Here is a 57671-nt window from a genome sequence, read left to right on the forward strand (position 1 = left end):
GCGAGCGCATCGGTATAAATCGGAAATTCAAAAAGTGGATATTGATAAAGTTCAACCTCGTGAAAATAAATGTTGTCAAGGAATTTGTTAAGTTTTATCGGGACGGCATAACAAATGAAATGGATTTCGTGACCTCGTGCTGCAAGTGCCTTCCCAAGTTCAGTTGCTACGACACCGCTACCTCCATAAGTCGGATAACAAGTTATCCCGATTTTCATTTTGATCCTAAAATTCTCTTAAGTTCCCTTTCAAAAAGATAGGGGTCTTCATCAATAAAGTGTCTTGAAAACTGCCTTGACCTTTTTATCGTGTTATAGTCAATTTCGGCAAAGATCAAATCCTCGTCAAAAAGTTTTGCAACAGCGATGACTTCCCCGTCCGAGTTCACAACCTCCGATCCGCCCCAGAAATTGACCCCGTCTTCGTATCCAACGCGATTGCTGAAAAGAAGATAAACACTCAAAAGTCGTGCGTATGTTTTATGATGTTCGGAGTTTATCTTATAATTCGTCAGCTCCTCCGAGGCACCAGAAATTCTTGTTGGGCTTGCTGCAAGACCAGCTATCACCATCGCTCCGTCAACAGCAAGAATGTAAGGCAAGGAAATATGCCATAGATCCTCACAGATCAAAACACCAATACGCCCAATTTTCGTATCAAACGCTCTAACCCTATCTCCCCTTGAAAAATATCTCAACTCCTCAAACATCCCGTATGTCGGCGGATAAATCTTTCTATGAACATATTTTATCTGACCGTCCTCAAACACAAAAGCCGAATTATAAATCCCAAAACTTTCCCCCTCTTCAACCCCACCTGCAATTATAATTATCTCCCGGCTCAATTTTTTGAGATCATCAAAAACATTTGACTTGAAAGGATTTACAGCAATATCAATGTTTATGTCCCTGAGGGTATAGCCGGTTAAACTTAACTCAGGGAAAAGTATAAGCTTAGCACCCTCTTTAATAGCAAGTTCAATGTAATGGATATGTTTCTCAATGTTTCGCCTCAAATCCCCAAGGACACAATCAATTTGTGCAACTGCAACGAGATGTTTCATTGAATTTGATTTTTAATTTTCTAAACCGCTTTTATGACTCCATCGGAATAAATCGGCAAAACTGGGATTGAATCAACCTCTGCGCAAACCTTTAAATCATCTTCAAAACCAAGTTCTGTGAGAAATCTGCCATGCTCACTTTCTTGAAGCATCTTCAAAAGATTTCTACCATAGAACTTGTAAAGTTTAATAGCTGCTGTTACTGAATCACTTAATTTCAACTTTTTCTTCGGTTTTCCTTTCGTCAACATAAAAGCAATCATCCCAGCGCAAACAGCATCTTCAAGGCAGAAACGATTGAATTTTCCCGAACATAAGATCAAAATATCATCGCTATTTTCCTTGGCAAACTTCACTACCGTTGAAACATTCACAAAGCTCCCTATGATTGAATACCTCGCATACTTCGTCTTAGTTATAGCCACGGAACCGTTCGTGCTTGCATAGATCAATGTTTTTCCCTTAACTTTCTCCTCGGTATATTCAAGTGGAGAATTACCGAGATCAAATCCATCAATTATCTTTCCACCTCTTTCACCACACAGAAGGAAAGACCCAGGTTCAAGCGTTGACGCATACTTAACTGCGTTTTCAACAGATGCAGTTGGAATTATAACCCTCGCACCATTTTTAAGAGCGGTTGATATGGTTGTTGACGCTCTCAAAACATCAACAACAATGACAGTTTTATCTTTCAAGCTTAATTCATCCTGAATTTGCAAAGGCGTGAAATATAAATCTAACTCCATTTCCCCCGCTATATTTTGTTTTACCTTGCTCTGTTTGGAACAAAGGGGAGGGAAACAACCTTTGCCGGAAGTTCTCTGCCTCTTGCGTTTATCGTTATTTCCTCGCCCAGATTTGAAAACTTCACATCAACATAACCAAGCCCAATCCCCTTTTCAAGTATAGGTGAAAATGTCCCACTGGTCACATAACCAATCTTATTCCCTCCCTTCAAAATTTCATATCCATGCCTTGGTGGTACTTTATCCTCAAGGACAAACCCAACAAGTTTTCTTTTCAGCCCTTCACTTTTCACCTTAAGCAAACTTTCCTTCCCGATGAAATCACCTTTATCAAACTTGACGATCCAATCAAGCCCTGCTTCAAGTGGATTTGTCGTTTGATCAATGTCATTTCCATAGAGCATATATCCCATTTCAGTTCTCAATGTATCCCTTGCTCCAAGACCAACCGGACCAATGTTAAATTCTCTGCCTGCTTCCATAACAGCATTCCAAACCTTTCTACAAAGATCAGGCTTGGCATCAAAATAAAGTTCAAAACCAAGCTCGCCCGTGTAACCTGTGCGCGAAATAATCATATCAACCCAGCGAGCTTCCCCCTGACGAAACTATAATACCTTATCTGGGTCAAATCAACATCTGTAAGCTTCTGCAAAGTCGCCAAAGAATTCGGTCCTTGAACGGCAAGAAGAGCGACATCATCACTTATGTTTTCAAGATTAACATCACCTTCAAGATGCTTTTTCATCCACTCAAAATCCTTTTCAATGTTAGCTGCATTCACAACAACCATGTAATAATCACCAAGGTTATAAATCAAAAGGTCATCAACTATTCCCCCATTTTCATAACACATCGCTGAATATTGAGCTCTTCCAGGTGAAATTTTTGAGACATCATTGACGGTGAGCTTTTGAAGAAACCTCATTGCATCCTTACCACTAACTTTAAACTCACCCATATGCGAGACATCAAAAACGCCAACGGACTCACGAACACGCTTGTGCTCTGAGATTATCCCCTCGTATTGAATCGGCATTTCATAACCGGCAAAAGGTGCTATTTTAGCTCCAAGTTCAAGATGAATCTCGTAAAAAGGTGTTCTTTTCATAAAGGATTCTTCTTATTAATTTTTAAGGAAGTGTTCAACTTACTTTTTCAAGTTTGAGTTCCGCTTGGGCTTTTTTCCAATCCTGTAAAAATCTCTCAAGTCCTATATCCGTCAATGGATGCTTTATCAATTGCTCAAGGACCTTAAAAGGCATAGTTACAACATCAGCTCCTATTAACCCGGCTTCAACAACATGCATTGGATGCCTTACGCTTGCCACAAGTACTTTGGTCTCAAAGTTATAATTTTTGTAAATCTGAACGATTTGCCTTATCAAACTCATCCCATCACTTGATATATCATCAAGCCGTCCAACAAACGGACTTATATAGTAAGCACCAGCCTTAGCTGCAAGGATTGCTTGTGTGGGCGAAAAACAAAGTGTGACATTAGCCCTTATCCCTTCGGACTTGAGAAACTTCACCGCTTTTAAACCATCTTTAATTAGCGGTATCTTAACGATGATGTTATCCGAAATTTTAACAAGTTCCCTAGCTTCTTTAACCATTCCTTCAAAATCCGTTGAAATCACCTCCGCACTTACATCACCATCAACAATTGAACATATTTCCTGGAGCAGTTCTTTAAAATCCCTTTTCTCTTTGGCAACCAAACTTGGATTTGTCGTAACCCCATCAAGTATGCCCCAGCTTACAGCCTCCTTTATCTCGTCAATGTTTGCTGTGTCAAGAAAAATTTTCATTTTTTTGCTCCTGTTTGTTTGGATTAAATTGAAACGGTTGAACTTGTGAAGTTTCAGTTAATTCTTTCCCAGTTTTAGCTGAAACGACCCTGAACTCCTCAACTGAAAGGGTTGGGTCTGGTTCAACCTTAAGCTTGATGAAGTATCTCAACATAAGTTTTATAGTTTTAATCCTTCCTGCTAAACTCGTTTTCATAAATTTGGCAAGCGTTGGGTGAAGTTTAAAAATCAAATTTCTCTCTGAAGATATCGCTTTGAACTTTGTCAGCCATCTTTCAATTTTCCTAAAAATTAAATCCCTCAAGAAGATAACACCTGTTCCAGCGCAAGTTGGGCACGGTTCGCTAAATTTTTCAAAAACGCTCGGCCTGACCCTCTGCCTTGTAATCTGAACGAGACCAAATTCAGACATCGGCAAAACGGTAACCTTAGCTCTATCCTTCTTGAACTCCTTTAAAAGCTCATCCAAAAGGCGCTTTTTACTTTTCTCATCTTCAAGGTCAATGAAGTCAACAACTATCAAACCGCCAATATCCCTTAACCTAAGTTGTCTAACTATTTCCCTTGCAGCGTCAAGATTTATCCTAAGTGAGACCTGTTCCTGGTCCTTCCGAGGGGCGTATTTCCCAGTGTTAACATCTATCACCGTCATCGTTTCCGTTTGCTCTATCAATATATATGAGCCACCGCGCAAATAAACTTTCCTTCCAAGCGAATTTTCAATCTCCCTGTTTATACCATACTTTTCAAAAATATCCTCCGTTTCATCAAGCTCAATCTTATCAACTATGTCTGGAGCAGCCCATCTTGCATAAGCAACGATCTCACGATAGAGCGACTTTGAATCAACGACAACCCTTTCAACATCTTTCGTCAAAAGGTCTCGCATAACACTTGAAGTCACGCCAAGGTCTTTATAAAGTAAAGCTGGGGGCTTTTCAACGGCAAGCATCTTTTCTATTTTCTCCCAAGTCGTTATAAGTTGCTCAAGTTCCCCACGGATTGTCTTTGTATCCTTCCCTTCAGCAGCAGTTCTAACTATAACACCGTATCCATCCGGAAGCAAAGCCCTTATGATATTCCTCAATCGCCTTCTTTCCTTTTGGTTTGATATTTTACGCGATATTCCGATTTTATTCTCCATAAATGGCATCAAAACAAGAAATCTCCCAGGCAAAGTTATCCTTGTCGTAACGCGAGCGCCCTTTCTACCAAGCGGTTCTTTTATGACTTGAACGAGGATTGGTTGTCCCTTCTTTAAAAGATGCGATTTCCTGGGTGTGTAAGCTTCGGTTACCCCCTGACCAGTCGCGGATGTCTCTATCGGTTGTAATCTGGCTTCAACAGGCTCGCTCTTCGCTTCAACCTCTGACATCTCATCTATACTCGTATCGTCCCCAAGCAAATCCGAAAACTCATCAATTGATGCCTTATCAATATCGGCGAAATGCAAAAAAGCATCCTGCTTATGCCCAATGTTAATAAAAGCAGCCTTTATCCCGGGCAAAACCCTTGCAACTTTACCAAGGTAAATATCCCCAACCATCCTCTCTTGTTCCGGGTTCTCAAAGAACAACTCAACAAGTTGCCCATCTTCAAGTACTGCTATACGTGTTTCCTTCTTCTTGGTGCTGATGTAAATCTCCTTCCTCATAAGAAACCCTTGATTTGTTTATCACATTATATTCAATTGGATCAATTAAGAAACCATCAACCAAAATAAATTGACCAGTTCTTACAACTTTAATTTTCTTAACTTGAATTTCATCTAAACCCAAAATCTTACCAATCACTAAATCAACTTTCGGAACTTCCCCCATACTACCACGCTCCAACCTGACGACAAAACCATCATCCTCAATGAAAATATCCCGAACGAACTCGCGAATGTTTATCAATTTGACATCGCCATTTTTAGAACGCTCAACGAGAATTTCCCGCTTTGAAAGAAACTTAGAAATCAAATCAGAAAGATTTCCCCCATTGAAATAAACCTTATATTCAAAGACATTTATCTGGCTGTCAAGCGATTTCTTGCTTTTTTCAATCCTTCGCACATCAAGTATGCTCATACCATCTGGTAGATTTTGAATCAGGCGCATTTTGATTTCAAGTGGTTCAATCTCCTCCTCAAGTTCAAAATCAAGGTATTCACACTTGCTCTCATATCCAAGCGGAAGAGGAGGCGAAAAAGAAAACTTAGGATGCGGATGAAACCCTTTTGTATAAGCAACCTTTATCCCTGACTTTCTGAAAATGCGATTGAAAAGCCGAATCAAATCAAGATGTGAAATGTATCTTAAATAACCCTCTTTCGCATATTTCATCCTGTATGAAAAAGTCGTTGATGGATTCGCTGTATTAATCTCTGTTTTGTCAATCCAAATCACATCCTCACCGAGCGCGATGGATTCGCCTTTCAAATCTGAGCTTGAATTTTTATCAACTTGACTTCTTATCAACATTTTTATGGTTTTGAAATCACAGGCTCCGCAAGCGTGGCATATGTCCTCGGGTCTACAGTCAGGTATCATTGCTTCTTGATACGCCTTTTGTCTATCGCGCCAGAGAAATTTCTTCAAAACTCCCATAAATATGTGATCCCACGGGAAGACCTCATCCTTTTCAAACTCACGGGTGTAATCTTCAATTTTTAACCCATTTTCTTCCATTGCTTTCACCCAAATATCAAAATTCATCTTATCAGTCCAAGCGTCAAACTTCGCCCCATTTTTCCAAGCCGAGTATATCACCCTTGAAATTCTTCTATCGCCACGCCCAAGGATTGTCTCAAGCGTCGTAACCCTGGGGTCCCGGATATCAAGTTTTATGTTCCTGCATCTATTCTTTGATTTGAGATAGCGCGTTTTATCAATGAGCTCTTCAATTGAATTCTGCCTCTCCCATTGAAATGGTGTGTGCGCCTTCGGAGAAAATGGTGAAACAGAAACATGAACTTCCATATTATAAACCTTTTTCCTGCGTGCGATTTCAATAACATTGTTCGCTATACGCAAAATCCCATCAAGGTCTTCATATGTCTCAGTTGGTAAACCCATCATAAAATAAAGTTTAACAAGTCGCCATCCATAATCAATGGCTATTTCAACAGCACGATAAAAATCATCTTCAGAGCTTTGTTTATTTATCACCCTGCGCAATCTCTCAGTTCCAGCCTCGGGTGCGAAAGTTAAACCGCTTGCTCCACCCTCTCGTGTAAACTTCGCAATTCCAACGGTATATGTCTGTGGTCTAAGCGAAGGGAAACTCGGTGAAACTTTTTTCTCCTTAACAATTTCATAATTCCTGCCCATAAGCTCGGGGAGAAGAGAATAATCCGAAGTGGAAAGCGAAACAAACGACATCTCCTCGTAACCGGTATTTTCAATAACCCGTCTCGTCTCATTTATCAAATCATCAACCGCTCTCTCACGAACAGGTCTATAAATCATCCCGGCGTTACAAAATCTACAGCCCTGGGTGCATCCGCGCATGATCTCAAGTTGAAATCTATCGTGTACAACTTCAATTAACGGGACAATGGGTCTGTCGGGATAATGCTCGGGCTTTAACTCAGGTATGACATTTCTCTTCACAGGCAACGGAAGCTCATCAAATAACTTCCTAATCCCTTTATATTTCCCTTCTTCATAAATTGGCTCGTAAAATTTCGGGACATATACACCTTGCAATTTCTTCCCCGCTGTCAGTAGAATCTCATCTCTGCTCGCTCCATTTTTCCTCATCTCACGGTAAAGTTCAAGAAACTGGGGTAACAAATTCTCCCCGTCCCCAAGAAGGAAAGCATCTATAAAAGCCGACATCGGCTCTGGATTACAAGCAACAGGACCACCAGCTATAACGATCGGATCACTTTCACCCCTATCGCTTGAAAAAATAGGTATCTGACCAAGTTCAAGCATATTTAAAATGTTGCTATAGTGAAGCTCATACTGCAATGTAAAGCCAACGATATCAAAATCCCTTAATGGTCTTTTCGTCTCAAGTGAAAAAAGAGGTATCCCCTCTCTTCTCATAAGTTCCTCAGCATCGGTCCAAGGAGCATAAACCCTTTCAGCACATGCCCATTCAATTTTATTGACGATGTTATAAAGAATTTTAAAACCAATGTAAGACATCCCTATCTCATAAACATCCGGAAAACAAAGAGCAATCTTAACTTCAGCGTCTTCCTTAACGAGGATATTGAACTCATTACCGATATATCTACCTGGTTTACTAACAAATGGCAAAACTTTTTCCTCAAACTCCTTCCACATATTAGCAAATCTATCCTCAAGGGGCATTTTTGACAACACTTATTTTATTATTGAAAAAACCGAAACAGGCGACCAAACTTTAAAAATCTTCAAATCTTACCCTCCGACCTGTTCCGGTTTCGGTTTCAAAATTACGAAAAAAAAGCAAGTATTCCAAAGTTTTAATCAAATTTGAAAATCTCCTCAAGCCCACTTTTTTTCAATTTGCCAATCGCTTCATAATCAGTAAGGTCAAAGTGAATCGGTGTGATTGAAATATAATTGTTTTGAACTGCCGTGTGATCAGAATTTATATCTTCATGCTCATAATTCACAAATTTTCCAGTCAACCAATAATATTCCCTGCCGTTGGGGTCTTTACGCAGGTCAAACCAATCATCCCAAAACGCCTTGCCCTGCCTTGTAATCAAAACCCCCTTTATTTCACTCTCTGGAACCGGGGGAACATTGACATTTAAAAGCGTCCCACTTGGAATTCCATTTCTAAATATAAACTGCGCCAACTTAGCTGCAAACTTTGCCGCAAATGAGAAATCGGGATTCGGTTCATAAGTTGCAAGCGAGATTGCAAACGATGGTATTCCTAAAATAGTCCCCTCCGTTGCAGCAGAGACAGTGCCAGAGTAAATTATATTAATTGAAGTGTTCATCCCGTGATTTATTCCCGAAATTAAGAGGTCAATTTTTTTATCCCTCAGAAGTGCCTTTACAGCAAGTTTGACAGCATCAGCTGGAGTTCCATCAACGGCATAACCGAAAAATTCACCGTTTTTATAAAACGGATTCACACGCAAAGGATACTGAACTGTTATAGCATGACCAACAGCACTCATCTGCTTTTCAGGTGCAACAACGGTCACATCAGCTATTTTTTTCAATTCCACCACAAGCGCATAAATCCCCTCGGCATTTATGCCATCATCATTTGAAACAAGAATATGCTTTCTCATCTCTTCGGTTTTACCTCTTCTCTTTTTCCATTCTTAAGTTCTTTTAACTCTTGAATTCTCTTTAATTCTTCATACGCCTCCTTTCTATCCGGATTTATCTCGGCTGCTTTTTTCAATACACTTTCAGCTTCAGAAATTTTCCCAGCATTTGCATACACAATCCCAAGATAAACATATTGCTCATAATTGAAGGGGTTATAGCTTATCGCCCTGTTGAGCGACTCTATCGCTTTATCGTAAAGTTTAAGCTCGTTATAAACATAACCGAGAAGCGTTCTTATTATCCAGAAGTCATTTCCGCTTGAGAGCGCCGACTCAAGTACAGTCCTTGAATCCGCCCAATTGCCCTGCGCCTTGTAAACATCAAATAAACGCTCATAAGCAAGGACAAAATTTGAATCAAGCGAAATCGCCTTTGTCAAATAAATTATAGCAGGATAAAAATCGTTATCGCTCAAATATATTTCCGCTATCGTATAATTCGCCAATGGAAATCTCGGTTCAAGAAGAATCGCTCTCCTTATCGCATCAAGCCCACCGGTCTTGTCTCCCTTTGAAAATTTATCCAAACCATCGCGATAAAAAGCAATCGCCTCGGATTCCAAATTTTTCTCCTTGACAAAAATCATGCTTCGCAAAATCTCAAGTCGTCTTATAAGCTCCCTATCAGTTAATGACTTCAAAGCCTTGAAAATATAATTTTTGCTTTCAGTGTAGTTCCCTCGCACATAATTATCAACAGCTAGGAAAATTTCATAGTATGGCTCTGGAAGTTGCTTTGAATTATTTAAAAGATTTACGAGAAACTTCTCGTCAAAAAGCGTTCCCTTTGTCTTTAAATTTGAGATGCAAACCCTTTGGAATATCTCATAATCTTTCTCAACTCCAAAGACCTTTAAATTTGCAAGAACCGTGTCGGGCAAAACGAACTCAAATTTCGTCGTATCTGGGTTATTCCAAAATGATTCAGATGTGAAAGCATATGCAAGCGCCGAAATCACAAGGCGATACCTGAAATTTTCACCCCCTTCCGTGTTGAGCCAGCCGATACTTTTTACATCAAGGCGATATTTCTCTGCTTTGATCTCATTTTCAATCTTTTCAAAATAACTATTCGCTCGCGAAAGCATAGCAAATACAGCTGTATCAGCAAGGACATTTACTTTCGGCGTCAAAACATTATTAACATAATTTTGAAACTTAACTTTCAAACTGTCATATTCCTTAAGTTTATCCTCCGGCTCCATTGACGCTGAAACAACCAAATTAAACTTATCAACAAGGTCAATAAGGATGTTATCAAGCGATTTTATACACTTTTCACGAGCATCTTTGTAAAAAGAAAATTTTTTCGCCATCTCGTCAGTGACAAGCTCAAACAAAACATTTGCTGAAGCGCTGTAATCGCCACCACTGTAAAGTTTAACCCCCTCTTGATATTTCGCTATCGCCTTTGAATAACCTTCCCATAAATTTTCCGGAACGCTCATATCACCCCTGCTGACAACCTTCTCAGAAATCGGATAAACTATCGTAAACGGTTTCTCAAGCTTAAATTTTTTCTCAAAACCAATCACAATCCCCATTTTACCATCAGATGTAACAAAATCATAAATTTCGGGATAAAAAACATTCCCACCCTGCTGTATCAAAATCTTCCCCGTGAGCTCTTTCGCAAATTCCTCATCAATCTTCCAATCCCCCTCAGGAGTGCAGAAAAAATAATAATATGCTCCTTTTGACACATCAACATCCGTGAAATCTTTCTTCACATTTTCAACCGTAAAACTAATAGTTACATATCTCTCCCCCCTGAGCAATGTTTTCTCCCTTACTTTCAATGTCAAACTTTGCGAAAAAACCCATGTGGTAGATAAAATGAGAAACAACGCTACAATGGTTGACTTTCTCATCTTTGTTTCGCCTTTTAGTTTACTTTTTGATAAGTTACCAAAATATTGCATTAAAATCAATCAGCGATTTGCAATTTAATTCGGCAAAGTTTAAATTTTTTCAAAAAAGGGTAAAGAAATGGTTGAACAAACGATCAAAGCCAGAAGGATTCCCGATTATCTTTATCCAAGAAGGGGCTCCGCCGTGATGTTTAAAAATAGATTTCTTGAATCATTGACCAAAACACATCCATTGACCCCGCTTATAGTTTATCTTCCCGTTGTCATTTACTTTATCGCTTACTCATCCTACAAGTTAAACTTCAAGACATTGGCGATATTCGTTTTGTTTCTCACGGGCGCTTTTTCATGGACGCTTGCAGAGTATCTTTTACACAGGTTTGTATTTCACTTTGAACCGAAGACACCTATTGGTTTAAAAATACAGTTTATGATACACGGTGTCCATCATCAATATCCTCGCGACCCCAAACGTCTCGTAATGCCCCCGGTGGTTAGCTTAACGCTTGCGGTTTTATTTTGGTATTTGTTTAGATATTCGCTCGGCATTTATGCCTTTGCATTTTTCCCGGGATTTGTCGCTGGTTACATCGCCTATGATATGACTCATTACGCAATTCATCATTTTAAACCGCCAAAGAATAAACTACGCACACTCTGGAAACATCATCTTAAACATCATTACCAAGCACCTGATAGATCTTTTGGCGTTTCAACCCCACTATGGGACTATATTTTTAGGACGATATAGAGCTAAACAAGCTTGGTCAAAAAATTAAGAAAGTTTCAAAATGAACTTGAAAATTGACCCCGGGATTAAGGAAACTTCAAATGTTCAATCATTCTCACTGAAAACAGCCTTACTCTATTCTATACTTACCGCCTTAATTATAAATTTTGCGGTATTTCTGAATCAATGGTTTTACGGTGGAGAAATTGAACTTGACCTTTTCATCATACCTTCAGCAGTTGGAGCAATTTTTGGGATTATATTTTCAATGTTGAGATTGGCTGTTGAAAGAAAAATAGCAGAGGCGAAGAGATTCTGGGAAGGTGTGTTTCAGTCCGCGATAAATGGAATAATTTTAACCGATTTGACCGGAAAGATAAAATATGCAAACGATTACGCCATCAATTATCACGAGTATACGCTTGAGGAGTTAAAGGAATTTTACATATTTGACCTTGTCACGCCTGAATTTATTGAAATAGTCCGCGAGTATATAAAGGACTTAATTGAGCGAAATGAAACGGAAGCGCTTGAGATTGGGTTTTTAACAAAGAGTGGCAAAGTAAAATATGCTGAATTAAGCGGGAGGTTGGTAAAGCACGGTTCAAGTGAATTGATTCAATTTGTTGAGATTGACACAACTGAGAAAAGAAGATTTGAAAATGAACTGATTGAAGCAGAGAAAAAATACAGGGAACTTTTTGAAAACGCGGTCATCGGCGTATACAGGACAACACCAGACGGCAAGATAATTGATGTCAATCCTGCCTTTGTGAAAATGTTTGGTGCGAAGGACAAGTTTGAGATATTGCGAATGAAGGCATCCGATCTTTACGCTGACCCAAGGGACAGAGAAATTTTCATCCGCGCACTTGAAATTTCCGACTCAATATCAAACTTTGAGAACAGATTAAAACGACTTGACGGGAAGGAAATAATAGTGCGTGAGCATGTAAGGGCTGTAAAGGACTCACTTGGAAATGTCATCTTTTACGATGGAATGATTGAGGATATAACAGAGCAGAGAAAAGCAGAGGAGAAGCTAAAGGAGTCGGAAGAAAAATATAGAACGCTTGTTGAGGGTTCACTTGCTGGGACATATATCTTTCAGGATGGCAAATTCAAATTCGTCAGCGGTCAAATTCTTTCAATCTTCGGATTTACACCACAAGAAGTGCTTAACACAAGGAGAATTTTAGAAATTGTTCATCCCGAAGACAGGAAAAAAGTGATTAAATTGTTCACTTCAAACTTGAAAGGTGATATTTCAAAGTCGGGCTCTCAATTCAGGATTATTAAGAAGAACGGAGAAATAGCTTGGGTTGAGGTTCTTAATAATTTGATCAATTACGAGGGCAAGCCGGCGCTTTTAGGCACCATGCTTGATATAACCGATAGAATAAAGGCAGAGCAAAGAAACAGGATAATGTCCCAGCTTTTACTTTCGCTTAACGATGCGGTTGTATTAACTGATGAAAATGGGAACATACTTGAAGTCAACGATGCCTTCTGCAGGGTAACCGGTTATTCAAAAGATGAAGTGATAGGCAAAAACCCAAGAATTTTAAAATCCGGGCTTCACGATGCGAATTTTTATAAAGAAATGTGGGAGTCAATTTTAACGAAGGGATATTGGAGAGGCGAGATAATAAACAAAAAGAAAAACGGGGAATTTTACTTCGCTTTACTTTCAATATCTTCAATTAAAGACGAGATTCACGGTTTGACTTATTATCTCGGGATTCAGTCCGATATAACCGAGCGAAAGAAAGCAGAGGAACAAATAAGATACCAGGCGAATCTTCTTGAAAATGTCAACGACGCAATAATCGCAGCTGATTTGAATTATAGAATCACATCCTGGAACAAAGCAGCTGAGAAAATGTATGGATATAAAGCTGAGGAGGTCATTGGAAAAGAGATAAGCGAAGTTGTTAAAGTTGAATTCCCTGACTTGACGCGTGAGCAGGTAAGGCAAATACTTCAAGAAAAGGGATTTTGGAAAGGTGAAGCGATTCATTACAATAGATTTGGCGAAAAAATCTATGTCAGTTCTTCTCTTTCAATTATAAGAGACATCAACGGAAACCCGATCGGAACGGTTGGGATAAACCGCGACATAACCGAGCAAAAGAAGGCGGAAGAGAAATTAAAACTTTACGCTGAACAGCTTGAACTAGCTAACGCACAACTTCAGGAGCTGAACAAACTTAAAAGTGAATTTCTCGCTAATACCTCGCATGAACTTAGAACCCCATTGAATTCAATAATTGGATTTCTAAATCTCATCAAAGAAGGTCTTTACGAAAGTAAAGAAGAGATGATGCAATTTGTTGACAACGCTTTGATGAGTGCGAGGCATCTTTTGAACATAATAAATGACATACTTGACATAGCCAAAATTGAAGCTGGAAAACTTGAATTGACAATTGAAGATGTTGAGGTATCTGAACTTCTTCAAGAGGTTTGGACCCTGTCACATGTTCAGGCGGAGCAGAAAAAGCTTGAATATAGGGTGATATATCCCGAGAAGCCGATTTTCATAAGAGGGGACAGAAACCGTTTGAAACAAATTTTATTGAATTTGATCGGGAACGCAATAAAATTCACACATAAGGGTGGCATAACTGTAAAAGCGGAGGTTTTTGAGGAAAAAGGTCATTGCCAATTTTCTGTAATTGACACAGGAATTGGGATATCAAAAGAGAAGCAAGCGAAACTCTTCCAAAAGTTTGTTCAAGCTGATGGAACAACCACAAGAAAATACGGCGGAACAGGACTTGGCTTAGCCATAACGAAAAGCTTGGTTGAGATAATGGGCGGTGTAATTGAACTTTTCAGCGAAGGTGAAGGCAAAGGAACAACAGTAACTTTTACGATACCACTGTCAACGAAATCGTTTGATAAAGAAATCACGATAAAACAAGGTGAAATCTACGGCGATTCAGGCCTTCTGATACTTGCAGTTGATGACGACCCTGGATTTGCTGAATTTTTGAAGACATTTCTTGTGAAAAACTCATTTAGGTTTTTATGGGTTGATAACGCAGATGACGGTTGGGATTACATATTGAAATTTAAGCCAGATGTTTTGATACTTGACTATGCAATCCCGCATAAATCTTCAGCAAAATTGAAAAACGGTTTTGATATAGTTTTGAGAATTTACGACACGCCCGAACTCAAAGACATGCCTATAATCATCGTCACAGGTCATCTGCAAAAGGTAAATGAACTCCTGAAACTTTCATTTATAAATTTTAAGCCCAGCGTCGTTGAAAAACCAATTGAACCTGAACATTTGCTCAAGATTTTGAAACAATTTGTAAAAGAAAAAAACGAAATTGACATATTGCTTGCTGATGATGACCCGAACATTGAAATTTTCCTTAGAAAAATTTTGCCACATAAATTTAAAATTGACTACGCAAAAAACGGAAAAGAAGCGATTGAAAAGATTAAATCCAAAAATTACGATATACTCCTGCTTGATTTGATGATGCCTGAGCTAAATGGCTACGATGTCATCAGAGAACTCAGGATAAAAAAACTTGCCCCAGAACTCCCAATTCTTGTTATAACAAATTACCCAGAACCAACTACACAAGAAGAGAAAGAACTTCTCTCAAAGAGCATGGGGATAATCGTCGTTGATAAAAGCGAGCTTAACAGTCAGCCAGAAAAACTCATATCATTGATAAACAAAAGCATTAAAACAAATCAAAGGATTGTTTGATGCCTCATATACTTGTCGTTGAGGATGACAAATTAACTGCGCAACTTTTTGAAATAATTTTGAAAAGGAGAGGGAAATTTGATGTGACCGTTACAGATGACGGGGATAAGATCATGGAAATTTTAAACTCGGGAAATGTTGACCTGATAATCATGGATGTTTCGCTTTCGGGAACTATCGTTAACGGTTCCCAAGTTGACGGAATAAAACTTTCCAAGATGATAAAGGAGAATGAAAGGACTGCAAAAATTCCAATAATACTTGCAACTGCACATGCCATGAGAGGCGATGCTGAAAGATTCCTTGAAGAAAGCAAAGCGGATGATTACATTTCAAAACCGATAACTGATCATAACTTCTTGATTGAAAAAATTAAAAGGTTTCTAAAGTGAGCGATGAAATAAAGGGTAAAGTTTTAATCGTTGAAGACGATAAAAATTACGCTGAGATTTTGAAAAGGGTGATAATGAAAAACGAATATGAAATCAATTTAGCATACGATGGCAAGGAAGGTCTTGAACTTTCAACTAAATGGAAACCGGATGTGATAATTGTTGATTGGATGATGCCTGGGATGTCGGGGATTGAGTTGATCTCAAAGTTGAGGGAACATCCCGAATTGAGATTTTCATATATCATTATGCTAACAGCGAGAGTTGAAACCGAGGATAAAATAACCGGGCTTGAAGCTGGAGCCGACGATTTCATAACAAAGCCGGTTGATTTCGGTGAGCTCATCGCAAGGATAAGAGTCGGGTTTAGGATAAAAAAACTTCAAAGTGAAATAGCGGAGCTTCAACACGAATCCGCACTTCTTGAAATGGCAAGGACCCTTGGTCACGAGATAAACAACCCACTCAACATAATTTACCTTGCGCTTGAACTTATAAATCGTGCCTTCAAAGAGGACAACCCCGACAAGGAAAAAATAATAGAAAATCTAAACCGTATCCATCAAGCTTCAGAAAGGATAAAAGAAATCGTCAACAAACTCATATCCTTGCGAAAACCCGCCTTTAAAGAATATGTAAACGGCAAAAGAATGCTTGACCTGGGTTAAAAAGCATATAAAAATTACCCACCGTTTTTGTAATTTTTACAAAGTCAATCGTTTAACCCCACTTTAAACTCCAATTTTTCAATTCTTTTCAAAACCTTCTACTTTGGCACAATAGTTGAGATTTTACTTTGTTAGAAGCGAACAAATTTGGTTTTAGAGATGTCACTCGTTTGTAAAATTGTGGTTTATACCTCGGACGAAAATTTCGCCAAGAGAGTTAAAGAAAATCTCGGTGAGGAAAAGTTCATCATAAAAGTTTTTGACCTTTTCTCCGATGTCGTTAAATCGCTTCAGGAAGAACTTCACGATATTCTAATTGTTGAGACGAACTTTCCGAACGAAGTTGAAGGTCTTTTGAAGGTTGCAGATAATATATTGTATGGGATTCCGATAATCGTTGCCTGTGACGACAAAACTTTCAAAGTTGAGGAAGGAAATAATTCAAGGTTTTACTTCATAAATAAATTTTCAAACGCAGAGGAATGGTTGTCGCTTCTCAAACTTGTGATAAGTGAAAACTATCTTATAACACTATAACGCTATGACATCAATTGTGATTCAAAATATCATATTCATCGTTCTCGTCATTGGTTTCAGCTTTGTAGCAAAAAGATACGGGAGGAAAATTAAAAGTTCATTTAAAATTTTGGCTGGAATTATAATTCTGTGGTTTGCTTCACTTCTTAGTTTTTTTGATCAATTCTGGCTTCAAATTTTTCTGTTAACTGCAGGTGTGTTTATCAGCGTAGCAGGCATGGTTTCATTTACAAGGGAATTAAAGAGGACGGATTTCAACATTGACTCGGTTGAGAAAGCTGTTGATTCAATTTTAATGGGTGTTGGAGGTAAGACAGCTTTAATTTACTTGATCAATGGGGGAAAAACCATCCGAAGTTTAAATTCACTCAAAGATGCAAGTTTCGCCTTATCAATCCCGATTTATAAAAATGCCGATATGATTGGTTATCTTGTTTTGTTTGGAGAACGACCCTTCAGCAAATTTAACGAGGAAAAATTTAAGACCGAGCTCGCGTTCCTTAAACTCTACCTTGAAAACCTATCCTTGAAAGAGAAGGAAGCGAAAAACATGAGCTCACAGTATTTGTCAATTCTTGTGCATGATTTGAAAAAACCGCTGACGGCTATTTTGGGATTTTCCGAAATTTTAAAAGAGGAGATAAAAAATCTTTCTGAGGAAGAAGCGCTTGATTTAATCACCAACATAAACAAGGCAGGATTGGAGATGTTAGCGAACTTAAACCGATTAAACGAGTTATATGAAATTGAAGCCGGGCGATATAAGTTAAAATTTGAGAGGTTAAACTTGTTGGACGAGATAAGAAATTCTCTTGCTTCCTTTTCAGACGAGATTGAAAAGAAGAAGATCAATATAATCATTGACTCCGAACATGGATTTGAAATTTCAGCTGACAGGGAGAAAATAAGGGTTATGCTTTGTTATCTGTTTTCAAATGTCCTAAAATCGCTTGGTGAAAATTCAACTTTGAGGATAAACATTCAGGAATTTGAAGAAAAAATTGAAATTTCAATTAAAGGGTTTACCCTTGGTTCGGGTCTTGATAGTGTTTTAATAAAAAGCATCGCTGAACTTCACGGTGGCTGGATAAGTTTAAGCAACGGGCATTTAAAACTTTACCTTCCGAAATTTAAAATTGAGGAAGGCGAAGAAAACTTCGCTTTAAATTAAGCTTCTCCTCATGGCGTCCTCCACATAAATAGCACGGGTTATCCCTATCCCGTGCTTTTTTTATTTAATTTCGCCGTCAACTATCTTCTTTATTACAAGGATATGTTCTGGTCCTGTCCCACAACAACCACCGATGATGTTCACGCCGAGTTCAATCATCTTTTTAACAGCTGGTATGATTTTATCTGGGGTTTCCGGATAAACTAATTCATCGCCGACTTTCCTCGGTGTCCCAGCGCTTGGTTGGATCAAAAGGAAAAATTCCCGCGTAATGGACCTGAACCCCTTAACTATCTCAACCATCTCACCAAAACCGTTTCCACAATTTGCCCCGATGATTTCCGCCCCAAGTTTCAGCATCTCCCTCACAGCAACTTTAAAATCAACCCCTTGATAAGTTTTTATCCCTTCTTTTGTGACTTTAAAACTCATTGTTACAGCAATAGGTAATTTCGTCTCGCCTCGCGCAACTTCAAAGGCAATTTTCATTTCCTCAACATTTGTCATCGTCTCAATTAAAATCACATCCACACCACCATCTCTCAAACCTGATATTTGCTCCGAGAAGTAATCATACATCTTTTTAAAATCACCGATATTTTTCAAACCGATCGGGCCAACGCTACCAAATAAAATTTTCCCCTTTGATTTTACGAACTTAGCTATCTGAGCCGATTTTTTGTTAAGTTCATAAATGTTGACCCCAAATTCGGCAAAGCGCGGTGAATTTGCACCAAAAGAATTTGTGGTTATTATATCAGCACCAGCATCAATATATCTACCATGTAACTGAGAGACGACCTCAGGTTCGGTTAAATTCGCTAACTCAGGATATTCAACTTTTGCTCTTTTTAAAATCTCTGTCCCAACAGCTCCATCGCAGACGAGGATTTTATCCCTCAAAATTTCAAACATAAACCTTCAATCAAATTGGCGATTTGAACAGCAGTGTTGAACAAAATTTTATCTGCGTTTTTCATAGCGAAATTTTCGGTCATTGATAAATTCGTCATACTGAATATACTTACAAGTCCAATGGACCTTGAAAGTTGCAACATATCACCTTCAATTTTTCCGGTGATCGCAACAACAGGGACATTCCATCGCTTGGCTTTTTCAACAATCCCAGTTAACACTTTCCCATATTTAACTTGTGAATCAATTTTTCCCTCGCCTGTTATGATAAGTTTTGCATCTTTGATTTTTTCATCAAACTTGACCATATCAAGGAAAAGGTCAATTCCCTTAACAATTTCAGCGCCACAAAAAGCAACAAGCCCACCTGATAGTCCACCCGCTGCCCCTGCCCCGGGGAGATTCTCTATGTCAATTCCATATTTTTTCTTAACGACCTTTGCGAGTTTTCGCAAAGCCATGTCTAGTTTCTTGAGGTCGCTTTTTTTAGCCCCCTTTTGAGGTCCATACACAAAGGAAGCCCCGCTTGGACCGCAAAGCGGATTTAAAACATCAACTGCAACTTTGAAATTAACACTTCTAATCCTCTCGTCAACTTCTGAATCATCAATATCTTTAAGTTTGAGTAAATTTATACCGCCTTGCTTTATTCTTTTACCGTTTTCACCGATAAATTTGTATCCAAGCGCTGAGGCCATTCCCATACCGCCGTCGTTCGTTGCGCTTCCACCAACACCGACAATTATCTGTTTTGCACCAAGTTCAATCGCTTTCTTAATCAATTCACCAACGCCGTAAGTTGTTGTTACCTTCGGGTCTCTTTTCCCCTCGGGCACAAGCGTCAAACCACTTGCCGATGCCATTTCAATTACTGCGGTTGAATCAAAAGTCAAAAACTTCGCCTTGACCCTCTGATAAGGCAACGGACCCGTGACGATGCTTTCAATTAATTTACCCCCGATTGAAAAATGCAACGATTCAACAAATCCTTCACCACCATCTGAAACAGGAACCGTGAGGACCTCAAATTTCTCGTTAACTGATTTAAAAGCATTCGCTATTATCTGAGCTGCTGAAACTGAACTCAAAGAACCCTTAAACGAATCAGGTGCGATGACAACTTTCATCTCTCGTTTCTTTTTCTGTTTATAGAAATTTTTGCGGATAAAATCATCGCCCTCTCCATACTTTTTTCATTTGCGATGAACTTGCCAGCGATATCATAAGCAGTTCCGTGATCTGGTGAAGTCCTCACGACTTTAAGTCCAGCGGAAAAGTTAACAGTCGTGTAAAAATCAATCAGTTTAACGGGTATCAATCCCTGATCGTGATACATCGCAAGAATTGCATCGTAATTTTTATATTTTTTCTCACCGAAGAAACCATCTGCGGGAAAAGGACCTTCAACTATTTTACCCTTTTTCAAAAAAGATCTAACAACTGGCTTCAAGATTTTCTCCTCTTCATCCCCAAGCAATCCTTCTTCCCCAGCGTGAGGATTTAAACCAAGCACTGCAATTGATGGAGAGCTAACACAAAAGTCAAAATTCAAAGAGTCAATCAAAATCCCAATTTTTTCCCTCAAAAGTTCCTTTGTTATAAATCCACTAACATCCTTAAGGGGCGAATGTATCGTCGCAAGCGCAACTTTTATCTTGTCATTTACGAACATCATCAGATAATGTTTTGAGTTTGATAACTTCGCTATCATCTCAGTTTGTCCGGGAAATTTAAAACCAGCGCTGTTAAGTGCTTTTTTTGAGATGGGGGAAGTGCAAATCGCATCCGCTTTGCCTTCAAGACATAAATTTACAGCAATTTTAATTGATTCACCCGCTATCATCCCGGAGATTTTTGTCGGCTTCCCGAAATTAATTTCAAAGTTTTTAAAATCAGACATTGGTAAAACATTGACAACTTCACCATCTTCAAAATCGCTCTCGTCATTCATAATATGAAATTTCAATTGCAAAAACTTTGAATAGAAATTGATGACTTTGACCGGGGAGATAAGAAAAGGGTGACATTTTGAGCGAACACTTTTTTTGACCATCGCTTTTAAAGCTACCTCTGGACCAATCCCATTTATATCTCCGACGGTGACAGCAATTTTAGGGCGCATAAGTTTCAATCAATGTTAATTTGAAACTTCCATATTGATCAACGAAGACAAATTTTCTCCTTATAGGTTCATAATACCAAATTTCTTCAGTTGGTTTTCCTGGGGTATATTTTCTCTCAATTTTTGTCGGTTGTCCATAGATAATGTAAATTCTGCCTCTATCGGTTCTTGCACCGTCTCTTTCACGCAAAGTTGAAAAATTCATAAAAGCGTAATCAACCCTTCTGTAAAATTCAGCCATAAGCTCATTATAAACGGTTTTTGGGGTCGGGTCCCTTTGCGCCCAAAACTCCTTGAATTTCTGCAACCTTGCTTGTGGAGTCCCAAACCTCAATTTAGCCATTTCATCTGACGAAGCGATGTATTCAAGAATACCTATCGCATAATCAAGATTTTGAAGTGAAAATGGCATATCAACCCATTCAACAGTGAATTTTCTCGTGAACTCCTTTTCAACCTGAATTTTATCTACATCTTCAAACTTAACCGCAAGCGTCAATTCATATTCACCGAGATCAAGCGAATCCCCGCTAACCGGGATCAAAAGTGAATAATAATTTTTCGGAGCAGATGGGCTTAGAAGATAAGTGAAAATCGTATCCCCGGGGTTTTCCCTGAACACAAACTCCATATCATTTCTTATCTTGTCAACCTCAATGCTCTCACTCTTTATCACCCTTTTTTTGCCAAATTCAGCAAAATAAGTTATTGAATACTTAACCTCGCTTGCCTTGTCAGTGAATTGAATATACGCTATAAAACCTCTCCCAAAATTGACTCTATTGCCAATGTTCGTCGGGATCAAAACCATAGTATCGCCACTCTCTTTAACTTCCTGAATTATAACGAGGTCTGACGCATCAAAGAAACCAGGCTTAAATGCCTTAACTTTGAGTTTTCTCTCGCGCTTTAAAATTTGATTTGACTGTTCATCTTCAAGTATAAGTGTAAGGCGATAATTCCCAGGGGCAATATCAAAGCGGAAATTTCCCTGGGTGTAAATATCTTTTGAGTTCGTTTCATCATAATTATCTGTCCCTCTAAATCCGCGAAAACTTTTTCGTCCAACTGTTCTGCCATCATCTGTGAAAATTTCAGCTGTGACGGTAAAATTTGAAATATACTCAGGTGAACCGAGGGGATTTTTAACAAAGGTTAAAATATCGTTCGCTATTCTGAAATTTATATCAATTCTGCTTTTTGATGTATCATCGCTAATGAGGTTTACGACTTCATAGAAAAAAAGGCGCGTTTCTCCCCCAAGGGTTGAAAAGAAAGGTCTAAAAAAAGGGAGTTGGGCATTTGCTACAAAACTTGCGAAAACAATAGCTAAAAAAAATATCTTTTTCATCTTTGTGCCTCCTGAAGTTTTTCTGGGACTAATTTAAAAATATAGACAGGAAAATTCAATTTGAGGTTTAACGAGGGATTAATCCGAGAGAAGAATATAAATTCCAAGTAATGTTGTCGCCTCAAAAATTACAAGTGTAAAAGCCGAGATCCTATCGTATGTCTTTATGGTGTTAAGTTTTCCGGCATCGCCTGTTCTCAGATATTCCTCGTAAAGGGCATCTGCTTTTGTTTTGAAATAAATTGAAAAAAGACCGCTTGATAAACTTATCACAGCAATTGGCAAGACCATTTTAAGTTTATCCCTTGAACCTTTACGAAGTTCATCATCAACCCCATTTTTCGGTTTTAAATTAACCTCAAATTTCCTCGCTTTGCCATCAATGAAAATTTCAACTTCGTCATAACCCTTCTTTGAAATTTTCAACCTCTTTCCGATCAATTCCTTCAACTTAAAAACAGACGGCGTCACCCCCAAAATTGAATCCCCGAGAAAAATATCCGCACCAAACGGGATGGAATTTATCTTAACATATTTATCAAATGTCACAAACAAATTCAGCGTATCCCCAGCCCTGACATCAATTTTTTGTTCGTAGTCAGATTCAAGCCAATCGCTCATTTCGGGATTTTTAACCTTTAAAATGTATGCTCCCGGCTTAACTTTAAGATTTACGATAGGTGTAAGCCCAATTAGCTTTGAATCAATATAGACAAGTGCCTTTTCAGGATCGGAATTTATGTTCAGAAACCCGAAATCATCCTGAGCGAAAACTTTTGAGACGAAAACCAAAATGAAAATTACCAACATTTTACTTGGTTTGTTCTGTTTTAAATGCATAAATATACCTGTCCTCACTCGCAACGACGAGAAAATTCTTCCAAGCAATCGGACTTGACTTTACCCGTCCCCTAGTTTCATATTTCCATATTAAATTCCCGTTTTCAATTTCAATTGCATAAACATTTTTGTCAAGCGAACCAAATATTATGGTTTTCCCAGAGATCACGGGTGCGGAGTTTATCAAACTTTTTGCGGAAAATGTCCAAATTAACTCACCATTGTTTTTGTTAAGTGCGAAAAATTTTCCAGACGCCGTCCCGAAAAAAACAAGCGTATCGTTTAAAGCACAACCACCGTAAATTTTTGAACCAGTGTTAAACCTCCATTCTTCTTTTCCAGATTTAATGTCAACGCAAAAAAAGTCCCCACCAAGCGTTCCAAAGTATATCTTTCCGTCGGATATTGAAATCGGTGCAAATATAGGGGAGTTAGCATTAAACTTCCAAACCAATTTCCCATCCTCAATCCCGAGGCAGTAAAGATTCCCATCGTCACATCCAAACAAGATGAACTTGCCATCAGATGCGGGCGATGAATGAATCGGCTTTTGAACCTTAAACTCCCAAATTTTTTCGGGAAGCTCATACTTAAGATTGTAGTTTATAACTTCACCTTCAAGTGTGGCAACTATCAAATTGTCATACACAAGGAGAAGGGACGACTCAATTGGTCCGATTTTCTCCTTCCATAGAGATTTACCAAGGTTTAAATCAAAACATTCAAGCGTATTTTTCCCCAAAGCGCTTGGGATGATAAGTTTATTTCTGTATAAAACTGGGGTTCCATGGACGGGGGATTCGGCACCGATGGTTCCGATTTTTTTCCCCGTTTCAATATCAACAAGGTGTATTTCACCGGCGAGCGTTGCTACAAATAAAATTCCATCGGCGATGAGCATCGGCGCGTTTGAAAAGCCAGCACCAGCGTTGTAAGTCCAAGAGAGCTGAAACGGTGGAGATACTTTATAATAAGATTTGTTTGATCTCGTGGGTGAATTCCCGTATTGAACCCAGTTGAATTCACCAAGTATGATGTTTTTTTCAAGTTTGAAAGACGAGCAAGATGTCAAAATTAATAGTGCAAGGGGGAAAAATTTTTTCATCTTAAAGGTCAATTTTCAATTTAAAAATCCCAGCCGAAGAAAAATTGGTGAAAGAATGACCTTTGAACCTGGGAGAAATTGTTCTCAATCCTTTTGCCCACATCATATCTCAAGACGAGAACCCCGCCGATGTTAAATCTTATCCCGAAGCCAAAACTTCCGAGCGTTTCCCGATATTTATTGTCCCATGCGCTACCTGAGTCAAAGAAGAAAGCCCCTCTTATTGAACCGATGAAAATTCCGCCGAATGGGAATTTAATCTCAAACTTATCAATGAACGGGAACCTTAACTCCTGACTTACAAGCCAAAGTTTTTTGCCTCTTATTGACCATCTTTCATATCCACGCAGGTCCCAACTTCCACCCATAAACCAACGCCTTGCTTCCTTCCCCTCGTTGTAGAAAAGCATCAATCTAACGGCATAAGCGGAACGCAGTGATAACCTAAGATAATGGCGATAATCAAAAATAACAGTGTAATAATTAACATTTGAGAATTGAACATCCGTTGTCCAAGCAAGTGTTAAATTAAATCTTTTTCCATCAATTGGACCAGTTGGCGACCAAAGTGAATTGTCAAATATGTATGAGATTGAATTTGAAAGCAACATCGCTTTTCTCTCACCGGTTCCGAAAAGTATCTCTTTGTCAGACCTATTCAACATTATGCTTGACTCAACCCTTCTGAAAACTGAAATCGGATAGCTCAGGGCAAAATAAGCGCCATATGCCTTTTCATAATAGAAAAGGTCGGGGTCAGTTAAATCGTATCTTCTCCCAGCGAAATGGAAAATACCGTAAGCAAAGTTTGTCCTCTTGCTCAGCGAGACACGAGATATTGCGATGTTAAAACTCTTTAAAATTTCATCCTTCGTTTGAGCGGTGTTGTAAACCAGGAAATAATATCTTTCGTTACCAAGCAAATCACTTAAGGCGATTGCTGCACCACCAACGGTTCCAAAAATTGGATCGGTTGAGATTTGACTCTGGGCTATATCAAGGTCATATTTGCCACGATATGTCAGAACATTTATCTTTTGAATTCCCTGTATTCTTGGGGTATCCCAATGTGTTTTCTCAATATCAGCGTGGTTTATTTTCTGCGTAAAAATTGGTTTCTCCATTTTCCCTTCAAGGACAAAAATTTTAAACTTCAAATTTTCAAGCGCGACGAAAATAATTTTCCCATCATCTGTCCAAGATAGGTCAAATGCGGATGTCGTCAAATTCGTAATTTGCCTTATTTCAAAAGAGTTCAATCCATTTACACCTGAAACGCCGTCAAGTTCAGCGATAAATTTCGGCTGAGACAAATCCAAAGTCCAGATGTTCTGTGTCCCATCTATGTCGCAAACAAATGCAAGAAAACGACCATCAGGTGACCAAGCTGGAGATGAGCATGAAAAGTTCCCATAAATCAAGTAGTTTATCTTATCATCCTTTACATCGTAGAGGAATATGTTGTATTTGCCGTCTTTGCCGAAAATTGTTCTATCCGAGACAAAGGCAATTTTATCACCTCTTGGAGACCAAGCAACTTCTTTGTCATCGTAAAAATCAAAAGTTAACTTTTTAAGCGTTCCCGACTCAATGTCAAAAATATAAAGGTCACTATACCCGGATTTATCAATTGCGCTTAAAGCAAGATTTCTGCCATCGGGTGAGAAAGAAAGCGATGTTATCATAACAAGTGAATTAAATTGAAATGTCTCAAGGAGTTTTTCGCTTTTCAAGTCGTATATATGTATTGCGTCGTGATCACCGGATTTAGTTATAAAAGCAAGTTTGCCGTCTTTTGATACATCAATTTTCGTTTTGAAGAAGTGAAATGATTCAAATTTATCCGTTCTTTCCCCTTCAATTATAACTTTCGGTTTTGCTTTTTCGCCAATTTCAACTTTATAGATATTCGTGTAACCCGTCAAATTCCCAACAAAATAAATTTCACCTTTGTCGTTGTTTCTATAGAACACAGGTCCCATACTGAAGCCGTCATCAACGATTGGTTTTGCAACCGCGCTCGGCGGGTCACTATATTTCAAAAGCGGGTAATATCTTTTCTTCAAATGGTAAAGCCATTCCTCATCAAATTGTTTGTAATTTTTCCCTATCGTCATCTCAAACACTTTTTCAAACGAATTAGCTTTCCAAAAATTTTCAAAAAGCAAAAGTATTTTTTCCTCGCCGTATTTTTCGGCAATATATTCAAGGATGTTTTGTCCTTCTTTATACATCAAAAAAGTCCCAAGAATTCTATCCATTTCTGAAAGCGGGACGATGTAGTTATTCAAGACCGCATCCCTTAAAAGCATTTCCGCTTGATTGTCCCATTTGGTGGACCAAAATTCCGCAAGTCCTTCTGTAAACCAAAGTGGTGGCATCTTTTCAGTTGGCTGACGATGGTCTTTCAAAACACGCTGAATTTTGTGAAGTGTGAAGACATGGACCAACTCGTGTTTTATTACATGCCTGAATTGATAAATTGAACCATCAAACGGGATTACAACGCGCCCTTTTATAAACTCAAAGAAACCACCAACCCCTTCAGGAATTAAACCACTCGTCGTATTCGTCTGTTGAAAATAAAGATGAGAACTGTAAAACACAAGCGGGATTTTATTCAAAATGTTTATATTGAACTTCTCCTGTAGCTCAGCGTATGCCTCCTCAGCAAAGTAAGCACCTCTTTCAGCGATATCTCTCATCTCCGGGTGGTAGTAAATGTCAAAGTGCTCCGTAGTCAAAATGTTCCACTGAAACTGCGTATATTGAACCTTGTTCCGCCCGAAGTAATACCATTGCGATAGGCAATCTGAACTCAGGAAAAAGAAGAGAAGGGAAATTTTTAAAACCTTTCTCATCTTTATGCTAAAATTAATTTGGTTCTCTCAAAATTTATAAACCGCCCAACGAAAATTTAAGTTCTCTTCCACCAAAGCACTGATGTGTTCGCATATTTTTTGCTCTTCTCAATCAAGGCGTCAATCTCATTTCTCGTCATCGGGATGAAATTTCTCGCTATCTCAACATTTTGTTTTAACTCAGCGATGCTTTTAACGCCAACTATCGCAGTACTTATCGGAAGTGAAAAAACATATCTCAAGCTATCCTCAACGAAATCTATCACCCTACCATCTGATAGAACCTTCATTGCTATGACGCCGATATTTTTCTTTTTAGCCACCGGGAAGATAACATCGCCGAAATCGTTCAAAAGTTTATCAACGGAACTCAATGGGATAAGCACTGTCTCAAAGTCAAATCTGTTAAGTGCTTCTTTTATAACCTCGGGTCTTGTATGTCCAGTGATTCCAATATGTTTGCACAACCCCTGTTCTTTTGCTTTTATCACTGAATAAAGCGAGCCGTTTTTAGATGTAATTTTATCAAGTTCAGCCATGGTATTCACGGAATGAATTTGAAGTATATCAACATAATCGGTTTTTAATCTTTCAATGCTCTTGTTTATTTCACGCCAGGAGTTTTCCTTGTCCCGTTGAAGTGTTTTCGTGGCAAGTATAACCTCGTTTCGTCTTGACCTCATGACTTCACCGACTTTCTCCTCAGCGTTGCCGTATGTGCTTGCGGTGTCAATATAATTTATGCCGAGGTTTATCGCTGTCTCAATTATTTCAACCGCGAGTTTGAAATTACGCAAAGCCCCAATTTGAGCACATCCAAGACCGAGAATTGTAACCTTAAGTCCCGTCTTTCCAAGCTCCCTTTTCTCAATTTCAGCATTTGAGCCTTTAATCCCCACTAAACCAGCGCCAATTATAGCAGTGCTTGTTTTCTTTATAAACTCCCTGCGTGAAATTTTCATGTCTTTAACTTTTTCTTTTTTGCTGCTGGGAAAAGGACATTGTTTAAAATCAAGCGATATCCCGGCGAATTTTTATGAAGCGATAGATCAGTCGGAGGATCACCAACAGCGTGTTGATAATCTTCAGGGTCGTGTCCACCAAGAAATGTAAAGGTCCCACGCCCGTAATTACCATGAATATATTTAACTTCGTCAGTGCCCTCTTTCTCGGCAAGTATCACGACGGATTTCTTTATGACTTTCCTGTTAAACGAGGTTGTTTGCCCCATGAAATTGTGAATGACATTGACATGGTTTTGAGTTAGCATTGTCGGCACGGGGTCATATTTAGCGGAAAATTCAAAAAGCGTGAAATAATCTGTTGAAGGGTCACGAAGTGGAGGTGGATCGCTGGGTGGAAGGTCAATATCAGAATACTCGTATCTGTATGGGTTCATTTCAAGTTTGAAATTTTCAAATGCCAGAGTTTTTGAGAAATCAAGTTTCTGCTGACAATCTGGATCGGGTGGGTCTCCATCATACATAACATCGCATATATCGGTGTTTTCAGCTGCAAGGGCTATATCAAGCGCATCGGTTGCCGAACACATAGCGAAGACGAAACCACCAGAAGCGATATATTCCTTTATGCCACGTGCAACCGCCTTCTTTAATTCTGATACCTTTTTAAACCCCAACCTTCTTGCTTCTCTTTCATACATCATCTGCTCCTCAACATACCACTGTGTCTTCCCAAAAGAGGCATAGAATTTGCCATATTGACCTGTGAAATCCTCGTGATGAAGATGAAGCCAATCATATTCAAAAACTTTCCCATTTAAAATTTCCTCATCCCAAATTTTATCGTAAGGAATTTCAGCGTATTCAAGCGCCAGTGTTACAGCATCATCCCAAGGTCTAAAGTTTGGCGGGACATAAACAGCTATTTTCGGTGCCTTTTCAAGCCGAACGACATCCATATTGCTATTTTCATCCTGAATCAAAGCATAAATTTTCAACGCCTCAGAATTTGATATAACCTCAAAAGCCACACCGCGAACCCTGCACTCATTTACAATCTCATCGTGATAATCCATCATAAACGAACCACCGCGATAATTCAAAAGCCAATCAACATCAACACCGTGTTTAAGCGCAAAATAAGCTATTCCATACGCCTTCAAATGGTCAGTTTGTTTCAAGTCCATATAAATTAAAATTTTATTCTGTCCCGATGCCAAACCCAAAACGGAAAAAATTAGAAGAAGAAATTTTTTCATCATTGTATCTCGCCTCTCAATTCTCTAACTCTCTTCCTTGCTTCGCTCACATATATAGAATTTGGAAATTTTGAAATAAGTTTCATAAATGTGTCAACCGCAACTTCCCTATTTCCCAAATTTTCTTGATAAATTATTCCCTTCTGCATCATCGCATCATCTGCGTAAATGCTTTCAGGGTGCTCATTTATGATAAGGTCAAGATATTCAATTGCCTTATCAAGTTTATCCATCGCCTTATAAGACATCGCAAGCGTGAAAATCGCATCATCAACAATAGGACAATTTGAACAGTTTGAGATTATATCTTCAAGGATTGATATCGCTTCACCGTATTTTCTTTGCTTGAGTTTCAACTCAGCAAGGGCAAATTCTCTCAAAGGTTTATCTGACGGGAAACGGTTGGTTTGAATTTTCAAAAGCAATTCTATTGCATCGTTTGAGTAATCCGAAGAGGTTATCTTTGAAACATCCTCAAGGACCCTTCTCGCCCTTTCAAATTCACCTTGATAATACCAAACCTGAGCAAGCGAAAATTTCACCTTTAAAGTATCGGGAAAGTTTTTGAAGTTGAGCAAATACCTATATTTTTCCTCAGCTGCGTTCAAATCCCCCTTTAATGTCAAAATCTCCGCTATTTTAAAAATCGCTTCCCTTCCAAGATAAAGCATAAATTTTTTCTCCACTTCTTCAAAATATCTCTGCGCCCTGTCAAGATCAAAGAAAACATCAAGCTCTATAAGCCCAATTCTAAAAAGCGCTTCTGCTTCATATTTCGTCGCTGGAAATTCTTTTGAAATTTCAGTGTAATCACCTTCAACCTTTTTGAACTCTGAAAAAAGAAGCGTGTCGTCTTCAATTTTATTTTTCAACTTTTGACGAAGGATTTCCTCACGAGAACGAATATACCCAAATTTTGCTTCCGGAAGAAGCTTTGAATTCGGGAAATTTTTTATCACCTCATCGTATGCCTTTAAAGCCATGTTGAAAATTCGCCTATTGAAAAGGTCATTCGCAAAATTCAAAATCACATCACCATTTGCGAATGTAATTTTATCAAGTTGTTTATAAACATCCAGTGCCTTGTCAAAATCTCTCACCTCGTTCAAAACCCAGGCGTAAAGTTCAAGTATTCCGATATTCGTCTTTGAAACCCTCGCTTCAGAATCAAGTATAGGTATAATCTGTTTCAAAACATCCGCTCTATCTATATATGACGACATCCTTGATTTAACACTCGGAAGCATGCTCGGCGTCCTTCTCAAAAGTTTTATGTATTCTTCAATAGCTTTGTCAAATCTCATTGTGAACTCGTAAAGCATCGCTATTTCATAAGAGTAAAGTTCTTGCACGCCGGCAACCCTTTGAGCTGTCCTCAAGTAATCAATCGCCTTATCAAAAAGTCGGTTCTGAATTAAATAATCAGCCACCATCCTGTAAACACCCGGGTTATCCTTGTATGTCTTTATGATTTTATCCCATATCTCAATTGCTTCTTTTTCCTTACCCGCTTTGAAGTGAACATCCCCAAGCTTAGCCATCATGTCAATATCATCTGGATGATTTGAAAGCCAAAGGCGGGCAAGATAAATAGCTCTTTCATAATTTTTCGTTTGGGAGTTTAATCTCACAAGGGCATCAAGATAAGTTCTATTGTCGGGATTTTTGAAGTAGAGTTCCTCGTAAATTTTTAAAGCTCTCTCATACTCACCCGCTCTTTCAAAAGATTGAGCCAAACGCCAAAGGTTGAGCTCGTTCTGGGATTGAGAAAGGAGAAGTTCAAAAGATAAAGCAAACAAAATTATTTCTAATAAATTTATCCGCATTAAAACATAATCCTTGGTTTTTGCTCCGATGTATGGATGTCACACTCTTTTGTTGGGAGATACTTTCTTATAAATAGGTCAGTTATCTTCTGTGGACAATAAGGGGTAGCAAGTTTTTGGGACTCAGCACAAACCGTAGCAGTCACAACATCAGGGGGTTGTTCAAAATCAAGTATAGGCATATTTATATCTGGGTCATCGTAGACATATTTCATAAATCTTCCCCACATTGGAGCAGCTGCTCTACCACCTTGACCGAAAGTTCCACCGAAAGTTATTCTTCTATCATCAAAGCCGAGCCAAACGCCAGCTACAAGGTTTGGTGTATAACCGATGAACCAAGCGTCTGCGAACTCCTGCGTTGTGCCAGTTTTTCCAGCACAAGGTAGATGGAAAAATTGCCTAACGCGAGTCCCTGTCCCAGAATTTACAGCATCCTCAAGTATATCAGTTATTATGTAAGCCGTCTCAGGGCTTATCACAACCCTTTTCTCCGGCTTTGCCTCTTCAATGACATTACCGAACCTATCCTCAATCCTCAAAATAGCCACTGGTTCAACATAAATCCCATCGTTTGCAAAAACACCATAAGCGGAAGTCAATTGAAGCGGTATAACCTCCGCGGTTCCAAGGGCAATTGATTCGTAAGGCGGTATGTCAGTTGTTATGCCCATTTTATGAGCGTAATCAATGACTTGATTTATCGGTGCAAGTTCCTGTAAGACCCTGACTGCAACTACATTTATTGACATCTTCAATGCTTCCCTTAAAGTTACTTTTCCGCCGAAAGTTCCATCAAAATTTGACGGCGTCCATCTCTCACCATTTGCCATAATTATGGTTATTGGCTGATTTAAAAGTTGATAAGCCGGTGAATATCCATTGTCAATTGCGACGGTATAAACGAACGGTTTAAAAGCGGAACCCGGCTGTCTTTTTATCTGTGTTACATGGTTTAAACCATACTTGAAAACCTCAAAATTTGAGCTCCCAACCATCGCCTTTATATAACCTGTTTGCGGTTCAATCGCAACAAAACCAACTTGAATTCTTGTTGCTTCCCTTTTGACTGAATCAACGAAAGCATTGTCATTTAAAAGTTGAGCATAAATCTTTGGTTTCTCGGTGGAATCCGCATTTACATATCTTAAGTCCTGCCTTATCGCTTTATCAAGGATAACTTTCAAAAGATTTTTATCCCAGCGCCAACTTTTATCAAATTCCTGCTGGAGTTCGGCAAGCTGTTCCTTTACAGCCCTTATGGCGTGCCTTTGCATCCGAGCATCAAGGGTCGTATATACAACAAGTCCATCCCTATAAATGTTAAATCCGTATTTCTCCGCCTTCTTTTGGAGTTGCCATCTGATATATTCAAGGAAATGTGGCGCAATTCCAGAATAAATGTACTCACGACCACGATTTAAATTAAGAGGTTCCATTTTCGCCTTCTTATACTCCTGCTCGGTGATGAAACCAACGGTTAACATATTCTTTAAGACGACATCCCGAATCCTTATCGCTCTATCTGGATATTCAAAAGGATTATACTTCGCTGGTGATCTAAGCATTCCAACAAGAAGCGCACACTCAGCAAGCGTCAATTCACTTGGACTTTTCCCAAAATAAACAAACGAAGCGGACTCAACCCCATAAGCGCTCATTCCAAAATATGCGATGTTCAAATACATCTCAAGTATCTCCTCCTTCGTATATGTGCGCTCTATTTGAACCGCTGTTATAGCTTCACGAATTTTCCTCGTGATTGAAAGCTCTTGAGAAAGATAAAGGTTTCTTGCAAGTTGTTGTGTTATAGTGCTTGCCCCCTCACGAATCCTTAAACTCAAAATGTTTTTCACCATCGCTTTCAAAACCCTGTCAAGGTCAATACCCCAGTGCTTGTAAAACTTTCTATCCTCCGTCGCTATCAATGCCTTTATTAAGTTCTTCGGTATGCTGTCAATGGGCGTATAAGTCCTCTGCTTGATATAAAATTGACCAAGTAGCTCACCATCGTATGAGTAAACTTTTGTCGCAAGCTCCGGGGTTGGATTTTCAAGCTGCTGTAAAGATGGAAGCCCAACAGCAAGATAGACAATATAAGCAGAAAGCAAAACAGCAAGCAAAATTATAACGATGTTTTTTATTTGTTTCCTACGCTTCAACATTCTTAAAATTTTCAACCTATAATCGGGATCATTAAAATATCTTTCCTTGTCAATCTCACTTCTGAAGTAATTTCTTAACTTCATCGCTTGTGAATTCCCATTTTTTTATCTCAAATTCTGTCTCAAAAAATCCATATGTGAAGTTCCAAAGCCAATCACCTATATTTACATAATAACCATCCCCGAGCTTTTTTATCCCAGGCTTATGAAGGTGTCCCATGACGACATAGTCAAAACCATCTTCTATTTTCCCCTGCGCAAATTCAATCATGCTTTTCTCCTCACGAAGCCGATTTTCACTAACTGAAGCTCTATTTGTTGAATACTCCCGGCTTTTCCTTGAAAATGCGCTCGCAAGTTTAAGACCTAAATCAGGATGAAATAAAGAATAAAGAAAGATGCTTGTCCCATTTCTTAAAATTTTCTTCAGCACCTTGTATCCGATATCATCTTTTGAAAGCCCATCACCGTGGATGATGTAAAACTTTTTCCCATTTAACTCAACTTTTAAATCGTCTTTAAAAACCTTTATCCCTATCTCATCCTCAAAGTAATTTCTAACCCAGAAATCGTGATTCCCAAGGACATAAAAAACCTCAACTCCTGAATCAACAAGTTCAGCGAGTTTACCAAGCACTCTGACAAATCCCTTAGGCACAGCAAGTTTATACTCAAACCACACATCAAAGAAATCACCGACTATAAAAAGTTTTCCCGAACTTTGACCAACTATATCAAGGAAACGTAAAAGTTCAATTTGCTTTGCGCGTTCGCTTTCCTTTGTTCCGTGTCCGAGATGAACATCGGATATAAAAAAAGCCCTCTCCAAATCACTTCCAGATTTAATTTGCAAGTTCCTTAACTTTAATCTGGTTTAATGCTGCTTGTAATGTATTTTTCATCAACATTGCGATAGTCATCGGACCAACTCCACCCGGGACCGGAGTTATAGCACCGGCGACTTCAAAAGCAGATTCAAAATGGACATCGCCGACGATCCTATAACCTTTCTCAACATTTGGGTCATCAATTCTATTGACACCAACATCAATCACAACAGCGCCCGGTTTTATCATATCCCCTTTTATAAATTCAGGTTTTCCCATCGCGACGATTAAAATATCCGCCTGACGCGTGAAATAAGCGATGTCTCTTGTTCCAGTGTGGCAAACTGTGACAGTCGCATTAGCCCAGTCCCTCTTCTGAAGAAGTATATTCGCTATCGGTTTTCCAACTATATTACTTCTTCCAACGACGACGACATGCTTTCCCGAAGGATTGATATCACTCCTTTTTAAAAGCTCCTGTATCCCTGCAGGTGTACAAGGAAGATATGTGTCAAGTCCAATGACAAGTTTCCCGACATTTACAGGATGAAAACCGTCAACATCTTTTATCGGATCAATCGCTTGAAGTATTTTTTGTTCATCAATGTGCGAAGGTAAGGGAAGTTGAACGAGGATTCCGTGAATTTTTGAATCATTGTTCAATGTCTTGATTTTTTCAATTAATTCATCCTCAGTTGTTTGAGCTGGCAACTTAATCGTCACGGAATAAAACCCGAGCTCTTCACAAGCTTTACCTTTCATATTGACATAAACTTGCGAGGCGGGATTATCACCTACAAGTATAAAAGCAAGCCCGGGGACAATTCCTGTTTCGTTGAAAAGTGCTTCTTTTTTTTGTTTGACTTCTTTTTTGATCTCTTCAGAGATTTTCCTCCCATTGATTATTTGTGCTGGCATTTTGAAGTGCCCCCTCGTTTATTGTTTTATTGAACTCGGGATAAATCACACTTTCAATTTTAAGCGCCTTTCCTGTCTCAGCATCAATTGAGATTAAAACAGATGAAAATTTAACATCATTTTGAGCGACTTCATACTTATGAGGCGTCTGGTAAAGAAATCTTAAAATTGAGCTTCTTTTCTCCATCCCGATAACAGAGTCATAAGGACCCGTCATTCCGATGTCGGTTATATAGGCGGTCCCACCTGGGAGAATTCTACCATCAGCTGTGGGGATATGTGTGTGCGTTCCAACGACTGCGCTCACCCTTCCATCAAGATACCAACCCATGGCCATTTTTTCAGCGGTCGCATCAGCATGCATGTCAACGATGATAATTTTCGTCTCCTTTGAAATCTTAGCAAGCGCCATTTCAGCCGTTCTAAACGGACAATCAATCGGATAAAGGAAAATCCGCCCTTGTAGATTTATAACAGCGATCTTAACATTTCTACTTGGCAGATTATACACGACATAACCCTTACCATATGTACCCTTTGGATAGTTAAGGGGTCGCAAGATATTTGGCTCATTTATCAAGTAATCCTTGACAAACTGCAATTTATCCCAAACATGATTTCCAGTTGTTATGACATTTACGCCCGCTTTAAAAAGACGCTGTGCTGTTTCTGGGGTTATACCTTTGCCATCAGCGACATTTTCACCATTGGCGATACAAAAATCAACATTATAAATCTTTTTGAAATTCGGCAAAAGCATTTCAACAATCCTCAACCCTGGTTCACCGACAATATCGCCGATAAAGAGAACATTTATTTCCATCGCGGGAAAGGCATCGTTTTTTTATTTTTCAATAATATAGCAAAAGCACCGTTTAAATAAAAAACGAACCAGCGAGCTCACTTGTTTTTAAGGTCTATGTTTTTTAAATTTAAACAAAAAATCCAACAGTAAAAATGGGCGAATCCAAGAGAATTTACATAGAGACATACGGATGCCAGATGAATTTAGCCGATTCCGAAATCGTGCTTGGTATTATGAAAAAGCATGGCTATTCACTCACAGATGACATCTCAAAAGCAGATGTAATCCTCGTGAATACATGCAGTGTCCGTGAACACGCAGAGCAAAGAGTTATAGGAAGATTGAGCTCCTTTTTGAGATATAAAAAGCGCAAGCCAGACCTTGTGATAGGGGTTCTCGGTTGCATGGCTGAGAGATTGAAAAAAAGATTAATAGAGGAAGAAAACCTCGCTGATATAGTTGTAGGTCCAGATGAATACAGGAAACTTCCACAGCTTGTAAATGATGCTTTCGCAGGGCATAAGGGGATAGCAGTTAAATTATCAAAGGTTGAAACATACGACGATATCACACCGCTTAGAACCGAAGGCATAAGCGCATGGATAACTGTTATGAGAGGTTGCGATAAATTTTGCACATTTTGCGTAGTTCCATTCACCCGTGGAAGGGAAAGAAGCAGACCTCTTGATAGCATTGTAAAGGAAGTTGAAATGCTTTCATCCCAAGGTTATCGCGAGGTTACACTCCTTGGTCAAAATGTCAATTCATACCGCGATGGAAACTATGACTTCGCAGACCTTTTATCAGCGGTTGCTCAAGTTGACAGAAACATGCGTATCAGATTTACAACTTCACACCCCAAAGACATGTCCAATAAATTGATACAAACCATAGCTGAACATCCGAACATATGCAACTACATTCATCTCCCAGTTCAATCTGGCTCAGATAGAATTCTTGAATTGATGAACAGAACCTATGATAGAAAACATTACCTTGAGCTCGTCAGGAAAATAAGGGAAACGATTCCTGGCGTTAGTTTGTCTACGGATATAATTGCTGGTTTCCCAACCGAAACGGAAGAGGACCACAAGATGACCTTGAGTTTGCTTGAAGAGGTCAGATTTGACGGCGCATTTATGTTCAAGTATTCACCAAGAGAGGGGACAAAAGCATATGCGATGGGTGACGATGTCCCGGATGAGGTTAAGGTCAGAAGATTGATGGAGATAATTGAATTGCAACAGAAAATCTCCTATGAGATAAATCAGGGGTTGATCGGGAAAGAGGTTGAGGTCTTAGTTGAAGGAGAGAGCAAGCGTTCATCCGAGCAATGGATGGGAAGAACCGATACAAATAAAGTTGTCATATTCCCAAAGCATGAAAGCGTAAAACCGGGTGATTATGTCATAGTTCGCATAAACAAGGCAAATTCAGCAACTTTGTTTGGAGATATAGTTAAAATTCTACATGAAAAAAACCTTTCTAAAAATAGCCTCGTTTCTTCTCTTAATTAATTTCACCTTTTCGCAAGATGTTGATATAAGCAGGTATCTTTATTTTCTGCGCATCGGGAATGTTGACAGTGTCAAAGTTGCCCTTGACAGTTTAAAAAAGTTATATCCAAACTCCCCTAATTTAAAATTCCTTGACGCCATCCTGAAAGAAAACGCAGAGGAAGCTGTAAAGATTTACTATGATATAGTTTTGAACCATCCCGAGGGTGAATACTCTGATGAAGCGCTCTTTAAAATTTTTCAATTTCACTATGCGAAAGGCGATTACGAACAAGCGAAACGAGAGCTTGAGCGTTTGAAGAAAACCTATCCCTCTTCCCCGTACGCTGGGATAAATGTAAAATTCCCATCCCTTGAGAGAACAACCACAGAGGTTAAATGTGCCTTTTCAATTCAAGTTGGGGCTTTCACAGACAAAAGAAATGCTGAAAAGGAAAAAAGTTTTTTTGAAGAAAAGGGCTATAACGTTGAACTCCACACAAAGATAAAAGATGGGAAGTTATTCTACCTTGTCTGGGTTGGTTGTCTACAAGATAGAAAAGATGCCGAAAGGTTGAAAAAGGAGATAAGGGAAAAATTTGAAAGGGATGGTTTCATAATAAGTTCAGAAACAAGATGAAAATCACAATTTTCGGAAGCGCATCTGGAATACCTGAAAAAGGGAAAGCTCATTCATGCGTTGGTGTTGAAGTGGGAGAGAAGATGTTCCTCCTTGAAATTGGAGAAGGGGCTTCATCATCAATAGCGGGAGATGACCTTGACATTGAAAAAATAGAAAAGGTCTTCATATCCCATACTCACGCTGATCATTTCATCGGTTTGCCGAGATTTTTACAATACTTAAAATGGCGTGGAAGAAAGAAAGATATTGAAATTTATCTCCCCGAGAAACACATTGATGCCGTTGAAAAGTTTTTGCCTTTTTTATACATTTTTAGAGAAAGGTTTGAATTTGAATACAAATTTCTTCCACTACCAAAAGATGAACTCATTTTGACCGAAAACTTAAAAATCAAACTTTTCCCGACATCTCATCTAAAAAAATACCGTAAGTATTCCGACATTTACGGCGTAGAAACAACATCATACGGATACCTCGTTGAAGAGGTTTTAAACGATGGAATCGGAGTGAAGCGATTTCTATTCTCATCGGACATTGATTCGGTTGGCGAACTGAAAAATTTCATTGAAGGCGTTGACCTTCTTCTGATAGAATGCGCACATATCGGGATTGAAGATATAATTGAGTTTGTCTCCGAATACAATGTTCCAAAGGTGATTTTGACGCATATCTCACCGGATAGAGATGTAAATTTCATGCTTGAATATGCGAGGGCTAAATTTGACCTTAATATAGAAGTCGCATTTGATGGAATGAAAATAGAGATTTAAATTCGCAATGTCAAAAAGAGAAGAGATACAGGAAAAATACGGTATCTACGGCGAGTCACAAGCGATAAAGGAAATAATCGCAGTCATAGAGCAGGTTGCGCCAACGGATATAACCGTTTTGATAACTGGTGAAAGTGGCGTTGGGAAAGAACTTGTCGCAAGGGCGATTCACGGTGAAAGTAAAAGGGCAAACGGTCCTTTTGTGATTGTAAATTCTGGAGCGATACCAGAGGGGATACTTGAATCGGAGCTCTTTGGACATGAAAAAGGAGCCTTCACCGGGGCAATTGAAACGCGCAAGGGTTATTTTGAGATGGCTGACGGTGGAACAATTTTTCTTGACGAGATCGGGGATATGCCGATGACAACACAAGTAAAAATTTTAAGAGTGATTGAGACGGGCGAATTTATGAGAGTGGGTTCATCTCAACTCAGAAAAGTTGATGTCAGAGTTATAACCGCAACGAATAAAAATCTTGAAGATGAGGTAAAAAGAGGTAATTTCAGAGAGGATTTGTATTATCGTCTCAGAAGTGTCAATATCTACATCCCTCCTTTGCGTGAAAGAAGAGAGGATATACCTATTTTATTTGAAAAATTTGTTGCTGAATTTTGCCAAAAAAATAAAGTCGCCTTCGCCGGTATAACAGACGATGCGATGCAAGTTCTGATAAGCTATCACTGGCCTGGGAATGTCAGAGAGTTAAAAAATTTTGTTGAAAGCATCCTCGTTCTTGAGAACGGGAAAATCGTTGACGCGAACATGGTTCGTAAATATCTGAAATACGACCTGTCCGGATTTGATTTTACGCGCAATTTACCTATCAGATACGGGAAGACAAGTGAGCAAGCCGATAGAGAACTGATTTACCGAGCTTTAATTGACATTAAAGGTGACTTGATTGAAATAAAAAATTTACTTGACAATCTTGCGACTTTCATTTCAAAACAGATAACATCACCGCTTGCTTTGCCTGAGGCAAAGGTTGACTTTAAAACTGGAACTGTAATAGAAAATTTTTCACTTGTTGATATGGAAAAGCGTATGATACAGGCTGCATTAGAAAGGTTCAACTGGAACAAGCGTCTTGCTGCAAGGGCTTTAAAGATTAGCGAAAGAACACTTTACAGGAAAATAAAGGAATATGGGCTGGAAAGGAAGCGTGAAAATTAAACTCGTTTTTATTATATTTGCAATTGCTTTTTCAAGTTGTAGATACTCGTTCACTGGGGCATCCGTTCCGCCCCATTTGAAAACCATAGCGATAACACTTTTTGACGACCAAAGCGGTTATGGTCGTGCAACCTTGAGAGAAGAATTGACGGAAAAGTTGATTGAGAAATTCATCAAGGATAATACATTGAAAGTCGCTGATAGAAACACGGCTAATTCAATACTTGAAGGCGTTATCGTAAGTGTCCAAGATAACCCGGTTGTAGTCGGAACTGGTGAAAGAGTCAAAAAATCAAGGATAACGATAACTGTCAAGGTCAGCTATTACGATATGGTGAAAAGGACAAAACTTTGGGAAAGGACTTTCTCAAACTGGGGCGAATACGAACTTGAAGGAGATACCCAGGCAAATTTACAATTTAGGATTCAAACGGCGATTCAAACGGCTATAGATAAACTTTCTGAAGATATTTTACTTGCAACAGTTTCAAACTGGTAAAAAACAAAGGAGATCCCGATGTTAGAGGACTTAATTCTGGTTATTTATTTCCTTTCAATTTTAGCCCTTTCAATTTTCGGAGCCCATGGATTTGTCCTCGTCTATTATTATTTAAGGATTAAAAAAGAGGAAGCGGAGGGGAAGAGGAAAAAATTAAAACCGAAGTTGCTTGAGGAACTTTTCGGCGATGAGAAAAACTTTCCAGCTGTCACAATTCAACTTCCAATTTATAATGAAGTTTATGTTGCACCACGCCTTCTTGATGCAATAAGCAAGATAGATTACCCGAAGGAAAAAATGCAAATACAAGTCCTTGACGATTCAACCGATGAAACAGTTCAGGTCGTAGCTTTGAAAGTCATGGAGTTAAAGTCAAAAGGTTTTGATATTGAACATATCCGTCGGGGGACAAGAGAGGGTTTTAAAGCTGGAGCGTTAAAGTACGGGTTAAAATTTGCAAAGGGCGATTTCATCGCAATTTTTGACGCTGATTTCGTTCCGAATCCCGACTTTCTAAAGAAAACATTGCCTTATTTTTACCTTGATGGGAACATCGGGATGGTTCAAACGAGGTGGGAGCATATAAATGAAAATTATTCGCTTCTAACCCAAGCTCAAGCTCTTGCTCTAAACGGTCACTTTATAATGGAACAGTATGTAAGGAATGAAGTTGGATTTTTCATAACATTCAATGGAACTGGGGGAATTTGGCGAAAGGCGTGCATTGAAGATGCAGGAAATTGGGAAGGTGACACGCTCGCAGAAGATATGGATTTAAGCTACCGCGCTCAGTTAAAGAAATGGAAATTTATCTTCTTAAAAGATGTTGTTTCCCCAGCAGAACTACCCTCGGAGATAAACGCCCTGAAATCACAGCAATTTAGATGGACAAAAGGAGCAATTGAAGTCGGGCTTAAATATCTAAAGACAATTTGGAAGGAAAGTTTGCCTCTAAAAATTAAACTTGAAGCGACATTTCATTTAACGAACAACTTCGTCTTCCCATTTATCCTTTTGACCGCGCTTTTGAATCCAATCGTAGTTATGATCAAAGAAAGCGGAAATTACGACTGGTATTACTTTATCCTGGGAATTTTTGTCATACCATTTTTTGGACCATTTCTCATTTACACTCTCGCTCAAATGGAAATTTATAAAGATTGGCGTGATAAGATAATCCTGTTTCCACTTTTTCTTGCTGGGAGTATGGGGCTTGCGGTCAACAATACAAGAGCTGTAATACTGGCATTGATCGGCAAAAAGACAGAATTTGTCAGGACACCAAAATATGGAATTAAAGAGGAAACAGAAAAATGGGAAAATAGAAAATATGTCGCTTCAAGGGTTGAGTGGGTCACATTTGTAGAGCTTTTCCTTGCTGGATATATGCTTGTGGCGATTATTTTAAGCGCTTACTATCTTGAACTTGCAGCTATACCTTTCCAAGCGATGTTCTTCGCTGGGTTCTCATTTATCGGAGCTTTATCAATAAAGCATTCAAAGGTTTGGAACGAATATATCAGGAGGGTTTCGCTTGTGTGGAATATAATCAGGGGGAAATTTGCTCTTCAAAGGTTTAGAGTAAGATAAAGGGAAACGCCCGCCGTTTTTTAACTTGCTTTATTTTAACGGCTGGTTTAAATTTATTTGGCTTGCTTAAAAATTTTATAAAGGCTGAAATGGCAAAGCAAAGGACTCATTTTGTCTGCCAAAACTGTGGCTACATTTCGCTAAAATGGATGGGGCGTTGCCCGGAATGTAACGAATGGAACACCATGGTTGAGGAAATAATAATGCCCGAGGATAAACTTCAAGAGCAGATTTCTCTTTTGAAACAGCCAGCAATAGCTCTTGACATTGAAAAAATTGACCTGAAAGAAGAAGAAAGGATAAAGACGGGGATAAATGAACTTGATAGAGTTTTGGGTGGCGGAATTGTCCCAGGGTCAGTTGTCCTTATAGCAGGAGACCCCGGGGTCGGCAAATCAACACTTATGACTCAAATAATCCCTGGACTGAAAGGGAAAAAAATACTTTATGTAACTGGTGAGGAATCAGCAAAACAACTTAAGCTTAGAACCGAAAGGTTGAACTTCCCGAAATCATTTCAATCAAAGAACTTCCTTGTCCTTGCCGAGACAAATTTAAATCTTATTATAAATGTGATTGAGGAGGTAAATCCAGATGTAATCATCATTGATTCAATTCAGACAATGTATCGTCCGGAATTGGAGAGCGCACCCGGAAGCGTAAGCCAAGTCAGAGAATGTGCCTCTGTTTTAATGCAAATCGCTAAAAACACGGGTAAGTCAATTCTTCTCGTAGGTCATGTGACAAAAGACGGTCTAATAGCTGGTCCAAAGGTTCTTGAACACATGGTTGATACGGTTCTTCAATTTGAAGGTGAAAGACATCAATCGTATAGGATTTTGAGAGCGATAAAAAATAGGTTTGGTTCAACGAATGAGATTGGGATATTTGAAATGACCACAGAGGGTTTGAAGGAGGTAAAGAACCCATCGGAAATTTTTCTATCCGAGAGGACATTTGGTGTTTCTGGTTCAGCTGTTGCGGCTTGCATTGAGGGCACAAGACCGCTTCTTGTTGAAGTTCAAGCACTTGTCACTCCAGCAAGCTATGGAACACCCCAAAGAACAGCAATTGGATTTGATTATCACAGATTATCGGTTCTGCTTGCGGTTCTTGAGAAGAAAATAGGCATACGACTTGGCGGACATGATGTCTTTATAAAGATCGTGGGCGGATTAAGAATTGAAGAACCCGGGATTGACCTTGGAATTGTGAGCTCCATTGTATCAAGCTTGAAAGATATACCCGTGGATTCTCAATCGGTTGTCGTAGGTGAAGTTGGACTTGCTGGGGAAGTAAGGTCGGTAATTCAAATTGAAAAAAGAATTCAAGAGTCAGCAAAACTTGGTTTCAAAAAAATTATTATACCGAAAAATAATACAAGGGGTTTGAAAATTGACGCCGAAATTGAAATAGTCGGAGTGAGAAAGGTTAATCAGGCACTTGAAGAACTTCTCGGAATTTAAAACCAACGGGGATTAAAATGAAAGAAGCACTCGGATTAATCGGTCTAATAGCTATCGTGATATGCTGGATACCGCAAACTTATGAATCAATAAAACGCGGTTATACAACGATGAACCTTTATTTCCTCATAATTTACTTCATCGGCAGTTTATCACTCACCATTTATGCGATTGGAAATTTTGTATTTTTCACATTGAATCTCCTTGCATCGGTCGGAAGCCTAATAAACCTTTATCTTAAATTTTTCCCGAGGTTAAAACTAAACCCAAATTTAAAAAGTGAAGATAGTTCTCGCCACGCGGAACAAAAACAAGGTTGAAGAGATAAAGCAAATCCTGAAAATGTATCTTGAGGATGAGATTTTCTCTCAGATTGAGTTTTTAAGCTCTGATGATTTTCAAATCCCGGAAATAGAAGAAGACGGGGAAACATATGAAGAGAACGCTTTAAAGAAAGCGAGGGAAGTTTACAAATTTACCGGGCTTCCATCTATCGCGGATGATAGCGGTATAGAAGTTGAAATTTTGGGTGGAAGACCCGGGGTCTTCTCGGCAAGATATGCTGGTGAGGGGGCAACAGATGAAGAGAATAATAAAAAGCTCCTAAAAGAGCTTGAAAATGTCCCGATTGAAGAGAGGAAAGCAAAATTTAAATGTGTAATCGCTTATGTTGATTCAGTTGAAGAGAGAATTTTTTACGCTGAGACATTGGGGAAGGTTATTTTTGAACCGCTTGGAGATGGTGGATTTGGCTACGATCCGCTTTTTTTACCTGACGGTTTTGACTTAACATATGCTCAACTCCCAAGGGAAGTAAAAAACAGGATAAGTCACAGATCAAAGGCGCTTAAAAAGTTTGCCGAGTTTTTAACGCTAAAACTAAAACAAAGATAAGTTTAAAATGAAGACGACCAAAAGCGAAAAACTTTTTAAAAAAGCCTTAAACTTAATTCCAGGTGGGGTTAATTCACCAGTGAGAGCTTTCAAGGCGGTAAATTCAAAACCACTTTTTATAACAAAGGCATCCGGTTCAAAAATTTGGGATGCTGATGGAAATAAGTTCATTGACTATGTGATGTCGTGGGGACCTTTAATTTTAGGACATGCTCACCCGGAGGTTATTTCAGCGGTTAAAAATGTTTTGAAAAACGGGACAAGTTACGGCGCTCCAACGGAGATTGAAGTCAAGTTAGCTGAACTCATTAAAAAAATGATGCCATCTGTTGAACTTGTCAGAATGGTTAACTCTGGAACTGAAGCGACGATGAGTGCAATTCGCTTGGCAAGGGCTTATACTGGGAGAAAGAAAATTATAAAGTTTGAGGGTTGCTATCACGGTCATGCCGATAGCTTTCTTGTAAAAGCCGGCTCCGGGGCAACAACGCTTGGAATACCAAGTAGCCCAGGCGTCCCAGATGAAATGGCGGGTTTGACGCTGAACGCAAAATTCAACGATATAAACTCGGTTGAAAAACTCGTCAAAGAAAATAAAAATGAAATCGCTTGCATCATAGTTGAACCAGTTCCCGGGAATATGGGTGTCGTATTACCAGAGGATAACTTTCTTTTGAAACTAAGACAAATCTGTGACGAGGAGAAAATCCTACTTATATTTGATGAGGTAATAACTGGATTTCGTCTTGCCCCAGGTGGGGCTCAGGAATTTTTCGGGGTCAAAGCTGACCTCACGACGCTTGGAAAAATCATAGGTGGCGGATTCCCAGTTGGAGCTTATGGAGGTAAAAAGGAAATTATGGAACTTGTTGCCCCATCAGGACCAGTTTATCAAGCTGGAACTTTATCCGGAAACCCAGTTGCTATGACAGCAGGTTATACGACGCTTAAAATTTTATACGAAAACAGAAAAAGAATTTATAAACAGCTTGAAGAAAAAGCTAAAACTCTCGCTGAAAACTTCAAAGCGATCTCCAAAAAGAACAATGTGAAAATTCAGATCAATCAAATTGCTTCAATGATGACCGTTTTCTTTGCTGAAAGTGAAGTTAAAGATTATGGCACTGCCTTAAAATCTGATACTAACAAATTTGCTCGTTTTTTCAATTTGATGCTTGAAAATGGCGTTTACCTTCCACCATCACAATTTGAGGCGATGTTCCTTTCAACAGCTCACAGCGATGATGACATTGAAAAGACGATAATCGCATTTGAAAACTCAATAAAAAAATTAACACTTTGAGACCACTCCGCGAATTTGCGAAATTAACATTTTTGACCTTTTGTTTCAGCTTAAACATCATAGCTGATTCAACCCGGGTTAATCCATATCGCCTTGGCGTTGTGCTTGGGACGACCGCTGGGATTTTCACGCTCGCACATGTTCAACAATACAGCTCCTGGTGGAAGGGTGAACTAACGAAATTTCATTTCAAAGATGATTTCAATCAGGTCCTAAATTCTGACAAACTCGGTCACGCTTATTTTTCATTTCTAATATCGGATTTGCTCGGGAGGTCTCTTGAATGGTCTGGCGTCAGAAAAGATAAAGCTATCTTACTTGGTGCCGTTGCAAGTTTGATTTTTCAGACATATGTTGAAGTTGAAGATGGGTTCAGACCATCGCTCGGGTTTAGCGTAAGCGACGAGGTTTCAAATTTCATAGGCGCTTTCCTCCCCCTTTTCAAAGAGAAATTCACAATGCTTAAAATTGTGAATTTTAAAATGAGCGTCTTCCCCTCAGAAAAATTTAAATCGGGAGCGCATAGATTCATAGTTGATGACTACGAGAGTTTATATTTTTGGTTGTGTTTTGATGTAGCTGAAATCCTGAAATTAAAACAACTTAAACTCTGGACATTTGATATATTTGACCTCGCCATCGGTTACAGTGTTAAGAAAATTGATTGGAAGGGAAACGGGGAAAGGGAATTATTTCTATCGCTTGACTATGACTTGAGTAAAATCCCGACGAAGATATGGTTTCTAAAACAAATTCTTCACTTGTTCAACTATTATCATTTACCCGCCCCAACTTTACAAATCAAACCAATGGTGAGATTTTTCATCATTAAAATTTAAACCCCTTTGGAATTTGAATCAAGAACGCTGTTCCCCCTTCAAATGGTTCAGCCCATATTTTCCCATTGTGTGCCTCAATTATGATCCTACATATCATCAAGCCAAGGTCTTTATATCTTGGGATTTTCTGCTTCAGCGCTTGCTTATATCTGTCAAAGATATACTCTGCTTCTTCTATTTCAATTTTGGTATTTTTGTCCCAAACCTTTATAATGCAAGATGTCTCATCGTCTTTTAAAGAAATTTCCACATCCCTACCGCCAGTGTTGAAAATTGCGTCAAATAAAAGTTCAAAAACACGAGAAACCTTTTTAATATCAACCTCCAAATTAACATCCAAGTCAGAGGAGAAATTTATGGTGAGGTCTTTATACTTTTGATCGTTTTTAAACCTGTTTATCACTCCTTGAATGAGATGGGCGATATTAGCGTTTTCCCTTATGATTTTATCAATGTTAAGTTCAAGGCGTGAAAGTTCAAGGTATTCATCAAGAAGCTTGATGTGGTTGTTTATCGCCGATTCAGCGATATCAAGTATGAGTTTTTGATCTTCCGTCAATTCACCGAATTTATCTTTGAGTGCGAGTTCAAATGTCGCTTTTATAACCGAGATGGTATTTTTAAGGTCTTGGACGAGAAGGTATGTAAATTCAGAGCGAAGTTTTTTAATTTCGTCATTTGCCTTTTTTATCTTCAAGACGGTGCCGACACGAATTAAAAGCTCCTCAATGTTCACCGGCTTTGGCAAAAACTCCGTCGCACCAAGTTCAAAAACTGTCCTAACACTATATGGATCTGAATTTGCGGAAAGGATTATAACTGGTATATCTCTCGTTTCAACATTTGATTTTAAAATCCTCATCGCTTCGTATCCGTCCATAACTGGCATTTGCAGGTCAAGAAGTATAACATCTGGTTTTGAACTTTTCGCAAGCTCAACACATTCAGCGCCATTTTCAGCACTTACAACTTCATATCCCTCGTCTTGGAGGAAAGTTGAGAAAATGAGGCGTGTTGTTGGCTCATCCTCAGCTATTAAAATTTTGTCGGGCACTTCCAAACTAAATTTTGTTTTTTCATATGATTTTAACACAAATCCGAAAAAATTTCAAGTTTTTGCTTTAAAAAGGTCAAAGCGTTAATTTTAACAGAGGAAAAATTTTGAAGTCAAGGAAATGGAAAGCTTCTTCGTTGATCCGAAAAACATAAGAAATGGGCTGGCAAAGATTGAAGGCGAAGAATACCATCACCTCGCTCATTCGTTAAGAAAGAGGGTTGGGGAAAGGATACTTCTTTTTGATGGGAGCGGTAAAGTTTACATGGCAACGATCACCAAAATAACAAAGGAATACGCTGAATGTGAAATCATTAATGAAAATTTTATGCTTGGTGAAATTGAAGCTGAAATCGCCGTGGCACAAGCAATTTTAAAAAATACGGATAGATTTGAATTCGCGATTGAAAAACTAACCGAAATCGGCATAAAAAGGATAATCCCGATCATCACATCAAGGGTTATATCACCGAAATCAAAAATAGACAGATGGCAAAAGATAATACTTTCCGCCTGCAAACAATCAAACAGAGCAATTATACCTGAAATAGACGAACCGATTAAGTTTGACGAACTCCTTGAGATATCATCCAAGTTTGAAATAAAAATCATATTTCACGAGAGCGAGTCAACGGAATTTAAACGAGGTTTTCTTTTTGATCACCTCAAGAAAATTAAAAATGCAAATTCAATCATACTTGCTGTTGGTCCTGAAGGTGGTTTTACAGAAGATGAAATTTCAAAAGCGGTTAGATTTGGGTTTGAGGTTGTCTCACTCGGACAAAGAAGATTACGCTCCGAGACAGCAAGTATAGTTGGAGCTGGGGTCATAGCCCAATTCATATTTGCAAATTTAAAAAGAAAGGAAATTGAAGATTGCAGAAGGTAGTCGCAAAAGACCTGAAAAAGCATTTCAAAACTGGGAAAAAAATTATAAAAGCAGTTAACGGTGTTGACATCTCAATAAAAGAGGGTGAAGTTGTAGCGCTTGTTGGGGAGTCAGGCAGTGGCAAATCAACGCTCGGGAAGTTGCTTTTAAAATTAATTGAACCGGACGCCGGTGAGATATTCTTCAACGGGATGAATATAACCGACCTTGATAAAAATGAGATTAGACCTTTGAGGAGAAAAATGCAGATGATATTTCAAGACCCGTTTACTACCTTTAACCCCATTTATAAAATAGGGACACAAATAATTGAAGCGATCAAGTTTCACAAAATTGTTGATGAAAATTCAGCAGAAGATTATCTCGCGGAATTTATGAGGATGGTTGCGCTTCATCCAGATATATTGAAAAAATATCCACACCAATTGAGTGGCGGTCAACTACAAAGATGTGCCATCGTCAGAGCGATTTCACTAAAACCAGAATTTTTAGTCTGTGATGAAATCATATCAGCACTTGATGTCTCGGCTCAAGTCCAAATAATTGACCTTCTGAAAATGCTTGAAGGGGAACTGAAACTAACGATACTATTTATAACGCACGATATAGGAGTAGCAAGAAGAATTGCAAAAAATGCACTTGTGATGAAGGATGGTAAAATAGTTGAAAGTGGAGTTATTGAGAAAATTCTCTACGATCCGAGCGAGGATTACACGAGGAAATTAATAAGTTCTGTCTTAAGCATCAAAAAATAAAAACAACATCACAATGAAATTAAAATCAATCAACCCCGCAACACTTGAGGTTTTAGCTGAAATTGAAACGACGCCAATTGACAAAGTTTTTGAAATAGCGGAAAAAGCACAACTTGCTTTTAAAAGCTGGTCATCTAAAACAATTGATGAAAGGTTGGGACTTTTAAAAAGGGCGAGGGGAATTTTTTATGAAATTAAAGATGAACTTGCAAGATTGATAACGCTTGAAAATGGTAAACCGATAGTTGAATCATATTCAATGGAAATTTTCCCAACGCTTGACCTCTTTGACTTTTACATAAAAAACGCCAAAAAAATTTTGAAAAGGAAGAAAGTTCGCTCCCAAATCCCCTTGTTCTGGATCAAAAGAAATTACATACATTTTGAACCGCTCGGTGTTGTCGCTGTGATTTCACCGTGGAATTACCCGCTTTTGCTCCCAATTGCTCCGATAATATCTGCACTCGTTGCCGGTAATTGTGTTATTTTTAAACCTTCTGAATACACGAGCTTGATTGGGTTGAAGATTGCTGAAATTTTCCATAAGGCGGGATTTCCAGATGGCGTTTTTAATATCGTCATAGGTTATGGTGATGTCGGCGAAGCACTCGTGAATTCAAACATTGATAAAATTTCCTTCACTGGAAGCACAAAAACAGGACGCCTAATTATGCAAAATGCAAGTAAAAAACCAATCCCAGTCACACTTGAACTTGGTGGCAAGGACCCGATGATCGTTTTTGACGATGTTGATATTGAAACTTCAGCCACATCAGCTGTATGGAGCGCATTTGCAAATGCTGGGCAAACCTGCGTCTCGGTTGAGGTCTGTTATGTCCATGAGAAAATTTTTCAAGAATTTGTTGAAAAAGTCGTTGAGAAGACAAAAAAACTTAAAATTGGCAACGGACTTGACCCAGATGTTGAAATAGGTCCAATAAACAACGAAAAACAGCTCAAGATAATTGAAAACCAGATTCAAGACGCGATTTCAAAGGGAGCGAAGATACTAACTGGAGGCAAAAGGATAAAACCAAAAGATAAAAACGGAAGTGAACTTGCAGGCTATTTCTTTGAACCGACAGTTATAATTGATGTTGACAATTCAATGCTTTTAATGAAGGAGGAGACATTCGGACCTGTCCTACCGATATTAAGTTTTAAAGACGAGGATGAAGTCGTTGAAAAGGTAAATTCAAGCGAATACGGACTTTCAGCAAGCGTTTGGACCAAAGATAAAAAAAGAGCAGAAAGGGTCGTTGAGAAAATAAAATCGGGCTCTGTCCTTGTTAATGAATGCATCGTCCATTACGGGGATGCAAAAGCACCGTGCGGAGGTGTAAAGTCAAGCGGTTTCGGTAGAGTTCACTCCGAATTTGGTCTCTATGATATGGTCAATATAAAATTTGAAAGCTTTGATTATATCTCATCATACCGACTTTGGTGGTACGGCTACGATGAGAAACTTTTAAACACGATGAAGAAAGCGATCGCTTTTCTCTACTCGCCTTCGTTAACTGAAAAGTTGAAATCAGCGCCGGGTCTTCTTTTAAACCTGTTCAGAAAAAATGAAAGCAAAATATAGAGATTTCACCTCTCTGAGTTTAACTTTACGATGTAAACTCCTGTGAAATATCCAATCGCAGAACCAAGGAATACATCCGAAAACCAATGTTGATTGTTATAGACCCTCGCCAAAGCGGTTAAAACAGCTGGTGTGTAAATTATCGCTTTTACAATTTTATTTTCAAATCGTGACGCTAAAACACTTGAAATCGCAAACGAAAGGGTCGCATGCCCGGATGGAAGCGAATAATATGGGTTACCTTTAAAACTAAACGGGCGGAACTTAAATTTATCACCGCTCACAAAAGGTCTTTCCCTTCCGAAGGCGACTTTTAAAACAGTTGTAACCGTCCCAGCGAACACCCCTGATTCAAAAACCATTAGTCCTGTCTCTCTTAATTCTCCTTCGTTAAGCAAAAGCCCGCTCAAATAAAGCGAGCCTGAAATTACACCGAAAACCCAGACAGTGCCATAATAACTGTCAATTTTCATCAGCGTTGTAAAAAAGTCATTGTCAATTTTTTGAATATCTTTGTTTAAGTGATCAAATCCAAAAAGAGCTATTGTCCCAAATCCAACAAACGCCAAATTAACACGATCGCGAGCATTGAAATTTAACGGCGCAGTAAAATAATTTTTTGCATTCTTTGAGAACAATTTTATATCCGCGCTGACTCTGTCATACAAACCTTGAGCGAAAGAGACTTGAAACGAAAAAATGAACAGAAGAAGTAAATTTCTCATCTTACCGAGAAAATTTTTTAATAAAAAACCCCGACCGTAAAGTCGGGGCTTCAAAGACCTCGCGATTTAATTCTTTATGACTCTTTCAAAGCGTTTATAAGTTCTTGGACCATTTTCTTCGCATCGCCAAATAACATCAATGTGTTATCAGCTGCAAAAAGTGGATTTGGTATGCCAGCAAACCCAGGGGCTAAACTTCTTTTGATTACAACAACTGTTTTTGATTTATCAACATCAAGTATTGGCATCCCAGCGATCGGGCTATTTGAGTCGGTTCGTGCAAGCGGATTTACAACATCATTTGCACCAATCACAATTGAAACATCCGTCTGTTCAAATGTCGGGTTTATTTCATCCATTTCTTTTAATTTTTCATATGGTATATTCGCTTCAGCTAGAAGAACATTCATATGCCCGGGCATCCTTCCAGCAACAGGGTGAATTGCGAATTCAACTTCTATACCTTTTGATTCAAGGATTTTCATAAGGTCGCGAATAGCAAATTGCGCTTGCGAGACAGCCATACCGTAGCCGGGGACAATGACAACTCTTCTTGCATTTTCAAGCAACATAGCAACTTCTTCCGGTGTTGCGGACTTTATCTTCCCACCATAAATTTTGTCCTCGTCGGTCTCTGCGACAATCTCACCGAAACCTCCAAACAAAACATTCAAAAGTGACCTATTCATCGCCTTGCACATAAGATTAGTCAATATAATTCCAGAGGCACCGACCAAAGAACCAGAAATTATCAAAACATTATTGTTCAAAACAAAACCCGTCGCACAAGCAGCTAATCCCGAATAAGAGTTCAAAAGCGATATAACAACTGGCATATCAGCACCACCTATCGGAATCGTAAGCAAAACGCCAAGAACGGAAGCAGAAGCAGTCAAGTACCAGTAATAATTCATTTCCCTTTCCGTCCCAAAAATAACACCGAAAACGATTGACGCTAAAAGGAACAAAACTTTTACAAAATGTTCACCTTTATAACGGATGGGTCGTTCTTCAATCAATCCTTCAAGCTTTGCAAAAGCCACTAAACTTCCCCAGAAAGTCACAGCACCAATTATCCCTGATGCTACGGTTGCAACTGTTTCTTGAGCCCCCATTGTTTTTCCTACTTCTACCGCCTCAATAAATGCAAGCGCAGCTACTAAAGCTGATGCACCACCACCAAAACCATTAAAAATAGCAACCATCTGAGGCATTGATGTCATCGGGACCTTCAAAGCAGATATAGTCCCAACGACAGCACCAATTAAAAGACCGAGAATTATAAGCTCATAACTTACAATTGCTTTATCCATTAATGTGACGACAATTGCTATCAACATCCCAAGTGCACCGAGGAGATTCCCCCTTACAGCTGTTCTCGGATGCGACAAACCTTTCAGAGCGAAGATAAATAATGCAGCTGAAATTAAATACGCTATATTTACAATTGCCTGTGGCATAGCAGGTTCTTTTTTGTTTTAATTAAAGCGTTATTTTTCACTTTTTCTATCGGTCTTAGGTTTCTGGAACATTTCAAGCATTCTATGTGTCACAAGGAAACCGCCAACGACATTGACTGTTGCAAAAGCAACAGCAATAACACCAAGCACAGATGCAAGCGTTGTATATTTAGCACCAGCTGCGATTAACGAGCCAATTATCGTGATTCCAGAAATCGCATTTGAACCAGACATCAAAGGAGTATGTAAAATCGGTGGGACCTTTGTTATAACTTCAAAACCGACAAATAAAGCAAGTACAAAAACTGTTAGAGCCGGAATGAAGGTGTCCATGTTCGTTTTGAAAAATTTTGTTTTTAATCAAAAATTGAATTGACAACTTTACCATCCTTCGTAAGCAATGTGCTTGACAAGATATCGTCCTGCAAGTTTAGCTCAATTTTCCCATTTTTAATGAAAAGCATGCAAAAGTTCGTTATGTTTTTTGAATACATTTGACTTGCGTGGAATGGAACACTCGCCGGGACATTTACAGGTCCAATTATCGTCACACCATACTTTTGGATGGTTTTCCCAGCTTCGGTCAATTCACAATTTCCTCCTCTTTCAGCAGCAAGGTCAACTATGACAGAACCGGGTTTCATCCCCTTAACCATTTCTTCAGTGATCAAAACGGGCGCTTTCTTACCCGGAACAACAGCGGTTGATATGACAACATCACTTTCAGCTATGACCTTGGTCAACATTTCCCTTTGTTTTTTGTAAAATTCATCACCCATATCTTTTGCATATCCGCGTTTATCTTCCGCTTCTTGGGTTTCAAGTCCAAGTTCAACAAATTTAGCGCCCAAACTTTCAACTTCCTGTTTCGTTGCCGGTCTGATGTCATAGGCTCTGACTACAGCTCCAAGACGTTTTGCGGTTGCAATCGCTTGAAGTCCCGCAACCCCAGCACCTATAACAAAAACCTGCGCAGGCAAAATCGTCCCAGCAGCTGTTGTAAGCATCGGGAACATCTTCGGAAGGTAATTTGCTGCCATAAGAACAGCCTTGTAACCGGAAATTGTCGCCATTGAAGATAGAACATCCATTGTCTGAGCCCTTGAAGTCCTCGGCAAAAGTTCAAGCGCAAAAGAGATCACCCCTTTCTGAGCCACTTTTTCAACGATCTCCTTCGCAAAGAACGGCTCCATAAATCCAATCAAAATTTGACCTTCCCTCATCAAAGCAATATCCTTGCTCCCTTCAAAGGGATTTGCCCCAACAGCACGCACTTGAAGAATCACATCAGCATTTGAAAAAATCTCTTCCCTGCTTTTCACAATTTGCGCTCCTTTGCTAAGATATTCCGAGTCCAAATAACCAGCCCTTTCCCCAGCCCCAGATTCAATTAATACCTCAGCCCCAGCTTTTTGAAATTGAGAGATGTTAGCAGGTATAAGTGCTACTCTTGTTTCTCCCGGATAGGTCTCCTTCGGGACTCCAATTTTTATCATAGGTTCTGATTTTTTATTTTGAAATTTGCATTCAAAATTAACAAAAAAATCCAGCTTTTCAAAATTTCCCCGGGAATTTTATAACAGCGCCGTTAATCCCGCGCGCCTCTTCACTACAAAGATAACCTATAAATTTAGCCAAATCGCTTGGGTCAACCCAACGAGTATAATCAGCCCCGGGCATAGCTTCTTTATTTTCTTGTGTCGCAATGATACTTGGCAAAATCACATTGCAAGTTATATCAAAATCCTTAACCTCTTCAGCTATAACCTCCGTTAAAGCTATCAACGCAGATTTTGAAATAACATAAGCCCCTCGCCCCGGGGACGGTCTCAAAGCAAGTAAAGCAGAAATGTTCACAATTCTTCCCGACCTCTTCGGTATCATATCCCTCAAAGCCCACTTTGAACATAAAAAAGCGGAACGAAGGTTCATATCAAGCATCTCATCAAATTCATCCTCTTCAAGCTCAAATATCATCTTTCCCTCGCGATAACCACCAACACAATTTATCAAAAAATCAACCCCGCCACTTTTCCTAACAAGCTTGAAAATCCTCTCAACCTCCCTTTCAACTGTCAAATCAGCTTTAACGCCGATAAGATTTTCAACCTTTTGAAATTCCTTATAAACCCTCTTGAACTTTTTCTCATCTCTATAAACTGCGAAAACACGAGCTCCAACGCTAATGAAATGCTTGACAACTTCAAATCCAAGCCCACCCGTTGAACCGGTGACGACAACATTTTTCCCATTAAACATATTCAAACGCTGTTTTTGTTTTGAATGTATTTTAAACCTGAAGCAGTGTTAAATACGATAACAACCTCATCACTTTTTATAATCCCGCTTGCGACAAGCTTTTTAACACCAACAACACTTGCTGCACCCTCCGGGCAAAGCAAGATACCTTCCATTTCAGCGAACTCCTTTTGCATCTTAAATATCTCATCATCTTCCACCTCAATCGCTAACCCATTGCTATCACACAGAACTTGGAGTATCAATCTATCTGCAAACGGTTTTGGAACCCTTAAGCCGTAAGCAATTGTCTTCGCATTTTCCCAAAAATCAGCCCTTGGTTTATTCTCACGAAATGCTTTTACTATAGGAGCACATCCCGAAGATTGAACAGCAACCATTTTCGGTAACCTTCTTTCTATCAATCCAACTTCAATCATCTCATTTATCGCAATCCAAATCCCAATTAAACCCGTTCCACCACCAGTTGGATAAACTATCCAGTCGGGAACTTCCCAACCAAGTTGTTCAACGATTTCAAAACCGAGCGTTTTCTTCCCCTGAAGCCGATACGGTTCTTTCATCGTTGAAATATCAAAGTAATCAACTTTTTGTTTTATCAACTTGACAGCGTCAGAAATCAACCCGTCAACCAATTCAACTTCAGCACCGTAAAATTTGCATTCATCTAAAATTAACTTAGGCGTATCTCTTGGTGCACCTATGAAGCACTTTATTCCCGCCTTCGCACAATAAGCACTTAAAGCGCTTCCTGCGTTCCCAGCCGTTGGAACAGAAATTTTATCTACGCCAAGCTCAACCGCCTTTGAAACAGCGCACGACATTCCTCTCGCTTTAAACGATAAAGTTGGGTTAAACGACTCATCCTTTAAAAACAAATTCTTCAAACCAATTTCTCCACCAAATCGCTCAAGCTTTAAAAGAGGAGTCCATCCCTCACCCAAACTTACAATTTTCCTTTCATCAATTACAGGCAAAAATTCAAAGTATCTCCACATCCCATTTGATCTCTTACTAAATGTCTCTTTACCAACGCTTTTCCTTATACCGTCAATATCATAAACTGCGATCAACGGCTCGTTGCACAATTCACAAAATTTTTGAATTTCCCTGTGGTCAAATATCCGACCACAAACCGAACATTTTAAATGCAAAATATACGAGCGCATTAAACCTCAAGATTTATTTGTGATATAGTGCGTTATAAAAGCCCCATCAACGATTTCAAATAGCAAACTCAATTCTTTAACCTTACCCTTGCTTTTCAATTCAACAGCATCTTTAAAAATTTCATCAAAATTGACCCTTTTATTAACAAATTTCAAAAAATCTGCAAGCACAACGCTCACCTTCTTGAAGTTTTTCGCCAATATAAAAAGAGGCAAAGTTCCAGCTTTATTCAAAATTGAACCATCCTCAAAAACAGCATCACAGCCAGTGACAACCAAATCAACTTTCTTCACAACATAACTTAAACCAAAATCATTCACAACGGAAACATTGAACCCGCTTTTAAAAAGTAAATCAGCCATCTTCTCCCCCTCACACCTCGGACATGAACGAAAAACATAAACCTCGTTTATAAAATCCCTCGCTTTAACAAGCGAATTAAAAACCGTCCCGCTGTGACTTAAAGTCGCAATTGAAACCTTCCCCCTTTCACTGAGAAATTGCCTGAAACCTTCCGCCACCCTTGAAGCTGAATTTTCAAATCTCTCCCTTAACGAAAGAATTTCGCTCAAAATTTCTTCCTTATCCCGAACCTCTTTTGAAAAGCCATGGACTATATCAATCAAATTCCGAAGTTGAAACAAAAGCGGATGATGTTTCCTCAATTCAACCCCGATTGAAATTAAAAACGAATCAAAATCTCCAACGCTGTCAACTTCCTCAATCGCATCAATCAAGACGGCGAACAATTTCGTTGTTAAAACAGACGCCCCCGATTTTTTATCTCTGTAGATCGCTTTTAATTTCCTATCAATCCTACGACTTCTCACATCAAATTTTCCCCTTTTCCCTTGCGAAGATGAAATAGGCGGAAACAAGAACAAAAAAGGAAATCAAAGTTGATGCAATGAAACTCTCAGATGGATTCAACCCCTCACCTTTTATCACTATTTCGGATGGAAATTGCGCTTGAACTGGAACTTGCTTTTTTCTCGGTTGATAAACTCCAACCTCACGCACACCTGTTATCTCAAACTCAAAGTAATAATCATAGATTTCTTTTTCCGTTTCAACTGGAATATAAATTCCGACTCTCTTTCCGACATTGCTGTAAATTTCTCTAATTTTTTCGCTATCGTTA

Annotated in this window: 51 protein-coding genes and 1 pseudogene (2 of these 52 running past the window's edge); 20 read left to right on the forward strand and 32 right to left on the reverse strand. The window is 38.9% G+C overall.

Annotated elements, in window-relative coordinates; genetic code table 11:
* The 9 genes and pseudogenes from bshA to FKZ43_RS01480 form a co-directional block, all read right to left on the reverse strand.
* Positions 1–218, reverse strand: the beginning of a protein-coding gene (gene bshA, locus FKZ43_RS01440; protein WP_140944096.1) for an N-acetyl-alpha-D-glucosaminyl L-malate synthase BshA. The gene continues 904 nt to the left of window position 1, outside the view; the window shows 218 of its 1122 coding nt (coding positions 1–218); the start codon lies at positions 216–218; its stop codon lies off the left edge, out of view.
* Positions 215–1063 (reverse strand): nitrilase-related carbon-nitrogen hydrolase, encoded by an 849-nt coding sequence (locus tag FKZ43_RS01445; RefSeq protein WP_140944097.1) that lies wholly within the window; start codon positions 1061–1063, stop codon positions 215–217. The genes bshA and FKZ43_RS01445 overlap by 4 nt, the downstream gene beginning before the upstream one ends.
* Positions 1064–1083: 20 nt before the next feature.
* Positions 1084–1812 carry a 2-phosphosulfolactate phosphatase gene (locus tag FKZ43_RS01450; RefSeq protein WP_140944098.1) on the reverse strand — a complete coding sequence of 243 codons (729 nt, stop codon included), beginning with the start codon at positions 1810–1812 and terminating at the stop codon, positions 1084–1086.
* Between the two features lie 20 nt (positions 1813–1832).
* Positions 1833–2923: pseudogene (gene gcvT / locus FKZ43_RS01455) on the reverse strand (glycine cleavage system aminomethyltransferase GcvT).
* 34 nt (positions 2924–2957) lie between these two features.
* Positions 2958–3626 carry a fructose-6-phosphate aldolase gene (fsa, locus tag FKZ43_RS01460; RefSeq protein ID WP_140944099.1) on the reverse strand — a complete coding sequence of 223 codons (669 nt, stop codon included), beginning with the start codon at positions 3624–3626 and terminating at the stop codon, positions 2958–2960.
* Positions 3610–5280 carry an Rne/Rng family ribonuclease gene (locus FKZ43_RS01465; RefSeq protein ID WP_140944100.1) on the reverse strand — a complete coding sequence of 557 codons (1671 nt, stop codon included), beginning with the start codon at positions 5278–5280 and terminating at the stop codon, positions 3610–3612. Before FKZ43_RS01465 ends, fsa begins: the two co-directional genes overlap by 17 nt.
* Positions 5222–7933 carry a TIGR03960 family B12-binding radical SAM protein gene (locus tag FKZ43_RS01470; RefSeq protein WP_140944101.1) on the reverse strand — a complete coding sequence of 904 codons (2712 nt, stop codon included), beginning with the start codon at positions 7931–7933 and terminating at the stop codon, positions 5222–5224. The genes FKZ43_RS01465 and FKZ43_RS01470 overlap by 59 nt, the downstream gene beginning before the upstream one ends.
* A gap of 134 nt (positions 7934–8067) precedes the next feature.
* Positions 8068–8856 carry a 5'/3'-nucleotidase SurE gene (gene surE, locus FKZ43_RS01475; RefSeq protein WP_140944102.1) on the reverse strand — a complete coding sequence of 263 codons (789 nt, stop codon included), beginning with the start codon at positions 8854–8856 and terminating at the stop codon, positions 8068–8070.
* Positions 8853–10769, reverse strand: coding sequence for a tetratricopeptide repeat protein (locus tag FKZ43_RS01480; RefSeq protein WP_181180201.1), 1917 nt, complete (start codon positions 10767–10769; stop codon positions 8853–8855). Before FKZ43_RS01480 ends, surE begins: the two co-directional genes overlap by 4 nt.
* Positions 10770–10887: 118 nt before the next feature.
* Here FKZ43_RS01480 and FKZ43_RS01485 point away from each other — a divergent pair, with 118 nt between their 5' ends.
* The 6 genes from FKZ43_RS01485 (at position 10888) to FKZ43_RS01510 (ending at position 18003) form a co-directional block, all read left to right on the forward strand.
* Positions 10888–11520: a sterol desaturase family protein gene (locus FKZ43_RS01485; RefSeq protein WP_235894659.1), complete on the forward strand. Its 633-nt coding sequence runs from the start codon at positions 10888–10890 to the stop codon at positions 11518–11520.
* Positions 11521–11560: 40 nt separating this feature from the next.
* The gene (locus FKZ43_RS01490) at positions 11561–15235 is read left to right on the forward strand and encodes a PAS domain S-box protein (RefSeq protein WP_140944104.1); all 3675 of its coding nucleotides are present in this window, start codon (positions 11561–11563) and stop codon (positions 15233–15235) included.
* On the forward strand, positions 15235–15627 hold the full coding sequence (locus FKZ43_RS01495; protein ID WP_140944105.1) for a response regulator: 393 nt from the start codon (positions 15235–15237) through the stop codon (positions 15625–15627). Before FKZ43_RS01490 ends, FKZ43_RS01495 begins: the two co-directional genes overlap by 1 nt.
* Positions 15624–16295: an ATP-binding response regulator gene (locus FKZ43_RS01500; RefSeq protein ID WP_140944106.1), complete on the forward strand. Its 672-nt coding sequence runs from the start codon at positions 15624–15626 to the stop codon at positions 16293–16295. Before FKZ43_RS01495 ends, FKZ43_RS01500 begins: the two co-directional genes overlap by 4 nt.
* 159 nt (positions 16296–16454) lie before the next feature.
* Positions 16455–16832, forward strand: a complete 378-nt coding sequence (locus tag FKZ43_RS01505) for a hypothetical protein (protein WP_140944107.1) — start codon at positions 16455–16457, stop codon at positions 16830–16832.
* 4 nt (positions 16833–16836) lie between these two features.
* The gene (locus FKZ43_RS01510; protein ID WP_140944108.1) at positions 16837–18003 is read left to right on the forward strand and encodes a sensor histidine kinase; all 1167 of its coding nucleotides are present in this window, start codon (positions 16837–16839) and stop codon (positions 18001–18003) included.
* A 60-nt stretch (positions 18004–18063) separates the two neighbouring features.
* Here FKZ43_RS01510 and FKZ43_RS01515 read toward each other — a convergent pair whose 3' ends face one another.
* The 14 genes from FKZ43_RS01515 to FKZ43_RS01580 form a co-directional block, all read right to left on the reverse strand.
* Positions 18064–18918 (reverse strand): homocysteine S-methyltransferase family protein, encoded by an 855-nt coding sequence (locus FKZ43_RS01515; protein ID WP_140944109.1) that lies wholly within the window; start codon positions 18916–18918, stop codon positions 18064–18066.
* The gene (locus FKZ43_RS01520) at positions 18903–20045 is read right to left on the reverse strand and encodes a glycerate kinase family protein (protein WP_140944110.1); all 1143 of its coding nucleotides are present in this window, start codon (positions 20043–20045) and stop codon (positions 18903–18905) included. The genes FKZ43_RS01515 and FKZ43_RS01520 overlap by 16 nt, the downstream gene beginning before the upstream one ends.
* A complete protein-coding gene (gene pdxA / locus FKZ43_RS01525) occupies positions 20042–21040 on the reverse strand; it encodes a 4-hydroxythreonine-4-phosphate dehydrogenase PdxA (RefSeq protein WP_140944111.1) in 999 nt (332 codons plus the stop codon). Before pdxA ends, FKZ43_RS01520 begins: the two co-directional genes overlap by 4 nt.
* The gene (locus FKZ43_RS01530; protein ID WP_140944112.1) at positions 21030–22391 is read right to left on the reverse strand and encodes a GWxTD domain-containing protein; all 1362 of its coding nucleotides are present in this window, start codon (positions 22389–22391) and stop codon (positions 21030–21032) included. Before FKZ43_RS01530 ends, pdxA begins: the two co-directional genes overlap by 11 nt.
* A 78-nt stretch (positions 22392–22469) precedes the next feature.
* Positions 22470–23201: a PEGA domain-containing protein gene (locus FKZ43_RS01535; RefSeq protein WP_181180202.1), complete on the reverse strand. Its 732-nt coding sequence runs from the start codon at positions 23199–23201 to the stop codon at positions 22470–22472.
* A gap of 1 nt (position 23202) precedes the next feature.
* Positions 23203–24336: an outer membrane protein assembly factor BamB gene (locus tag FKZ43_RS01540; RefSeq protein WP_140944114.1), complete on the reverse strand. Its 1134-nt coding sequence runs from the start codon at positions 24334–24336 to the stop codon at positions 23203–23205.
* A 20-nt stretch (positions 24337–24356) separates the two neighbouring features.
* A complete protein-coding gene (locus tag FKZ43_RS01545) occupies positions 24357–27197 on the reverse strand; it encodes a BamA/TamA family outer membrane protein (RefSeq protein ID WP_140944115.1) in 2841 nt (946 codons plus the stop codon).
* Positions 27198–27253: 56 nt separating this feature from the next.
* Complete coding sequence (locus tag FKZ43_RS01550) at positions 27254–28159, reverse strand: aldo/keto reductase (protein ID WP_140944116.1); 906 nt, start codon at positions 28157–28159, stop codon at positions 27254–27256.
* Positions 28156–29418: an asparagine synthetase B gene (locus FKZ43_RS01555; RefSeq protein WP_181180213.1), complete on the reverse strand. Its 1263-nt coding sequence runs from the start codon at positions 29416–29418 to the stop codon at positions 28156–28158. The genes FKZ43_RS01550 and FKZ43_RS01555 overlap by 4 nt, the downstream gene beginning before the upstream one ends.
* The gene (locus FKZ43_RS01560) at positions 29418–31244 is read right to left on the reverse strand and encodes a tetratricopeptide repeat protein (protein ID WP_140944118.1); all 1827 of its coding nucleotides are present in this window, start codon (positions 31242–31244) and stop codon (positions 29418–29420) included. The genes FKZ43_RS01555 and FKZ43_RS01560 overlap by 1 nt, the downstream gene beginning before the upstream one ends.
* The gene (locus tag FKZ43_RS01565) at positions 31244–33493 is read right to left on the reverse strand and encodes a penicillin-binding protein 1A (protein WP_140944119.1); all 2250 of its coding nucleotides are present in this window, start codon (positions 33491–33493) and stop codon (positions 31244–31246) included. The genes FKZ43_RS01560 and FKZ43_RS01565 overlap by 1 nt, the downstream gene beginning before the upstream one ends.
* Entirely contained in the window at positions 33465–34238 is a 774-nt protein-coding gene (locus tag FKZ43_RS01570) for a UDP-2,3-diacylglucosamine diphosphatase (RefSeq protein WP_181180203.1), read from the reverse strand. The genes FKZ43_RS01565 and FKZ43_RS01570 overlap by 29 nt, the downstream gene beginning before the upstream one ends.
* A gap of 13 nt (positions 34239–34251) precedes the next feature.
* Complete coding sequence (folD, locus tag FKZ43_RS01575) at positions 34252–35154, reverse strand: bifunctional methylenetetrahydrofolate dehydrogenase/methenyltetrahydrofolate cyclohydrolase FolD (RefSeq protein WP_140944121.1); 903 nt, start codon at positions 35152–35154, stop codon at positions 34252–34254.
* Complete coding sequence (locus FKZ43_RS01580) at positions 35117–35977, reverse strand: TIGR00282 family metallophosphoesterase (RefSeq protein ID WP_140944122.1); 861 nt, start codon at positions 35975–35977, stop codon at positions 35117–35119. The genes folD and FKZ43_RS01580 overlap by 38 nt, the downstream gene beginning before the upstream one ends.
* A gap of 134 nt (positions 35978–36111) precedes the next feature.
* Between FKZ43_RS01580 and miaB the strand changes: the two genes are divergently transcribed.
* The 11 genes from miaB to FKZ43_RS01635 all read left to right on the forward strand — a co-directional run bounded on the left by miaB (position 36112) and on the right by FKZ43_RS01635 (position 46633).
* Positions 36112–37476 (forward strand): tRNA (N6-isopentenyl adenosine(37)-C2)-methylthiotransferase MiaB, encoded by a 1365-nt coding sequence (gene miaB / locus FKZ43_RS01585; protein WP_140944123.1) that lies wholly within the window; start codon positions 36112–36114, stop codon positions 37474–37476.
* Positions 37430–38095: an SPOR domain-containing protein gene (locus FKZ43_RS01590; protein WP_140944124.1), complete on the forward strand. Its 666-nt coding sequence runs from the start codon at positions 37430–37432 to the stop codon at positions 38093–38095. Before miaB ends, FKZ43_RS01590 begins: the two co-directional genes overlap by 47 nt.
* Positions 38092–38868, forward strand: a complete 777-nt coding sequence (locus tag FKZ43_RS01595) for an MBL fold metallo-hydrolase (protein ID WP_140944125.1) — start codon at positions 38092–38094, stop codon at positions 38866–38868. The genes FKZ43_RS01590 and FKZ43_RS01595 overlap by 4 nt, the downstream gene beginning before the upstream one ends.
* A 7-nt stretch (positions 38869–38875) precedes the next feature.
* On the forward strand, positions 38876–40042 hold the full coding sequence (locus FKZ43_RS01600; protein WP_140944126.1) for a sigma-54 interaction domain-containing protein: 1167 nt from the start codon (positions 38876–38878) through the stop codon (positions 40040–40042).
* Complete coding sequence (locus FKZ43_RS01605; protein ID WP_219916498.1) at positions 40032–40541, forward strand: LptE family protein; 510 nt, start codon at positions 40032–40034, stop codon at positions 40539–40541. The genes FKZ43_RS01600 and FKZ43_RS01605 overlap by 11 nt, the downstream gene beginning before the upstream one ends.
* An 18-nt stretch (positions 40542–40559) precedes the next feature.
* On the forward strand, positions 40560–42131 hold the full coding sequence (locus tag FKZ43_RS01610; RefSeq protein ID WP_140944128.1) for a cellulose synthase family protein: 1572 nt from the start codon (positions 40560–40562) through the stop codon (positions 42129–42131).
* Positions 42132–42220: 89 nt separating this feature from the next.
* Entirely contained in the window at positions 42221–43597 is a 1377-nt protein-coding gene (gene radA, locus FKZ43_RS01615; protein ID WP_140944129.1) for a DNA repair protein RadA, read from the forward strand.
* A 17-nt stretch (positions 43598–43614) separates the two neighbouring features.
* Positions 43615–43917 carry a hypothetical protein gene (locus FKZ43_RS01620; RefSeq protein ID WP_140944130.1) on the forward strand — a complete coding sequence of 101 codons (303 nt, stop codon included), beginning with the start codon at positions 43615–43617 and terminating at the stop codon, positions 43915–43917.
* Complete coding sequence (rdgB, locus tag FKZ43_RS01625; RefSeq protein ID WP_140944131.1) at positions 43877–44491, forward strand: RdgB/HAM1 family non-canonical purine NTP pyrophosphatase; 615 nt, start codon at positions 43877–43879, stop codon at positions 44489–44491. Before FKZ43_RS01620 ends, rdgB begins: the two co-directional genes overlap by 41 nt.
* Before the next feature lie 7 nt (positions 44492–44498).
* Entirely contained in the window at positions 44499–45794 is a 1296-nt protein-coding gene (gene hemL / locus FKZ43_RS01630; RefSeq protein WP_140944132.1) for a glutamate-1-semialdehyde 2,1-aminomutase, read from the forward strand.
* Positions 45791–46633, forward strand: a complete 843-nt coding sequence (locus FKZ43_RS01635; RefSeq protein ID WP_181180204.1) for a DUF2279 domain-containing protein — start codon at positions 45791–45793, stop codon at positions 46631–46633. The genes hemL and FKZ43_RS01635 overlap by 4 nt, the downstream gene beginning before the upstream one ends.
* Here FKZ43_RS01635 and FKZ43_RS01640 read toward each other — a convergent pair.
* Complete coding sequence (locus tag FKZ43_RS01640; RefSeq protein ID WP_181180205.1) at positions 46623–47687, reverse strand: hybrid sensor histidine kinase/response regulator; 1065 nt, start codon at positions 47685–47687, stop codon at positions 46623–46625. The genes FKZ43_RS01635 and FKZ43_RS01640 overlap by 11 nt on opposite strands.
* A gap of 121 nt (positions 47688–47808) precedes the next feature.
* Between FKZ43_RS01640 and FKZ43_RS01645 the strand changes: the two genes are divergently transcribed.
* The 3 genes from FKZ43_RS01645 to FKZ43_RS01655 are packed head-to-tail and all read left to right on the forward strand — an operon-like array spanning position 47809 to position 50916.
* Positions 47809–48576 (forward strand): RsmE family RNA methyltransferase, encoded by a 768-nt coding sequence (locus tag FKZ43_RS01645; RefSeq protein WP_140944135.1) that lies wholly within the window; start codon positions 47809–47811, stop codon positions 48574–48576.
* Complete coding sequence (locus FKZ43_RS01650) at positions 48564–49331, forward strand: ABC transporter ATP-binding protein (protein ID WP_140944136.1); 768 nt, start codon at positions 48564–48566, stop codon at positions 49329–49331. Before FKZ43_RS01645 ends, FKZ43_RS01650 begins: the two co-directional genes overlap by 13 nt.
* Before the next feature lie 13 nt (positions 49332–49344).
* Positions 49345–50916, forward strand: a complete 1572-nt coding sequence (locus FKZ43_RS01655; protein WP_140944137.1) for an aldehyde dehydrogenase family protein — start codon at positions 49345–49347, stop codon at positions 50914–50916.
* A 5-nt stretch (positions 50917–50921) separates the two neighbouring features.
* Here the strand turns inward: FKZ43_RS01655 and FKZ43_RS01660 are convergent, their stop codons facing one another.
* The 8 genes from FKZ43_RS01660 to FKZ43_RS01695 all read right to left on the reverse strand — a co-directional run.
* Positions 50922–51641 (reverse strand): phosphatase PAP2 family protein, encoded by a 720-nt coding sequence (locus FKZ43_RS01660; protein ID WP_140944138.1) that lies wholly within the window; start codon positions 51639–51641, stop codon positions 50922–50924.
* 74 nt (positions 51642–51715) lie between these two features.
* On the reverse strand, positions 51716–53101 hold the full coding sequence (locus FKZ43_RS01665) for an NAD(P)(+) transhydrogenase (Re/Si-specific) subunit beta (RefSeq protein WP_140944139.1): 1386 nt from the start codon (positions 53099–53101) through the stop codon (positions 51716–51718).
* A gap of 30 nt (positions 53102–53131) precedes the next feature.
* Positions 53132–53434 (reverse strand): NAD(P) transhydrogenase subunit alpha part 2, encoded by a 303-nt coding sequence (locus FKZ43_RS01670; protein WP_140944140.1) that lies wholly within the window; start codon positions 53432–53434, stop codon positions 53132–53134.
* 23 nt (positions 53435–53457) lie between these two features.
* Entirely contained in the window at positions 53458–54597 is a 1140-nt protein-coding gene (locus FKZ43_RS01675; RefSeq protein ID WP_140944141.1) for a Re/Si-specific NAD(P)(+) transhydrogenase subunit alpha, read from the reverse strand.
* Between the two features lie 58 nt (positions 54598–54655).
* Entirely contained in the window at positions 54656–55360 is a 705-nt protein-coding gene (locus tag FKZ43_RS01680; RefSeq protein ID WP_140944142.1) for an SDR family NAD(P)-dependent oxidoreductase, read from the reverse strand.
* A 2-nt stretch (positions 55361–55362) separates the two neighbouring features.
* Positions 55363–56529 (reverse strand): threonine synthase, encoded by a 1167-nt coding sequence (locus FKZ43_RS01685; RefSeq protein ID WP_140944143.1) that lies wholly within the window; start codon positions 56527–56529, stop codon positions 55363–55365.
* Between the two features lie 6 nt (positions 56530–56535).
* Positions 56536–57360, reverse strand: coding sequence for an IF-2B domain-containing protein (locus FKZ43_RS01690; protein WP_181180206.1), 825 nt, complete (start codon positions 57358–57360; stop codon positions 56536–56538).
* A 1-nt stretch (position 57361) separates the two neighbouring features.
* Positions 57362–57671, reverse strand: partial view of a hypothetical protein gene (locus tag FKZ43_RS01695; RefSeq protein WP_140944145.1) — the final stretch only. The gene runs 479 nt beyond the window's last position; the window shows 310 of its 789 coding nt (coding positions 480–789); its start codon lies beyond the right edge, outside the window; it ends in the stop codon at positions 57362–57364.

Origin of the sequence: Candidatus Thermokryptus mobilis, assembly GCF_900070205.1 — a bacterium.
Classification (GTDB): Bacteria; Bacteroidota; Ignavibacteria; order Kryptoniales; family Kryptoniaceae; genus Kryptonium; species Kryptonium mobile.

Bases quoted from the DNA above. Each gene is read 5' to 3' on its own strand.
- fsa (WP_140944099.1), bottom strand. From the start codon at position 3,626: ATGAAAATTTTTCTTGACACAGCAAACATTGACGAGATAAAGGAGGCT.
- FKZ43_RS01480 (WP_181180201.1), bottom strand. From the start codon at position 10,769: ATGAGAAAGTCAACCATTGTAGCGTTGTTTCTCATTTTATCTACCACA.
- FKZ43_RS01495 (WP_140944105.1), top strand. From the start codon at position 15,235: ATGCCTCATATACTTGTCGTTGAGGATGACAAATTAACTGCGCAACTT.
- FKZ43_RS01560 (WP_140944118.1), bottom strand. From the start codon at position 31,244: ATGCGGATAAATTTATTAGAAATAATTTTGTTTGCTTTATCTTTTGAA.
- FKZ43_RS01520 (WP_140944110.1), bottom strand. From the start codon at position 20,045: ATGAAAGTTGTCATCGCACCTGATTCGTTTAAGGGTTCTTTGAGTTCA.
- FKZ43_RS01675 (WP_140944141.1), bottom strand. From the start codon at position 54,597: ATGATAAAAATTGGAGTCCCGAAGGAGACCTATCCGGGAGAAACAAGA.
- FKZ43_RS01490 (WP_140944104.1), top strand. From the start codon at position 11,561: ATGAACTTGAAAATTGACCCCGGGATTAAGGAAACTTCAAATGTTCAA.
- FKZ43_RS01665 (WP_140944139.1), bottom strand. From the start codon at position 53,101: ATGCCACAGGCAATTGTAAATATAGCGTATTTAATTTCAGCTGCATTA.
- FKZ43_RS01450 (WP_140944098.1), bottom strand. From the start codon at position 1,812: ATGGAGTTAGATTTATATTTCACGCCTTTGCAAATTCAGGATGAATTA.
- pdxA (WP_140944111.1), bottom strand. From the start codon at position 21,040: ATGCGCCCTAAAATTGCTGTCACCGTCGGAGATATAAATGGGATTGGT.
- FKZ43_RS01445 (WP_140944097.1), bottom strand. From the start codon at position 1,063: ATGAAACATCTCGTTGCAGTTGCACAAATTGATTGTGTCCTTGGGGAT.
- FKZ43_RS01485 (WP_235894659.1), top strand. From the start codon at position 10,888: ATGGTTGAACAAACGATCAAAGCCAGAAGGATTCCCGATTATCTTTAT.
- FKZ43_RS01610 (WP_140944128.1), top strand. From the start codon at position 40,560: ATGTTAGAGGACTTAATTCTGGTTATTTATTTCCTTTCAATTTTAGCC.
- FKZ43_RS01530 (WP_140944112.1), bottom strand. From the start codon at position 22,391: ATGAAAAAGATATTTTTTTTAGCTATTGTTTTCGCAAGTTTTGTAGCA.
- FKZ43_RS01590 (WP_140944124.1), top strand. From the start codon at position 37,430: ATGAAAAAAACCTTTCTAAAAATAGCCTCGTTTCTTCTCTTAATTAAT.
- FKZ43_RS01465 (WP_140944100.1), bottom strand. From the start codon at position 5,280: ATGAGGAAGGAGATTTACATCAGCACCAAGAAGAAGGAAACACGTATA.
- FKZ43_RS01545 (WP_140944115.1), bottom strand. From the start codon at position 27,197: ATGAGAAAGGTTTTAAAAATTTCCCTTCTCTTCTTTTTCCTGAGTTCA.
- miaB (WP_140944123.1), top strand. From the start codon at position 36,112: ATGGGCGAATCCAAGAGAATTTACATAGAGACATACGGATGCCAGATG.
- FKZ43_RS01600 (WP_140944126.1), top strand. From the start codon at position 38,876: ATGTCAAAAAGAGAAGAGATACAGGAAAAATACGGTATCTACGGCGAG.
- surE (WP_140944102.1), bottom strand. From the start codon at position 8,856: ATGAGAAAGCATATTCTTGTTTCAAATGATGATGGCATAAATGCCGAG.
- FKZ43_RS01515 (WP_140944109.1), bottom strand. From the start codon at position 18,918: ATGTTTGAAATTTTGAGGGATAAAATCCTCGTCTGCGATGGAGCTGTT.
- FKZ43_RS01535 (WP_181180202.1), bottom strand. From the start codon at position 23,201: ATGTTGGTAATTTTCATTTTGGTTTTCGTCTCAAAAGTTTTCGCTCAG.
- FKZ43_RS01555 (WP_181180213.1), bottom strand. From the start codon at position 29,418: ATGAAAAAATTTCTTCTTCTAATTTTTTCCGTTTTGGGTTTGGCATCG.
- FKZ43_RS01655 (WP_140944137.1), top strand. From the start codon at position 49,345: ATGAAATTAAAATCAATCAACCCCGCAACACTTGAGGTTTTAGCTGAA.
- FKZ43_RS01620 (WP_140944130.1), top strand. From the start codon at position 43,615: ATGAAAGAAGCACTCGGATTAATCGGTCTAATAGCTATCGTGATATGC.
- FKZ43_RS01685 (WP_140944143.1), bottom strand. From the start codon at position 56,529: ATGCGCTCGTATATTTTGCATTTAAAATGTTCGGTTTGTGGTCGGATA.
- FKZ43_RS01580 (WP_140944122.1), bottom strand. From the start codon at position 35,977: ATGGAAATAAATGTTCTCTTTATCGGCGATATTGTCGGTGAACCAGGG.
- FKZ43_RS01595 (WP_140944125.1), top strand. From the start codon at position 38,092: ATGAAAATCACAATTTTCGGAAGCGCATCTGGAATACCTGAAAAAGGG.
- folD (WP_140944121.1), bottom strand. From the start codon at position 35,154: ATGCCAGCACAAATAATCAATGGGAGGAAAATCTCTGAAGAGATCAAA.
- FKZ43_RS01670 (WP_140944140.1), bottom strand. From the start codon at position 53,434: ATGGACACCTTCATTCCGGCTCTAACAGTTTTTGTACTTGCTTTATTT.
- FKZ43_RS01510 (WP_140944108.1), top strand. From the start codon at position 16,837: ATGACATCAATTGTGATTCAAAATATCATATTCATCGTTCTCGTCATT.
- FKZ43_RS01470 (WP_140944101.1), bottom strand. From the start codon at position 7,933: ATGCCCCTTGAGGATAGATTTGCTAATATGTGGAAGGAGTTTGAGGAA.
- FKZ43_RS01680 (WP_140944142.1), bottom strand. From the start codon at position 55,360: ATGTTTAATGGGAAAAATGTTGTCGTCACCGGTTCAACGGGTGGGCTT.
- FKZ43_RS01645 (WP_140944135.1), top strand. From the start codon at position 47,809: ATGGAAAGCTTCTTCGTTGATCCGAAAAACATAAGAAATGGGCTGGCA.
- radA (WP_140944129.1), top strand. From the start codon at position 42,221: ATGGCAAAGCAAAGGACTCATTTTGTCTGCCAAAACTGTGGCTACATT.
- FKZ43_RS01550 (WP_140944116.1), bottom strand. From the start codon at position 28,159: ATGAAAATTTCACGCAGGGAGTTTATAAAGAAAACAAGCACTGCTATA.
- FKZ43_RS01505 (WP_140944107.1), top strand. From the start codon at position 16,455: ATGTCACTCGTTTGTAAAATTGTGGTTTATACCTCGGACGAAAATTTC.
- FKZ43_RS01540 (WP_140944114.1), bottom strand. From the start codon at position 24,336: ATGAAAAAATTTTTCCCCCTTGCACTATTAATTTTGACATCTTGCTCG.
- hemL (WP_140944132.1), top strand. From the start codon at position 44,499: ATGAAGACGACCAAAAGCGAAAAACTTTTTAAAAAAGCCTTAAACTTA.
- FKZ43_RS01660 (WP_140944138.1), bottom strand. From the start codon at position 51,641: ATGAGAAATTTACTTCTTCTGTTCATTTTTTCGTTTCAAGTCTCTTTC.
- FKZ43_RS01565 (WP_140944119.1), bottom strand. From the start codon at position 33,493: ATGAAGTTAAGAAATTACTTCAGAAGTGAGATTGACAAGGAAAGATAT.